This is a genomic window from Desulfovibrio sp. An276, assembly GCF_002159665.1.
GTDB lineage: Bacteria > Desulfobacterota > Desulfovibrionia > Desulfovibrionales > Desulfovibrionaceae > Desulfovibrio > Desulfovibrio faecigallinarum.
Window position 1 is genome coordinate 1 of record NZ_NFJC01000016.1, and the last position, 57671, is coordinate 57671.

Consider the following 57671-nt stretch of genomic DNA (forward strand, 5'->3'; position numbering starts at 1 on the left):
AATGGTTCCTTATACAAATTAGACTTTGCTTTGACAAAGACCCAAAAAGCAATCGCACAGGCTTTTGGTCTGAGCCAAGATGACATTCTATGCAAAGTAAATGAGATTTTGAGTCACCTAGCCGAACTGAAAGAGTAAGTTATCGCTAGTTAGGAGTTAAAAAATGGGCAGAACTAAAACATTACGCTCGATTGACGCTAAAATTGAAATATTAAAAGAAAAAATTCAAAAGACTAAGGCTCGATATGATAATCTATGTAGTGAACTGGGCACCTTGCAACAAGAACGAGAGAATGTGATGGCCCATGAGATCTTAGTCGCACTTAAATCTAGCGGCAAGGGCTATCAGGAGCTGATGACTTTTCTAGGCCGGTGAACACCACTGGCTGGCCGTTGAGTGGTAATTTTTGGGAAGTTCAGGTCTGCGAAAAAACAAACTCCGCAAAAGACAGCTTTTATCGTGCTCGATACTTTAGACAAAAAAATATGATATGAACATGCCATCTTCTTATGAAAACAGCATTACAAACGCAACGTGGCCTTACCTTTGATTGGCTACCTGACTGATGATGAAAAACAGGTAGTTCTGCTACAATGGCCCTAGTTTCGATTTAATCTGGCAATAGCTCCTAAAAGGAAAGGGAACTCCGTTTTGGTGGAAATGCTCCCATCAATTGGGCGATATGCCTACGGAGTTCCCAATGAAAAATTTTAATAGCGTCTATCTCATATGGGCTTTTCCAAAGATATCTTTTGCCGATATCTGGTCTCCTATGATACGGAGGGGAGACAATTTTGAGATCAGTCACAGGAAGTCAAATCTAAAAAATCGTGTGGAAGAAGTTATAGAATAGGCTGTTGTCGAGCTCACCACCACATTTCCCGCATATGGGTAAATCGGCAAAACAAAAGCATGCATGAGAGTGTCAAGTATACTGTGTAAATTCTGTTTGGAGATAGGGGGGGAAAATTGTCATCTGCTGGCCTAGCAGCCGGTCGAATCCATATATCGAATACAAAGCTCTTCGTATTCTTCGATAGCCATCAATTCCTCACGTATTTTCGTCCAGTTAGGAATTGCTCTCCGGCGCCAGTTGGATGCGAGCCCCTTCTCGCATCGCAACAGCATGCTGGTGAGAATGGCCTTTTCACTGGAGTACGCACCTTTCTGCACTACCGTGCGTAGACTACTATTCAATGATTCCACAGCGTTGGTAGTATATATGACCTTCCGAATGGAGGAGGTCACACTGTAGAGGGGAGCTACGAACTCATCGAAATTCCTCACCCAGAACTTCACTGCGGCGGGATTGGAAGCTTTCCACTTGTTCTCCAGAGCACGCAGTGCTGCCTCCGCCGATGTCAGGTCTGGGGAGCTGTAGAGAGGTTTGATATCGGCACACCACTCCTTCCGCTCTTTGTATCCTATATGCCTGCAACTATTGCGAATCATATGTACTATACAACGAAATGTACGGGCATTGGGATAGATAACCTTCAGACCATCAGCCACACCGGTCACGCCATCCATGGAGACAAACAGTAACTCCTCGAGGCCCCTGGAGCGGAGCCCATCGAAGATGTTCACCCAGTCCTGTTTGGACTCACAGGCTCCCCTCATTTCAAGGTGAACGAGCTCTTTACGTCCATCTGCGTCGATGCCGAGCACGACGTAGACCGGCCGTTTGTTATCCTTGGAGGAGAGTTTGTCGTCGCGGAACGGTACGTAAAGACAGTCGATGAAGAGGAAGGGGTAGAAGGGCTTGAGCTGACGTTTCTGCCATGCCTGCAGTCGCTCGCTAAAGTTTTCAACCGTCATGTGGACATACTCGTGGGAGACCTTCACGCCCATGAGTTCCTCCACGATCCGGGCGGCGGAGCGCAGGTCGTTGCCCTGAGCGACAAGGGACAAGAGCTTCTCCTGGAGACCAGTCACGTCCTTGGGGAAGACAGCGGAAGCGAACGTTCCTTTGCGGTCCCTGGGACAATCAACTTCAATGGTTCCACCGGAGGTGTGCATTTTTCGCGGACACGAGCCGTTTCGATAGTTGCGCGCACCTTTCCTCCTCCCATTCCCCTCGGACACGTCAGAGGGGGCGTCAGAGGCGATTTCATCAGGGGTGTCATTCGACTGATTTGGAAGACGCTCGTACTTGTTGTAGCCTAGATGGGCGGCCAACTCGCTTTCCATGAGCATCTCGGCTGCCTTCTTGAACCAGACAGCCCCCATGGCGGCAAGAATAGAGCCCCCGTTTTCGGCCTGGTACTGAGCAACGGCTTTGGCCAGTTTGCTCTTGTCAGCACAGTCGTTGAGGCTCTCTAGGGCCTTGAGACCGGTGCCTTGCATGTCAAAGAGAGCCTGTATGCATTGGAGCATCATGGTGTCTTCTTCACGAGATGTGACAGTCTTGGCCCGAGTGGTCTTCCTGCTTGTAGTCATATGAAAAGCTCCTTGTGTGTACTATTCCTTGAGGTTGGTTGGCTTGAGGCGTGAACTATCACAGGCTGCGTCCAACTCAAACTTCCATCTGTGGGTCTGCGCCGCCCCCCAGGAGAGGGGGTACCCCCTCTCCTGGGGGGCGGTTCCCCTACCTCTTCAACCTCAATTTACACAAAGGATCTTACACTACCCAATGCCAGAATGAATACTTTATCCCTATTTCGATTCAATAGATACGATATTCTCCCGACTGATACTTCTGGTTTTCCATTTTCAGATATAATGGAAAACATCGGACAGAGCTTTTTCATTCAGTTTAGGGTTCTTTCTGTCAGTCAAGAGCCAACATTTTTACAGGAAAAACCTTATCAGCTGTCTTAGCCCATAGCCTGTTCCGTAAACTCAAAGCTTTTAAGCTGCAATTGTCCGTCCTGATAATGTACTATGACGTGGAATGTAGCCTCTTTCCATATGATTTCCCCGCCGTCTACTTCTTTGAAACGCTGGAGTCTGCCAAACATTTCCCAGTGTTTTTCATCTATGGGCTCCATCATCTCCACGTTGGCATAGCCTGGCAGTAAATCATCCGGGGACAGGTTGCATATATTGCCCGTTTTGTCGCTCAGAACGGAAAAATCAATAAAATAACCGTTACCATCAAAGTAGACTCCTTCGAAGTCTCCGTGCCTGCTCACTTCCTGACCAAAGATGGTTCGGGCAATCTCTTCCACCCCATCCTTCGGCACATACCCCCGCAAATTTTCAGATATGCCTTGGAAAAAACTAGGATGTTCATCACGATCCAGACCACAGACTGAGCCTTCAGACAGGATGAGGAAAAAGAGCGCATCCCGGCACAGCTCGTTCTGGGATTTATGAGCACTCTTTGTCAGGCCCATGCTCCACAGGATAAGCAAATTATCCTCCATGACGAGCTGCTCCGCCCGAGACGGGAATGCTCCTTGCGCGAAAGTGGGTAGGGGACAGAGCAGCAGGCAGGCCAATATCACCAAAAGCAAAACCTTGTTCATAATTCGCCTCGCTGAAGAAACTTACTGTGCGTTGAAGTCGAGGGAAAGGATGCGCCAATACTTACCCGTCTTTTTGGCGATCAGGCGGAATGTATCCCGCTTGGTTACTCGCAAGATATCGCCTTCTGCTTGATACAGGCCACGCACTTCGCCTTCCATGATCCATGCGTCATTTTCAGGGTACAGATTAAACGGCTGGGCGAAAGCGTCATGCTCATGGTACAGAGGCCAGGACTCGAACAGCCGGATATCATCGACGAACAGCCCTTCCTCCTTCCGAAAGAAGTAGTCGGCCTGAGGCAGGGCCGATCTGTCGAAAGACCAGCCCAGCCACTCCTGCGCCACGCTCTCCAATTTTGCAAACGTAACATAAAGCCTGTACTGCTCTGGCACTCCGTTAAAAAGCCGCAGAAGTTCTTGCTTATCCTCTTCATTGTCACACGCTTCAGGAAAATTCATGATGCCTTCATTTGAGGCCATCACCATGAGCTGAAGCACTGAGCGCGCAACGAAAGAAGGAGAAAGCTGTCCGTTTTCCACCAGACCGAAGGTCCTCGTTCTCGGTGGTGACATGTCTTTAGGCTGCCCCTCGCCGATACCGACACGCAGTTTCCAGAACGAGACTACATTGTCCAGCAAAAGCAGCCTCTCTGGACGACTCATCAATTTGGCCACATTGTTCAGCTCGTGTACTTTCTCAGAATTTACATTCAGGGGAGGTCGGGGTTGGATGGCACGAACCGGAGCTGCAATACTCAGACACAGGGAAAAACACGCTGCGAACAACAGACGTGTGTGTAGGCCTTTCATGGTTCCCTCCTCAGGCGTTAACTACACTACCAGTTGATAGCAGTTCTACCCTGAAAGGGGACAGCTATGCATCCTCCTTGTGATGAAAAAGGAATAAAAAGCCAGGGAAAGGGGAGTCATCATGAAGATGAAGCAGGCGTCTGATGCCCTTCTTCAGCTTCAAGGATTACCGCAGTGCTTCAAAACGTTCTATTTTGCCTCCTGTCCGCCATCATCTGGATATGGACCATCATCTCGTGACTGGCAGCAGGTCAGTGAAGGACTCAAGGAAGAAGAACGGGACGGCAGCGGACACTTCGTCAAACTCTCCAGATGAGGGACCTCACAGGAACTTGCCCCCTGCTGCTCCCCCCTGACGGAACATCAGGACGCCTCATGCCCTCATGATGGCACAGACATCCAAAATACAAATGAAGCTTAGCCCGAACGAAAGGCGCTCCTCATGAGAGCGCCTTCTTTATTAGTAGACAGGGCACATGACCGATACAGTCGTTTTCAGAAGATCCACAGGGACAGCCTGAGCCTCCCCCCCATCCCAGAATCATCAAAACCAAAACGATGCTTTTTCCAGAATGAATGCATACTTCCTTCCTAGTTTGAGCCAAGCGATAACAATGCTGCCCGGCTGATATTTCGAACTTCCCTCTTTCAGATATGGTGGAGGACCTGCGAACTGACTCTTCCATGCCACGTCAGGCCCTCTCAGATGGTCATAGTACTATTTATAGGAGAAATGCCCGTTCACTCTTTTCAATTCGTAGCTAATTCCGTGATATTAAATCTTTTCATATACAATTTTCCGTCATGATAATAAGCTTCTCCCTCGAACAATGCACTTTTTAATATAACCAGTCCTCCATCTACATCCTTCAGTATACGAAGAAGCTTGGCATACACTGTCCAGCTGGTATCGCTTATAGGCTCCGCTATCGGCTGATAGACATGACCAGGCCGCCGGTCGTCCGGCATCAGGTGACACAAATACCCGGTTTTATCGCTCAGAACGGAAAAATCGAGAAAATAGCCGTTACCGTTAAAAAACGTGCCCTCGGGAGCAACGTGCTGACTCACTTCCTGACCGAAAATGGTTCGGGCAGCCTCTTCCACCTTTCGTTTCGATATGAATCCCTGATAATTTTCAGGTATGCCCCGGAAGAGCTCAGGATATCTACTACGCTCTACGCCACAGACAAATGAGTCTTCAGACAAAATGACAAAGAAAAGAGCATCCCGGCACAGCGTGTCCTGATTCTTAGGCTCACTCTCCTTCAGGCCCATGCTCCACAGAACAAGCATGCTATCCTGCAGGAGAAGTTCCTCCACCCGGGACGGACCGCTGTCTTGTGCGGGTGCAGAGAGGGGACAGAACATCTGACACATCAGTATCATCAACAGCATGATCTTTTTCATGATCCACCTCACTGAGGAAAGACTCTACACGCTAAAGTCGAGGGAAAGGATACGCCAGTGCTTACCCGTCTTTTGGACTACCAGGCGGAACGTCTCGCACGTGATCACGTCCAGGATATCGTTTTGCGCCTGCTGGAAGCCCCATACTTCGCCTTTCATGATCCAGGTATCCTGTTCGAGGTAGATCTTGAAAGGTACGGCGAAGATGTCATACTCGCGGGGATGGAACATGGGACTTGGCCAGGATTTCAGCAACATCTGTACATCGGCGTACAGACAGTTTTCCTTCTGCAGAAGGTAGTCAACCTGAGGCAGGGCCGACTTATCAAAGGGCCAGCCCAGCCACTCCTGTGCTGTGCGCTCCAGTTGCTCAAAAGAAATATATATATCGTACCGTTGCGGCACATCGGCAGGGCGAGGCGGAGCCTGCCACTCCGGCCCGCTAAGCCTGGGAGCATCAGCATCCCTCAACATGATCTGAAGCGCAGCACGTGCGACAAAAGAGGGAGAGAGCTGTCCGTTTTTCACAAGACCGAAGGTCTCAGCTCGTATCATGTCGTCAGGCTGAACCTGGCCGATACTGACACGCAGTTTCCATAACGAGACAACATTGCTCAGCAAAAGCAACCTGTCCGCACGATTCATCGACATGGACGCATCTTCCGGCTCATATGGCAGCTCAGTATCTGCCTGTACTTGAGGGAACACCTGCGCGGCATCCTCGCCTGCACGGACCGGAGATGCAAAAGTCAGACACAGCGAAAAACACGTTACGGACAACAACAGACGTGTGCATAGGCCTTTCATGGTTCTCTCCTCAGACGTTAAATATACTACCAGTTGGTAGCATGTTTACCCTGAAAGGGGACAACTATGCATCATCCTTGTGATGAAAACAGGACAAAAATCTAAGGAAAGGGCAGTCATCATGAATATGAAGCAGGCTTCTGACTCCCTTCTTCTGTTTCAAGGATTCTGTCATAGCATTTTGTGACGTTCAGTGCTGAAAGACCGCACCTTGGCCCCTCCCCTGCAAAGAATCTGGCGAAGACGCACGGAGCAGGCCAAGGTGATGCGCTAAGAACATCGTGCCCTGATGATTCCCTCTTCTTGCCTCGCTCTCCTGAAGACCTGCCTCTGGACAAGTCCATGGCACGCGAAGTCTGCATCGGTCCCCTGCCGGTATCAGCGCCTTTTAAGGAACAATCCCTCTGCTGTTGCCCCGTCTCCCACACGGTGTCGGCAGACCTTGCCATCCACATAGCTGGAAACAAGGAAGTCGCTGTACAGTGCTATTTCTATGGCACAGTTTGCGTCTTCTTCGATAAGTATGCGGTTGCCATGCAACCGTGCCACGCCAGTCTCACCAGACAAGGCATCCTCAGGAAAACAGGCTGTCCTGTAAAAGGGCGCTCCGGTCAGCCCTATGATGCGATACCTGACGGTCCCGTCATTATTGATCCGCAGGTTGACCGTGCCGTCATCGCACTTGTCCCCGACGCTGTAGGCGTATGTCCCGGAAGCATTCGCCGCATCGAATATCCAATCATAGGGGGCATGTGTCCTCTTGACGGCGCTGATCTTGATGGGGAATTGCTTGCTGCTCTTGAAGCTGTACTTGCCTTCACTCTTCTCGATCATTCGCGGGCGGCCGGTCCATGTGCCCGACAGGACGCCGTCGGTGAGCGTGCCGGTGATGGTGCCGGAGATGTCCCCGTTGGGCAGCATCTCATAAAGACGGAAGGCGCCGTCGGCCTCTTCCCGGCCCAGGATGCGGATGGGCTTTCTGGCCTTGGTGGCCGTATAGACGATCTCCCCGGAGACGATGCCCTCCCGGCTGTCGAACCAGAGGGCCACGGGGATCTTGTTGTTGATGACGCCCTGGCCTTCATAAAAGCTGACCTGCGCGGCAGGGGCCGTGGCCGCATCCGCGCCCTTCTTCGGCGCCAGTTCGGCATCGATCAGGGCGGCGAAGCGCTGCTTCAGGCCCTGGGGAGCCTTCTGGCCATTGGCATCCACAGCGGCGATGAAGTCCCCGATCAGACGCCCGGTCAGAGTACCCTGATAGGTCTGGGCAAGGGGACCCAGTATCTCGTTCTTCTGCCAGTTCCACCGGTCAATGACCCCGTTGGGGCCACGCGACGGAACGCTCTTGAAGAACATCAGGTCCACGATGCTGTGATAGCGCTTGAGGGCATCGGGCGCATAGGGATTGCCCGCATGGGCGCGCAGGAACTTTTCCAGCTGCGCGGCCCATTCGGCCATGTGCAGATGCGGCCAGTACTTGTAGTATTCCTCACCGCCCAGATCCTCGTCGCTCATGGGCTGGGAGACCAGCACATCCACAAAGGCCCTGGCCGCCGGGCTGAAGTGGACATGCTTGTAGAAAGCGGCATAGTCCAGACGCAGGTAGGCCAGCCCTTCCTCCATGGTGGGAACGAGAGCCAGCGAGCCGAGGTAAGCCAAGAGCTTCTGATCCGCGGGCGTCAGCGAGCCCTTCTTCATCAGGGCCTGCTGCACCCAGCGTTGGAGCACGGGCTCCACGAGCTCCGAGATCTTTTCCTTGACCGAGTGTCTCCGGAGGTGGCTCAGGTAATCCACCTTCATGTCCAGCAGATAGCCCATGATCCGCCGTTCATCGTTCTTGTCGATGGCGGACAGCTCGTTGTTGCACAGCAGGACCCAGTGCTGCACGGCCTTCAGGGTGGCGGCCTCATCCACGGCCCCACCGCAGGCCACGTCGGCCGGGACGGGCGTCTTCAGCAGATCCACAGGGACGGCCTGAGCCACGGCCGCCCATCCCAGGAGTATCAAAACCAACGCAATGCATTTTGCCAATGAATGCATAGTTCCTCCTGATTTCAATTCAGTCGATTACGGTGTTGTCCAGGCTGTGCTTTCAGCCCCTTTTGCAGATATGATGAAAGATCCTCGAACAGGCCTATCATTCCGTTTTGGGGCCTTTCAGCCATCCACACTCCCATGCGTTTGGGAGAAGCTCCTCATCCAGCCATTATCCCATGGCCTGTTCCGTGAACTCAAAGCTCCTGAGCAACAGCTTGCCGTCCTGATGATGCACGATGACGTGGAATGTGGCCTCTTTCCATACGATTTCCCCGCCGTCCACTTCCTTGAAGCGCTGGAGCCTGCCGAACATTTCCCAGTGTTTTTCATCTATGGGCTCCATCATCTCCACGTTGGCATAGCCTGGCAGTAAATTATCCGGGGACAGGTTGCATATATTGCCAGTTTTGTCGCTCAGCGCGCCAAAATCGAGAAAATAGCCGTTGCCGTCGAAATAGGACCCCTTGAAGGCCACGTGCTGGCTCACTTCCTGACCGAAAATGGTCCGGGCGGACTCCTCCACCTTCTGCATCGGCACGAAGCCCATGTACCTTTCGGGGATACCCTGGAAGAGATCAGGGTCCATACGGCGATCCACACCACAGGCCGAGCCTTCGGACAGAATAAGGAAGAAGAGCGCATCCCGGCACAAGGCCTCCTGGGATTTGGGGGCACTTTTCGTCAGGCCCATGCTCCAGAGAATGAGCAGATTGTCCTTCATGACGAGCACTTCCGCCCGGGACGGGGCGTTCCCTTGCGCGGAAGCGGAGAGGGGACAGAGCAGCAGGCAGGCCGATACCACCAAAAGCAAGATCTTGTTCATGATCCACCTCGCTGGGGAAACTTACTGCATGTCAAAGCCGAGGACATGGAGGCGCCCGCGGTCGTCCGGCATGCCGTCATTGCCGAAGAGAAGGGGGTGCCGGCCGTCGCAAAAGCCGAGGAAAAGGATGCGCCAGCAACCGTCCGTCCTCTTGAGGTGCATGCCGAAGTTTTCCCGTCTGCTGATGCGGCAGATATCGCCTTCCGCCTGCTCGGGGACACGTACCGTGCCTTCCATGATCCAGTTATCTCCGCCATGCTGGTACAGATTGATGGACAGGGCGAAGGCCCGCTGCTGATGGCGCAGGGGCCAGGACTGGAACATGGCGTCATAGTCGAGGAACAGGCCCTTTTCGCCCAGCAGGATGTAGTCGGCCTTGGGCAGGGCCGCCTTGTCGAAGGGCCAGCCCAGGTACTCCCGCGCCGTGGCCTCCAGGACCGTGAAGGGAAGGTAGACAGTGTAGCGCTGCGGCACCTTGTCAAAGACGCGTATGCTCTTCCGGTCTTCGGGGGTGGCGACCATCTCCGGGAGGAGACGTTGCGTGCCGGCATCCGGGTCCACCAGCTGGAGGACGAGGCGTGCCACAAAAGCGGGAGAGAGCTGTTCGTCTTTCACAAGGCCGAAGGTCTCATGCGGTGCCTTGTCTCCGGGCTGCTTTTCGCCGATGCCGACATGCAGTGTCCAGAGCCGGGCCACAGTGTCCTGCAGGAGCAGGAGATCGGCGCGGCTCATCTCCGAGGTATCCTCATGGGCACGGGCCGGGGCCGCGATGGTCAGACACAGGGCAAGAAACGCCACGAGCAACAGGCGTGTGCGTATGCCTTTCATGGTTCCCTCCTCAGGCGTTGGATAGGCTGCCTGTTGGGAGCGTCATAGCCTGACACGGGATGACCATGCATCATCCTTGCGATGAAAAACGCGCAAAAAGTCGAAAAAACGTGTCATCATGAAGATGAAAAGAGCAGAGCCCCCTGTCCGGGGGCTCTGCTCTTTGGGGATCGGGGTACTCAGCCTTGCTGCCTGCCCGTCATCATCTGGATGTAGACCATCATTTCCTTGTAGGAAGTGACGTTGAGCTTGGCGTAGATATTCCGGTTATGCGTGCGGATGGTATTGATGGACAGATTGAGCTTGTTGGCGATCTCATGTGAGTTGAGGCCGGTGATATAAAGATCGAAGACGATGCGTTCTGTTTTCGTCAGGGTCTCTATCTGATTGACGAACATGCGATATGCGCTCAACTCCACCTGGTCAGCGTCGCGCATTTCATGGGCGTTTTCTCCCATCTGGCAAATGAGTTCCTGCTCTCTGGCCTTCATGAAGGCAATGAGTTCATCCAGCTCCCGGATCTGGGTCGTGCCGCCTGAGCCTCCTTCCTCCCTGGCATTGCGTATGCCCTTCAGGACAGGTGCCGCGTAACAGCGGGAAAAGAATATGGCCAGCAACAGGGCGATGGCCAAAAAGATCATCAGGAAAGACGCCACAAGGATATAACGATGCATCAGCATGCTTCGTTCCCGCTGCTGGGGCAGCAATACCGCGGCAACCCAGGTGGCATCTTCGCCAAAAAGCGGAAGCGGCGCCAGCCGCAACGGCTTTTCCCTGCCCACAAAGACGATCTCGCCATCGCTGTAGCGGTTGTAATCTTTCTCTGCAGTGACCTTGTAGACGGAAGAGTCCTCCGGGATGGCCAGGGCAGGCCCGTCCTGAAAACCAGCTCCGGTGTCCAGGCTCACTCCCCCCCCCCTCGGTATCTTGCTGCCGCAAGGCTAGGACCCCTGTCAGACCGGCCAGGGGAGGCGAAAGATGTGCATGGGCCAGCTTGAAAAGCAGACTGCTGATCTCAAGGCCACAAACCCCGTATATCTCGCCGTTCTCCCCGTACATGGGGATGCAGATCAAAAGCACTTTTTCCCATGTCCCGCGCAGATAATGCGCCTTGGCAAAAAAATAGCTGTTTCTCGGGGCCTGTTTTGCCTCCTGGAGCAGTTCATCCCATTTGGAGATATGGGAGATGTCAAACTCCATGTCCCAGTTATTGTGGATGGCAAAGCGATAGCGGCTGGCAATCTGCGGCATCCCGCGCAACCAGGCCACAGGCGCCTTTACCGTATTGAAATTAACAGGCGTGTTGATCTTCAGATAGACACCGCAGCGCGACGTGGCTGCCTTGGGAAGCGAGCTGTTGAGCGTCGCTTCCAGGATGATGAACGCCCCGGTGGAACGGGATTCCCTCAGGCTCTGGATCAGCAGGGGGATGCTTTCATACTCCAGCTTGCCTATGAGCTGCGCATTATCCGTCACGTCGCTGAACGCAGCGTTGTTCTGGGCCAGGGTCTTTTCGACAACACGCGTCAGCTCAGGAGCAAGCCGCTGGCTGGCAGCGACGATATTGCCCATATGCAGGGAAATATTTCTTTCATATACAGTAAGATAATCATCCATATCCTCGCCTATCTTCTTTTGGGAAGCCGGCAGGAAATCAAAGATGAAAAGCAGTGTCAGCAAAATAATAAGCAAAATAAGGACAAAAGACAAAAAATACACACCAAGACGCACCCGCAAGGGAAGCTTTCCTGTTCTAAAAGAAAAGAGAGTAGGTTGTAAAAATCGCATGACAGCTATTTATCAATAAAAAGGTACGTCTAAGTGTTTCTTCATCTGCATCAGCGTTGACCGGACAACTCTGTCAGAGTTGTTGTCAACACTGAACCATGTTCCACGATATGTGGAAAGGACATCACGCAGGGCCATCCCAAACCGCTTTTCCAGTTCGCCATAATGTTCAAAATCAGGAGCGGGAACAAACGTGGACGTTTCATAAAGTGACCGCAGTACCTTGTAAGCTTGCCAATAGCGATCATTAAGAAAATCGGCCCGGTTTGCCTGCATCAGCTTCTGGAAGGCTTCCTTGTGAACAGGCATGTACCCTCCCTGTATGGTGAGGGAAAGATTGACTTCCGGACTGGTGATCCACTTGCAGAATACTGCGGCAGCGTATTCCTTTTTCGGGGTGGAGGCACATGCGTACAGAGCGGAGCCCCGCTGGATGTCCAGCCGTTTTGCCCCTCCGAAACGCGGGTCGGGAAGTACCGTCAACCTGAGCGGGAGGGTCGTATTGTCCCTCAATGTAAGGGTATCATTGAAGTAAAGGATGGCGGCGGAAGAACCTACACCGCACACGACCTCCCCCATCATCATGACGGTGCTGTTATAGCCGGGATTGAGCCACAGCTGTCCGTTGGCTGCGGCCTTGGCCAAAGGACGCCAAATCTTCAGCAGGACAGGATTGTCCCAGCGGATGCATCCTTTCTCGAAAAAGGGTTCTCCCAGCGCCTCCGAGTTGAGCATGGCATAGTGTATCCAGTCGTCATACATGAAGAAAGACTTGCCGCCGGACCATTCATGGTAACGGTCGGCCGCACGGAATATGCCGTCCATTGTCGCGAGATCGGCATGCGTTATGCCTGTTTCCCGGCTGAAGGGCTCAAAAAGGGTGTCATTGACATAGAGAAGATTGGTGGATTTGGCAAAAGGGAACCCGTAAAGCGCATCGCCTATCATGCCTTCTTCAAGAAAGGCCGGAACATAGTTCTTCAGCTCCTCTTCACTGAAATACTTTTTCCAGTCCAGAAGCCTTGCGCTGTCGATCATGGCCACTGTTTTTGGGTAGCATGTGAAAAGGTCAGGCAGTTCTTCACTTCCCGGATCCTTACGGGCTGACGCCACGAGCTCGTCATGGATGGTCCAGGAACTGCTGACGGAAGTGACATTGATGATGATGCCCTGCTCCTTCCCCACCGTCTGGTTGAAACGGTCGATCAGCATATTCATGGGGGAACGGGCCTGTGCGCCATACACATGCCACATGGTCAGGGTGACGGGCTTGTCAGGATCAAGCGGAGAATCGGTACAAGCACAAAGCAGAAGGACATGCACAGCGAGCATGACTCGCAGGAATGTCCGGCAAAGCACTCTTGCACATGCCGCCGGCTTTGCATCCGGCATCGTGCCGTGCTCCATATTGTCCTGCCATACGCGCATAACCAGTTCCCCGAAAAAGGCCAGAAAAGTTTATCTTGTTTATTTCATATCCTTTTTTGCAAATAAGCTCAATCTGTCCATGCATCCGGCTTGCGTACTTTTCTCAAAATAACATCTGTTTTCTCAAAGAGATACGTCTTTTTTTTCATCACCAGGATGAAATCTTTTTTACCAGGCGAATGAAGCATTTTTCATTGTTGTGATGAGATATTTTTTCTTACCGAACGGCTTGGTAAATAAAAAAAATGCTCCCTGCTCATTACAGGGATGATGCCCTGAACGAATCCTTTGCCTATCTTCCGCATAAGAAGCGGGGAAGTTTGTGATCCCCCGGAACTGCGCAACCGCTTAGCAAGGAAAAAGCCATGAGCAACGAAAACGATTCTTACACGGAAGTCACAAGCACCAGTTGGTTTTCCCGCCTCGGAGATTCCTTCAAGGGGATCGGAACAGGTTTCCTCCTGATCATCGCAGCCACGGCCCTGCTGTGGTGGAACGAAGGCCGCACCGTGCGCACGGGCGATGCCATCGTCGAGGCCCAGCTGGCGACGGAGCCCATGCCCGCCATCACCAAGGTCGACAGCGCCTTCGAGGGCAAGATGGTGTATGCCACGGGTCGTGCCGTCACGAAGGACGAGCTGACCGACCCGGTGTTCGGCGTCAGGGTGAACGCCATCAAGCTGCGCCGCAAGGTGGAATACTACCAGTGGGTGGAGCACCGCAGATCGGAAAAGCGCCAGAAGCTGGGCGGCGGGGAAGAGACCGTCACCACCTACACCTACTCGAGGGAATGGGTGAACCACCCTGTGGATTCCCAGTCCTTCAAGCAGATGGTGGGCCACGAGAACAAGACCCGCATCCAGACTGAAGCCGCGGACTGGCTCGCCCCCAACGTGACCTTCGGCGCCTACCGCTTCCCTGCCTTCCTGGCCCGCTCCATCGGCGGTGAGAAGCCTCTGGACATTTCCCTCACCGATACCCAGCGCGCCGAACTGCAGAAGGCTTTCTTTGCTCCCAATGCCAGCCTGGATGCATCCCAGGTGGTGGGCCAGCAGGGTGCCAGCATGATCCACACCCAGACCAACACCATCTATGTGGGCCGTGAGCCCGGTGCCCCGTCCATCGGTGACGTGCGCGTGACCTTCTTCGAGACCCCGGCTGCCGAGGTCTCCATCCTCGCCAAGGTGAACGGCGATACCTTCGTTCCCTTCCGTGCATCCAACGGCAACACCTTCTCCCGCCTCAGCATGGGCATACAGGACATGAACAGCATGTTCGACGCCGCCAAGAGCGGCAATGCCACCATGGCCTGGATCCTGCGCGGCCTGGGCCTTGTACTGTGCGTCACCGGTTTCGGCATGGTCTTCGCCCCCCTCAAGGTCCTCGCCGACGTCATCCCCCTGCTGGGCAGCATCGTGGGCGCCGGTACGGGCCTGGTGGCGGGTCTGCTGGGCACCGCCTGGTCGATGGTCATCATCGCCATCGCCTGGATCCGTTTCCGTCCCGTGCTGGGTGCCTGCCTGCTGGGCGCGGCGCTCGTCCTGGTGATCCTGCTGTTCGTCAAGGGACGCATGAAGAAGTCCGCCCCCACCGCCCCGGCCCAAGATCCCTCGGAACCGGCTCCGCGCTCCTGACGGAGTCGCCCCCTCAACCCCAAGGAGCAAGACATGAAGAAGCTCATCCTGGCACTCTTTGTCCTGCACGCCTTCTGTGCGACGGCATGGGCAATGGAGCTCAAGTGGGACAGGTACTACGTGTATTGCACCGCCAGCGGCAGGCCTGAGGTCGGCAACGGCAACCAGGTCTCGAACTACCTGAGGAGCTTCGGGAACAATCCTTCCGTCGACCTGATCACCTATCCCGGTTTCAAGGACAAGGCCAAGGCCGACGCTTATGCCCGCTCCCTGCGCGGCAGATGCCCGAAGAAGTGATGCCGTCCCCGGTGGCGGCCCGCCCTCACCCCCCAAAGACATTTGGACAACGCATTCCATAAAAAAGCAGGAGGAAGCCCTATGTCCGTAAAGAACATCCTTTGCACCATGTTGGCCCTGGGCCTGAGCGTCTCGGCGGCCTACGCGGCGCCTTCCGTCAACCGTTCCGGCTCTTCCGTCATCGTGAAAGAATCCCTTACCGATGAAGGCCTCAGCCAGGCCAGGGAGATAGCCGGCAGCATCAAGACGCCGGAGTTCAAGCTCGAGGGCGTCAAGGATGCGGACCTGGCCAAGTTCTGCCAGGCATTCCCCAATGCCAGCCGCCTCAGCGTCAAGGGTGGCCTCACGAGCATCGCTCCTGTGGCAGGGCTCAAGAACCTGACCTATTTTGAGCTGGAAGCCAACAATGTGACGGATATGTCGCCCCTGGCCAAGCTCACGCAACTGACCAGGATCAGCCTGAAGAGCGAGAAGATGGGCCCCGACCTCAAGTGGATGACGGGTCTGACCGCCCTCAGGGAGATCGAGATCAACGCCGGCAGCGCCCTGACCTCCTTTGAAGGCTTCCCCGCTCTGAAGGGTGATCCCCGCGTGGCCCTCAACGGTGCCTCTCCGGCCGACCTTTCGCCGCTCAAGTCCCTGGGCAGCTCCAAGCTCGAACTGAGATACTGCACCATCCAGGACCTGTCGCCCCTGGCCAGTATGCCCAACCTGCGCGAACTGAGCCTCTATGGCGCCACGGTGAAGGACTTCAGCCCCCTGGCCAAGTGCGCGAAGCTGAAGCAGCTCTCCTACTATGCCGTCAAGGATGCCGACTTCTCCACCCTGGCCGCGCTGAAGCAGGTCACCGAGCTCGATGGCGGTCTCACCAAGCTGGACAACATTGCCTTTGTGGCCGAACTTCCTGCCCTGCGTGAGTTCGACATGTTCGCCGAATACGTGACCGACTACTCCCCCCTGGGTGCCTCCAAGGTGGAGAAGCTCCAGATCTGGAACATGCGTGCTCCCGACTGCGACCTGAGCGGTGTGGCCAAGGCCAAGACCCTGAAGGACCTCCGGCTCTGGGGGGTGAACGGCGCCACCAATTCCGCCGCCCTGGCCAACCTGACGGAACTGCAGAAGTTCACCATCGCTTCGTCCTACAATGAAAAGAAGGGCGATCCCTTCGACATGGCTGCCGCCAAGGGCTGGGGCAAGCTGAAGGAAATGAGCATCAGCGGTACCAAGGTCGTGAACTCGGGCGAGATGGCCGGCTGCACCTCCCTGACCAAGCTGACCCTGATCCGGGTCAACAAGGAAGGCGAACCCTTCAGCCTGGCCGGCGTGGCCAAGATGCCCGGCCTGAAGAGCATTACGATCAATGACAGCCAGATCGCCAACTTCGAGGCCCTGGCCGGCTGCACCGAGCTCACCACCTTTGAGATGAAGAAGGCTGCGGGCGTCACCAGCCTGGCTCCCCTCAAGTCCCTGCCCAACCTGAAGCGGGTGGTCGTCTCCAAGGGCGCCTTCCCTGAGGCCGAACTGGGCGGCTTTGCCCAGACCGTGAAGGTCGAACAGCGCTAAACCACAGCAAGGGGCCGCAAGCGACAGGCCTGCGGCCCCTTGCCGGTCCAGTAACCAACAAGGTCTCCAGCCTTCCCCGGGGAGGACACCATGCCGTATCTGTCCCATCACGTGGCAACAGTCTGCACAGCGCTCCTGTTCCTTGCCCTGTCTCTGGTGCAGGGGGGCTGTTCACCCGCGCGGCATGCCTCCCCGGCGGAAGGCGCTCTTTCCCTGACCATCCTGCATACCAACGATACCCATTCCCACATCGCGGGCATCAACAAGTACGGCAATGCCTGCTTCGATGACACGGATTGCCGCGGCGGGCTGGCCCGCATCGCCACCGCCATCCGCACGGCCAAGTCGCAGAACGACAATGTCATCGCCCTGGATGCCGGCGACCAGTTCCAGGGGACCCTTTTCTACAGCGTGAACAAGTGGCCCATGCTGGCCGAGCTGGACCAGCACATGCCTTACGACGCCATGACACTGGGCAACCACGAATTCGACGAAGGCTGTCTGGAGCTGACGCGCTTTCTGGCAGCCCTCCCCTTTCCCGTGCTGGCAGCCAATCTGAAGCCTGCAAAGGGCTGCCCCATGCTCAAGGGCAACTATACTCCCTACACCCTGCTCACGGTACGCGGGCAAAAGGTGGCCGTGGTGGGCATAGCCAACAACGAGGTGGTGAGCCTGGCCGCCGCCTGCCCCCGCACATTTTTCGAGGATACGGCCGCCTGCCTGCAAAGGACGGTCAGGGATCTGGAAGCGCAGGGCGTGAAGCACATCATCGCCCTCACCCATATCGGCCTGCCCGAAGACAGAAAGCTGGCCCGCAGCGTGGACGGCGTGGACATCATCGTGGGCGGCCACAGCCACAGCTATCTGGGCCCTGATTCCGAAGAAGGCCCTTACCCCATTATCGAACGTTCCCCCTCGGGGCAGCCTGTACTGGTGGTCACTGCCAAGCGTGCCGCGCAGTATCTGGGCGAACTCAATGTCATTTTTGACGCACAGGGCGTTCCTCTCCGCTGGAACGGTGGCGCACGGGAGCTTGCTGCCCCGGAAACGCGCGATGCGGAAACAAGCGCTCTGGTGCAGAAGTATGCCGCCAGCCTGGACGAATTCCGCAACCACAAGGTGGGCAGCCACCATCTTTCCCTGCCTGACGGCATAGACGCCTGCCGGGAGGACGACTGTCTGGGGGGCAGCCTCATCGCTGACGCCATGCTGGAATACGCCCGCCCCTTTGGCGGCCAGGTGGCCCTGTGCAATGGTGGCAGCGTGCGTGCCGCCCTGCCCTCGGGCGATATTTCCCGGGGCGACCTGCTCAGCGTCATCCCCTTCGGCAATACGCTGGTGATGCGCGAGATCACGGGAGAACGACTGCTGGCAGCTCTTGAACACGGCGTTTCCGAAGAAGGCGGCCAGGGCCCGCGCCTGCTGCACACCGCGGGCCTGCGCTATGTGGTCGACGCCGCGCGTCCGGCGGGTTCCCGCATCGTCAGGGCAGAGATCCTGAACGAAAAGGACACGGGCACGCCCCTCGATCGCAAGGCCCGCTATGTGATCGTCACCATCGAGTATCTGGCGCGCGGCGGGGATGCGTATGAGATGCTCAAGGACAGCAAGGTGATCCCTTCGCCCGAACCCATCGATATCACGGTGGTGGAAGACTACCTGAAGAAGCATTCGCCCCTGCCCCAGCCTGAGGGCGAGCGCATCATTCGCCAGTAGACGGCCCCGGAAACAGCGGGCACCGGATCTGTCCGCACCGGTAATGCAAGTATCTCGACGGGTTCTCCCAAGGAGGATCTCCATGAACAGCGCACAAAGCATGCCCCCTGACCTGCCCATGCTGGGTTTCCCGGAGTCCGTTGTCCGCTGCCTCAGGAAGTACGCCACCTTCCGCGGACGTGCCACGCGGGCGGAATACTGGTGGTTCTCCCTGTTCAATACGCTCCTCGGCATGGTGGTCTACGCCGCGGTCCAGCACCTTATGGGCACGGAAGCAGCGGATGGGGCCGCAAGCATCGTCCAGCTCGCGCTCTTCCTGCCCATGCTTGCCGTGGGTGTGCGGCGTCTGCACGACATCGACTTCCGCGGCTGGTGGATGCTGCTGGGCCTGACCGGCGTGGGCATCATCCCCCTGATCATCTTTTTCTGCCTGCCCGGCAAGGCCGCGCCCAACCGCTTCGGCGCCCGTGAATACGGGGCACAGGCGGGAATGACGCCGGAGCAGCAGGCAGCACAGCAGCCTGGACCCGTCGCGCAGACAGCGCCGGTACCCCAGACGGGACCGGCAATGCAGACCGCACCGGTGACGGAGGCCGCACCTGAACAGCAAGTGACAGCGGCAGCGCGGACCGCGCCGGTGACACAGCCTGAAGAGGCTTTTCCGCCAGCGACGGAAAAGCCGGCGGAAAAGGGCCATACGCGCCTTGTGGGCATGCTCCTGTGCCTGTTCTGTCTGGCGGGCCTGAGCCTTGCCACACCGTCGGCCGGGATCGCAGCCGACGCGGGCCAGTCTGCTTCCGTGGCCTCGAACCCGGCCGCGCCCGGCGCCTCTTCCGCATCCTCCTCCCCCTCCTCCGGGCAGGGCATGGAACAGGGCATCCAGGAAGCCTTCGGCGGTCTCATCTCCGTCATGGGGGAGGCCATCGGCGGCATGACCAGGGGCATGCAGGAAGGCGCTCGCGACCTGCAGGCCCAGCTCGACGGTTCGGACGGCACACGTGTCATCAGCAGCGGTAAGGATCTGGCGGCCCTGACCGAAACGCGCGTGCTCAAGGCCGAACAACTGGAAGACCGCTCCTGGCGCATCACACTGGCCGTCCGGAACCCGCAGGAATTCCCGGTGCGTCTGGCCGGGCTTACGGAGAAACAGCAGGTTCTTCTGCTGGATCAGGAAAATTTTGTCTACGAGCAAACCCCCGTCGGAGAACGCCTTATGACAGTACCGGAACGGGCCGCACAAAAGCTGACATTCTTTTTCCCTGAACTGGATGGTTCCACGCCCAAAAACATACGGCTGTACGGCATGGATTTTGCCGTGCCTCACCCCATCGAGGTCCGTACTATATCCCAATAAACAACCGGCAGACCACATGGGAGGCTCCCTTATGTCAGTCCGTCTGTTCCCTTACTGTTTTGTTCTGCTTCTGGCAGCATTCGCTCTGGGCGTGCCCGGCACCGCAGCGGCAACCACTGAATTCCTAGTCCTCAATGACTATGCGCAGGCCTGGGCAGACAAACAGGAATGGGTATATGAAGGTATGCAGGAAAGCGATGAGCCTGTTCCTCACAGGGAAGGCGATGCATGGAATCAAGAGGACAGCTCAGGTCTCACGGTTCTTGATTATGCCCTGTTAGGTGCTTCCGCACAGGAACTTGGTGCTGTTCAGTCTATGGTCCAGCTTGGTGCGCGCCCAGGCACCGGAAAAGCGGAAGCGTATCTCGGCCCGCCTCTGAATCTGGCCAGACTGGCTGTTCGCAAGGCTCCTTTGGAGGAATGGCGCAGCACCATAAACTTTGGCGGAACGAACGAAATACTACCGAACGGTTTCACCCCCCTGCTGTGGGCGGCCGTGTTCCAGCCGGACGCATCGGTACTGCACGCGCTGATAAAAGGCGGAGCAGATCCGAAGAAGGGACTGCCCGAAGAGGCCGGAGGACAGAACATTCTGCACATTGTTGCTGAACAGGGATGGGATCCTCAGGCTGTCCATATCCTCATCGATGCAGGTCTGGATGTCGATGCCGTGACCAATCCCCAGATGATGGGGGAAACTCCCTTCATGGTGGCCGTCCGCAGAAACCAGAACCCGCAAGTTATCAAGGCCCTGCTGGAAAGAGGCGCAGATACGGAAGTCCGGGACAGCCAGGGACAGCGTGCATGGGAAGGGTTATGGCCCGAGCGTGAAGCCTGGCTGAAGGATGCCGGTCTGGGCTGGCTGTGGGACAATGCTGCGCGGCAAAAGCGGGCGAAGAGAGAACGTTCTGGTGGACAAGCTGCATCAGGTATTGCCCCCCCCAACCCCGCTTCCACCAGCGTTGAAGGGCAGACGCAGAATGCGCTCATGGACACGAATGCTCCGGGCATTCAAGCCCCGCTTGTCAGCAACGCCATGCCGTACGAGAGCATGTCTGTACAGGCTCTGATTACGGACAGCGACAGGATGGGAACCAACGTGCGCGATGCTCCCTCCGGCAAAATCATCGCTACCATCCCCTTCCCGGTCAATAACGAGCTGCCCGATGATGAGAAGCTGACGCGGCGTGTAGTCACACTTCTGGAAGAGCGGAAAGGTTGGTTCAAGGTTCTCTACTATGGCGACAAGCAAGGCTGGATGCACAAAAGCGTGCTGGGTGCCTATGCCTGCGCAACCGAGGATGGGGATGCCCGCCTGAAAGCCAACCCCGATTACAATGCCCCTAAGGTGGCCATCCTGCCCACGGATACGCCCCTGCGTCTTCTGAGTGTGCGCGGCGCTTGGCTCAAGGTCTCCTGCACCACCAAGACGGGGCGAAACGTCAGCGGCTGGCTGCCGCCGGAATGTGTATGGGCAAATCCCTATCGGCATGAATGGCGCTGAAAGCCCGATAACACTCTAAGCAAGAGGCAAGAATGCATCTCTCCCTGTTCTCACTGGTGCCGGCCTTTTTTCTTCTTTTCCTGCCTTCGCCCTGTTCAGCCAAAAATTTGGATAGTGTGCGTTCCTTCTCCTACGTTGTTTCCGGCATGATGGCACCTCAATCTTTCCATGTATGGACGACCAGAGACGGCAAAGTCATGATGCAGGTGAACTACAAAGAAAAAAAATATCGCCGGGAAGCCAATGGCTGGGTGCTGGAACACTTATCTATTCTTGCCGCACACCACAACATTATTGCCTGGACCAATCATCGGGACAAACCACTTCCCGATGGCATATATGCATTGGATGAAGGATCCTATTCACTAAATGTCCTGTGGGATTCGGGACAGAAGCTATCCATCTCAGGCCGGACTCTGTCGCAAGGCTCCCAGGCTTTTATCTCGGATCTTATGGATTTGTGGGAAAAAACTGTACAGCGCTATCCCTATGAACCTCCAAAGGAAATACATTCTGACAAGATCCGCTTTTTCTCATTTCATGAACACTTGGAACAAAACGAAAACACATGGCTGATGCTATGCGCCCAGGATTTATCTTCTCAGGTAAACGTCCGGATCTGCCGTGGGAACATAGCTGGCAACAAGGAATATTACAAGACTGCCCCCCTCTTTCTGCAAAAGCTGAATGGACTAATCAAGCGGCACAAGCCAAACCTCTGGAACGATAAGGCCAAGGCCGCACAAATAGATAATGATGCAACGGCCGTCCCTTACGTGACTTTTTATGTGGAGTATTATCCAGAGCAAGATGATGCACCGGATAATGAATACTATATTCACAATTATGGAGATGCAACACCTCTGGAGATTATTGATGTTGTGTTTAATCCTACTGAATATCAAGGATATATACATTTTAAGAAGGAACTCCTCGCGCTATTTGAAAACGTAATGCAGAGCAAGAAATACCGTTATGGAGAATAGGAGGGAAATATGATGAAAACGAGCCTGATTCCTGCCCTTGTGGCACTCATGATCACTTTGGGCATGATGAACACAGCCTATGCGACATCACAGACCGGCCTGCCCGCGCCCCTGTCTGTAAGGGAAGCCCCGGATCTCCTGAACAAGCTGACCGTTGGGGCGTATGAGCTGACCGTCACCTCCAATCAGGACTACACTGTCAAGCTGCTTGTCGCAGCCCAAAAAACTCTGAGGAACTTCAGCATCATAGCCATTGAGTATGTGCCCAACAAGGATCCCAATGATACGACCATCAGATTCAAAAAGACAAAGATGCTTTATACCCTGCCACTGTTCAGTCCGGACAAGCCCCTCTATGCTCTTGTCGAAATGATAGGCAGCATACCCAATATCGGGTTTTCCTATGCAGCGGAGGATGGTACAACCCCTGTTTTTTCCCTGAATTACAACGGAAATGACGGCTCTCTGCACCTGTATCCCGTGAACATCGTGAATGAAGAAATGGAGTAGACATTATGATTACTGTCATCATCATAGTAGGTATTGCCCTAACGATCGCCATAAGCCTCATTCTGCTCTATAACGGCATGGTGAATGGAAAAAATATGGTGGATGAGGCATGGAGCGGCATCAGTGTCCAGCTCAAGCGCCGTCATGACCTGGTCCCCGTGCTGGTCAATTCCGTCAAGGGATACATGACCCACGAACAGGAGACGCTCACCAGGATCGCCGAGCTGCGCGCCAGCGCTGTTTCCGCCTCTTCTTCCGGATCGGTGCAGGCCATCGCCCATGCGGAAAACCAGCTGATGGGAGCCTTGCGTTCCCTGTTCGCCGTATCGGAGAACTATCCCGACCTGCGCGCCAATGAAAATTTCATGCAGCTCCAGGAGCAGCTTTCCCTGCTAGAGGACGAGATCCAGCTGTCCCGCCGTTACTACAACGGCACGGCCCGCGACCAGAACAACCGTGTGCTGCAATTTCCCGGCAATCTGGTGGCCCGCTCCTTTGGCTTCGCCAGAGTGGAATACTTTGAACTGGCCGACCCTGCGGAAGCGGAAGCGCCAGAAGTGAAGTTTTGAGCCATGAGCCGCGTCATACTGCTCCTTCTGCTATGGGCGGGGCTGTTCTGCCCGGCAGCAGTGGCTCTCGGGGCGGAAGTCCCCCCCCCTTCCGCCCCGTCCCCGGCCGTACCTTCCTGCTTTGTCCTCATCCAGGTGGCCCCTGATGGAGAACTGACCATCACCGAACGGCTGCGGGGCTTCGGTCCTTCCGTGGATCGTCCTCTGAGCTCCAAGGCAAAGATCTACGGCAGCCTGGCCCCCTTCGTGCAGGAATCGGACATGGAAGTGGTGTCGGCCAAGGTCGACGGCAAGCCCGTCACACCCCGCGTGGATGTGGGAGAGGAAGGAGAGAAGCTCCGTGTACACCTCAGGGCCCAGGACATGAGCCTGCCCGTACACGAGTATATCCTGACCTACAAGGCCAGGGACAGGATCCTGTTCCTCTCCGACGTGGACAGGCTGGACTGGGAGATCTGGGGCAAGCGGCAGGACACAGGCCCCCTCAAGCTCTCCTGCGCCATAGCCCTGCCCAAGGGAGCCACCGTCAGCAAGCAATGGTCCCGCCTAGGGCATGAGACCGTGGGGCACAAGCCCGTCACCCAGTGGATCAACAAGAACGGAATGGCCTTCTTCCGTGCTGAAGAGCCTATAGTGGATACGGAGCACTTCGTCGTTTCCGTGGAATGGAACAAGGGCGTCGTGGCCTCCGACGGTTCGGAAGAGATCCTTTCCACCATCAAGATCTCCATGTGGGGCCTGTTCGCCCTGCTCCTGCTCCTGTGCGGCGCGCTCTGGTCCAAGTTCGGCAAGGACCCGCGCCCTAGGGTCGCCATCCCGCTCTTCTATCCGCCGCTCGGCCCGGACGGCATGACGCTCTCTCCGGCGGCCGTGGCCTATATCCGTGAGGCGGCCCGGCTGACCTCCCGGGGCTTCTCCGCGCTCCTGCTGAACCTGGCCACCCAGAAGCTGGTGGACATGACAGGTACGGGCAGCCGCAAGGCCCCCTATGTCCTGCAGACCAGCGACGAGATCCTGAAGCGGGTCCCCGCTGACGACGCCGGCAGCGAAAGCAAGGCTACAGGGGAAGAAAGCAGCCAGCAGAAGCGCCGCATCTGGGAAGACCTTTTGAAGGCGGGCCGTGGTTTCGACCTGGCGGAACGGCTCTGCCTGCGCCGGCTCTTTCCCGCCCGTCCGCCCCAGCCTCTGGAAGTGGGCAGGAAGAGTGCCTGGCAGGTGGCCGAGGCCCGCTCCGTGGCCTATGTGGCCCTGGCCTCCCGGTACCGCGGTCTGTGGCAGCTGAACGGGCCCCTGGTCAGCCTGATGTTCACCCTTTGTTACGGGGGGGCCATCCTGGTGCAGTTTTTCCTCTGGCTCAACTTCGGCGCCGCGGACATGGCCGCCGTCCTGGCCGTCACCTGCCTGACGCTCGGCTTCACCTATGTGGTCCATCGCTGGTCACAGTATGGCATCAGCATCTGGGTCCGCTGGCAGGAGATGGGCGTCATCAACATGATCCTTCTGGGGATCTACGTCCTGCTTTGGCCTGTCATGCTGGTGTATGACGCCATCCTCGACGCAAGCATGGCGGACTTCTTCCTGTACCAGTTCATGCACAGCTGGCAGGCGGCGCGCTCCCTGCTCTGGCTGGGACTGACGGCCTATCTCTTCTGGCTGACCAGAGACATCAAGGCAGTGTTTCTCATCCCCCTGAAGATCCTGGGGTTCCTCCTGATCTTCTTTGTCGTGGGCGGTATGGTCTTCGTCGCCAACAGGTTCATGGGCAGCGGCAATCTGGCCTTTATGGGCATGCTGCTTTTACCCATGTTCTTCATGCCCCTCATGAAGCGCCCCGCTCCCAGGGCCGCCAAGATACTGGAAGAGATCGAAGGCCTGGCCATGTATCTGGGCGCCGCGGAAGCGGAGCGCCTCAATACCTTCAACCCGCCGGACCGGACGCCGGAAGAGTTCCACCGTTTCATGCCCTACGCCGTGGCGCTGGGACTGGAAAAGGCCTGGGGCGCCCAGTTCGCCACCTCGCTGGCGGACCTGCAGTTCCGTGGCGGTTCCCTGCATGTGTTGGCCGAATACGAACACCGCATGCAGGGCCGGTAGCCCTGTACGGCAGATGAGCGCGCCGGGCGGGCAGCGGATGATGCCGGTCCGGAGCAGGACAAGGGAGCATGGGGCCGTATCGCCAGTGACGCCCCCATGCTCCTCCGGAAAGACATGACACCCGCCATCCCCGGAACGGATCGCCTGACCTCGCCGGACGGATGGGCCAACAACAGATCCCGCGTGTATGCCGGGGAGTGGATGACCATGAAAAGATGCATGACGTTGCCGGCCGTGGCCCTGCTGTTCTGTTTCCTTCTGGGCGGTACAGGCGTCAGCCTGGCGGCCGACTCCGGTGAGGAACGTACCATCCCTGTCATAGAGTGGATGTGCTGGTCGTGCGGCAAACGGTATTTCACGTTCGCTCCCGACACGCTCGACGGGAAGATCGTCCAGCACAAGGACCCCAATTTCCAGCAGTCCCGATGGCTCATGCTGAAGACCAGAAGTCCCATCAAAAAGTGTGAAAAGATGTTTGATGGCTCGCACATGTTCGACAAGAAAAAAGAATTCATGACCTCCGCCTATGTCATCATGGAACAGATCGACAATTATGTGGTCATCAAGGGAGGTTCGGCCATCAAGGCAAAGATCAACCATGTCTGGTGTGTGGGATGCCAGAAAAATGCCTATGCTTTTGCCGGGGATGATCTGGATCTCTGGGACAAGGTGTCCACACGGGAGGTAACGGCGATCTTTGCCCTGAGATCCGGCACCAAGATCGGAGCCTGTGAAAAGCTGCGGCTCCCCGCCGGAGAGGCCCTCAAGCCCCATATCTTTGCCCAGAAGGGGGCCGTTTCCATGTCGTCGGATGCCATCGCCCAGTATCTCGGCTCCTTCCTGTGCTCGAACTAACAGCCATCCTTAAGGAAGAATCATGAGGACAGCTTCTCTTTTCCGCACCATCGCCCTGCTCCTGCTCAGTGCGGGCATCTGCCTGGCGTCCTGCGCCCTTTCCGTCGCGCCCGGCCACGCGGCCCCGTCGCAGGGCCTTCCCTCGAACTATGCGGACTTCAAGGAACGCTGCCGTAGGGCCGCCGTTACCCCTGAAGGTGCCGTCAAAATGTATTTCGACGCGGTCTTCTGCTACCTGGACCCGGCCCGCCGGGCGGAAGCCTCCAAGATGCTGCGCTACATCATGCACACGGATGCCAACTGGGAAGGGAACCAGCGGCATGTCACCTTCCTGCGCCGCCTGAAGGATCCCTCCCTGCACTATATCTTCAGGAGCTTCGCGGCGGGGACCAGCCCCGAGAACGGTTACCGCATGTCTCCCGATGCTTACCGGCTGGTCTTTACCAGAAAGGACCGGCAGCAGGATTATACCCGCGTGTTCCTGCGTTCGTCCGGGGCCGACTCGGACCGCCGGGTCTGGGTCAAGCAGTATCCTGACGGATTCTGGTACGTCATCAACAATGCGGACACGTACGCCAAGGTCCGTGACCCTGCGGTCTCTGGCATGGGCAACAGCCATGATGCCGATTTCGACGTCACCGCGCCGGCGCCCCAAGCCCCGCCTGCGGAAGTCTCCGCTCCTGTGGCAACACGACCGGAACCTGCGGAAAGCGTTGCTCCACCGGAGGCACAGCCGCAGTCTTCGGAACGTTCCGCTGCGCCGGCACGACCGGCACCTGCAGAGACTGCCGGCCCTTCGGCAGCACAGCCGCAGCCTGCGGAAAATGCCTCTTCTGCGACGGTACAGCCACAGTCCGTGGAAGCTACCTTGCCTCCGGTGGCCCCGCCTGCGGAAGGCGGCGAGGCGGAGATGTCCACCTGGTAGCATGGGCAAAAGGAGATAACGATGAAGAAGACCTGGCTCGTCCCGTGCTGCGCGCTGGGCATGCTCCTGTACGCGGGCACGGCCCACGCCGCTTTCTGGCAGATCCTGCGGGATACCCCCGTACGCGCCGATGCGACCGTTGGTGCCAAAGTTCTGGGTACGGCCAAAAAGGGCTGGATCGTGAGTGACATGACCGGGGATGGTTCCAGCCCGCAGTGGATCAGGATGGTGGAGTTCCAGACGAAGTCTGGCGAAGGCATGGCCTATGCCCACTTTCTGTACAAGGTCCCGGATGCCTACATCAGCGCCGCGGACGTGGTGCAGGTGGCTGACGGGGACGGGACTCCCCTGCAGCAGGCCGGGGCCGCATCCACCGCAACTGCTGTGGCGGCACAGGGCGTGCGCGTGGAGCGCATGGTCGCGCCCCAGGTCACGGCTATGGCCTGCAACGGCGCCGTGGACGAAGCCGCCCTGAAAACGGCCCTGGATGCCTGGATAGAGGCATGCAATGTCGTCCTCGGCAGACTGGAAAGCATGGCGCCCGACGAGGCGGCCAGGGGGATGCTGGCCTGGACAGATGAGGCCCCCTTTGATCCCGCGAGCATCGGGGACATGGACAAAAGCATGGAGGCTCTCCTTGGCCGTTGGATGAGTGCCCGGTACGGCCATCCCCAGACCCCGCTGGGCGCCGATGACCAGAAGGTGCTGGCCCTGTTAGCCGCGTATGGACTGGTCCCGCAGATGGCCGAAGGCATCACCTTCTTCGCGGCCGACGTGAGCGCCCTGCGCAAGAGGGTCAGCTTCGAGCCTCCGGTGGCCGCCTATAGCGACTATATGTCCCTGCGGGACAGCCAGCCGTCCGTCCTGTTCACTGATGGCGGTTGCCGCTATCCCGTGAAGGAGATGGGCACCTGGGCCGTGCAGTGGGAACGCTACCTGAACACGGTGCCTGCCGACAGCGTGTATTTCAAAGAAGGCAAAAAGCGGTACCTGGAATTCATGACCCACATCCTGTTCAGCGACCTGCCCAACACGCCGGCCTTCCCTCGCTACAACAGGAACAGGATGGAAAAGACGTGGATGGCGGCGTTGCAGAGCGTGGCTCTGGAGAACCCCGGTACACAAACGTCCACCCTGATCACGGAATTCCTTGGCAAGATCAAGGCCAACGACAACAGGCTTTCCGCCGCATATGGAGAAGCCCTTTGGAACAAGATGCGCTCACCGTCCTTTCCCCGGACGAAATAGGCAAGGAGGACAAAGATGAGGATCCTTACCCATATGATGTTGGGCATGGCCATGCTGTGCATGCTCTGCGTAACCAGTGTCCAGGCGGCCCAGCAGAAAGAAAAGGTCCTGCTGGATACGGATATGGTCGAAATGTTCGATGACGGGGTCGCCCTCATCATGCTGGCCAATGCGCCGGGCATCGACCTGCTGGGCGTGACCTGCGTCACCGGCAACAGCTGGGTACAGGAGGGCGTGGCCTACAGCCTGCGCCATCTGGAGATCGAAGGACGCAACATCCCTGTGGTGGAGGGCATGCGCTACCCCCTGCGCCCGCAGCGGCACGAGCTTTTCGAGATGGAGCGTACCCAGTTCGGCATGGGGCATGACGCCTGGCTGGGCTCGCTGGGCCGTCCGGAACCCGCCAGCTGGCAGGACTTCTATAAGCAGCAGTACGGCAGGGAAGCGCAGTTCGAGCCGCTGAACACGCATGCCGTCAATTTCATCATCGACACCATCCGGGCCAATCCCCATGAAGTGACCATCGCCGCCATCGGTCCCTGCACGAACCTGGCCGCCGCCATCCGCATGGCTCCGGACATCGTGCCCCTGGTCAAGCGCGTGGTCTACATGGGCGGCAGCTTCTTCCAGCCCGGCAACGTGACCCCGGCGGCGGAATTCAACTGGTGGATAGACCCCGAAGCCGCCCAGATCACCGTGCGCTCCCCCTTCAAGGAGCAGATCGTGTTCGGTCTGGACGTGTGCGAAAAGGTGGTCTTCCGCAAGGCCCATTATGACCGTTTTCTTGCCAGCCTTGGCAAGAGCCCCCAGGCCGATATCCTGAAGAAGACCTTTGTGGGGCAGACCTTCGCCAAGGACGCCAACTTCACCCACTTCGTCTGGGACGTGCTGGTGGCTGCCGCCATCATCGATCCCGGCATCATCACTGCGGAAAAGACATGCGCCATCGACGTCAACACCCAGTACGGCCTGTCCTACGGGCAGTCCCTGGCTTTCCCAAAGTTCGCCGCCTCCGGCTGCGCCAAGGCCCGTATCGTGACTGATATCGATCAGGAACGTTTCTGGAACATGGTCAACGACAAGACGTACTGGAAGTCCGCCCGCTGATGCTCCTCCCCATGGTCAGGCAGGCGAAGCCCTCTGTGACAGTTCCATAACATCCCTCACGCCCACCAACGCGATAGTCCTGGAGGAATGAAGACATGAAAAAGCCCCTCTTCGCCTGTCTGGCCTTACTTTGCGGTATGCTCCTGTGCGCATGCGTCCCCACGCTTCCCCATTCGTCCAGGTATGCCGCGCTTCTCGATCCCCTCATGAACAGCGGCAGGACGACATCCATTGACGCCCCGGCGGGACTGCCCGCGAACTTCAGCGAGTTCAAGTCGCGTTGCCAGTCCGTTGCCCGGAGCCCTGAGGGCGCTGTCAAAATGTATTTTGACGCCGTCTTCTGCTACCTCGAGCCCGGTCGCCGGACGGAAGCCTCCAAGATGCTGCGCTACATCATGCACGCTGATGCCGGCTGGGAAAGCAGCCAGAGGTACGTGACCTTCGCACGCCGTCTGAAGGACCCCGCCAGCCACTACATCTTCAGGAGTTTCGCCGCGGGAACGAGTCCCGAAAACGGCTACCGCATGTCGCCCGAAAATTACTCGCTGGTCTTTTCCGGCACATCCCAGGAAGCCGACTATGTCCGGGTCTTCCTGATCTCGTCCGGCTCCGACAGCCGCCGCATCGTCTGGGTCAAGCAGTACCAGGACGGGCTCTGGTACGTCATCAACAACGCGGACACCTATCTGAAGGTACGCGACCCTGCCAGCTCCCGTCCTGACAACAGTCATGATGCGGATTATGACAACAGGCGATGAAACAGGAGGCGATATCACGGCATGTCCTTCCTGACGGATCATGTCCCATGATATCGCCTCTGCGTTTCCTCTGTGCTGATGGATGGTTACCCTGCCCTCCGGCATCGATGGCAGCGGGAGAACAAGGCCCAAGATGTTTTCCCCGGAAAGCCGCATGGCTTCCAGCTCAGTCCTGCAGGATCTCCGCCAGACCGTTCCGCTTCAGCCAGGATATGCGCCCTGCGGGCAGACCGTCCCCGGCCCGGTTGCCGTCCATGTCGCACAGGCCCGGGTCCGCGCCCTGCTGCAGCAGCAGGCGAATGACCTTCGCATCAGGGCTGACGTTGCGCACGGCGAACATCAGGGGACTGTACGCACCGAAGTCCTTCCCGGTCTGCCCATTGACGGGCAATCCCACGGACAGCAGGAAGCGGATGGACTCGGGACTGCCCTGCCCCGAACAGGCCACATGCAGGGCATTGGACAGGCTGTCATCGACCGCCCGTACGTCAGCCCCCCGCTCCGCCAGCAGGCGCAGCAGGCCCAGGCCATCCGCCCGGCGCGCCGCGAACAGGAAGGCCGAGCAGCCGACCCCGTTGCGCATGTCCACATCGGCACCATGACGGACAAGGGTTTCCGCCACAGAAGGATTGGCGTTGGCCCGGCAGGCCAGCATCAGGGCGCTGTCACCCAGCATGGACGAACGGCTGTTCACATCAAGCCCCTGGCGCAGCAGAAAGCTGATCATCTCCGGGTTCCTGTTATGCTCGGCCGCCAGCAAAAGCGCATTGTCCCCCAGTCGGGCGTCGCCCCCCGGCAGAACTTGTCGGGGGTTGGCCCCGGCCTTCACCAGGGCTTCCAGAACGGCCGGATTAGGGCAGAGTGCCGCAGCCCACAAAAAGGCGGTAAAGCCATTGGGCATGGTGGAATCCGCCTTGCCTCCGGCCTGTAATGCGGCCTCCAGTTGACTGAGGGGTGCCTGGGTGGCAAGCAGGCGCGCCAGTGTCAGGGCCGGATCGGCCAGGCCGGGACCGGGGCGGGCTCCGTGCCGCAGCAAGAGCTCCACCATGCCCGGTGCGCTGAACGCATTTCCATGCGCCAGCGCCATATCCAGGGGGGTATGGCCATGGCTGTCCGTCACATCGAGCCTGACGCCCGACTGCAATGCCTCTTGCAACGCGGAGGGATCGTTCTCAAGGATGGCGGCCATGATGGCGGATCCTTCGCCACTCCAGGCCGGGCAACTCCAGAAAGACAGGCTGAAAAGCAGCACCATTCCAAACGTCATAAATCTTTTTTGCATGGGAACCTCCATTGGTCGGGAGCGACATGGCAAGAGTATGGCCCACCACCCCGAAGAACGCATCCTTGCCAAAATGACGTCGCAAAAAAGTTTTCATGCGGCTTGCAACGCCTTTCTCATTGTCGTGATGAGATCATCTTTTTTCAATGATGAGACATTAAAAAAACGGGACAACTCATCATCAGGATGATGCAAAAAAAAGACGCCTTGCTAAAGTTGAGGCAGGTAAAAAAATTTTGCTCCAGTCTACCGAACAAGAGCATGTCGAAGGCTATCTCGTTTGACGTACTGTCATTACCGCTTCGCTGGAAACAGAGAACAAGCATAATGGAGGACAATATGAAACTCGGGAAATGGGCACTGTGTCTTTGTTTGTTGGGAAGTCTGTTCTTGCAGTCGCACGCCCTAGCACAAGCAAGCCCGGCAAGCAAAGGCAAGGCATCTGTTTTTTCTTTTGAGAATACTCGCCTCGGAGGCTTTTATCAGGATGATAAGAATGGTCCCCTATGGCTTGCCGCTGATATGCTGGACGGTTCCCCAGCTTTTGCTCAGCTTTTGCAGCAAAATCAAAAAGACACTTCCCGTGGATTGCAGCTCGCCTCTTCTTGGAGAGCCATGCCTCGTCCCGTCCAGTCCTATCTCGGTGATCCCACACCTGTGCATCAGCATCTGACCCAAAAGGGGGTAGAGAATCCCCAGCCCCAGCTGGAGCAGGCCTATAGAGTGGATCTGGACGGGGATGGACAGGAAGAGCTGCTTATTGTGTCCCAGAATATGGTACCGGCACGGAGTCAGGGGGTGAGCTGGCAACTCGATGTTCCGCTTTTTGCGAAAAATCCTGCCCTCCCGCAAAATCCCCAAAAAGGTCAGCATTCCGTGGTCATGCTGCATGATGCCAACGGCTGGCATCTGCTGACCCAATATGTGGCTCTGAAGGACGTTGAGGCAACATGGGCCGCTCCCCGTGTCCACAAGATTCTGAACTTCGCGGATCTGGACGGGGATGGCAGCATGGAAATCCTTATGGCGGAGTATACGGCTGAATCCGTCGGCTATGCTGTATACCACTATACCTTTATTCAGGATACCAATCGGGACTTCATCACGAGGAGTACACTGAGACAGTTTTTTGCCGTGACACCCAATGAAGTGGCCCAGTTCCACATCAGTGGACGGCTGATCAGGCCTGTCAGCTATGAAGACGCCTACGGTTATCAGCTGCAGCTGGAGAACGGCATTATTCTTGATGTGGCCATGGGGCAGAACGTCCTGCCTGAATTTGCGGAAGCCACCCCCAATTGTCTCGTGGAGATGGACTGTACGCTAGCGCACTGGTCGGACGGCAAAACTTCCTCGTATGACTATTTCTATGTGCCGAATTCTGGTAAAATTGTGGCTCCGGCTGACATTTTGGTGGGGCAGGAGGGACCTGTGGCACAAACGTCCTCCACGCTCATCAACACAGTGGAAGAATTGGCCCCCGGCTTCAAGACCTGCGTCTCGCACAGCTCTTCTACTCTGGAAATGCGTGAGTGCAACGCCAATGCCATCAAGTATTGGCAAAACAGACTGGACAAAGAACTGAGTCACGCCAGAATGATGTGCGGGCAAGCCGATCGGCCTGATTCCTGCCTGGAACGCCTGAACAAATCGCAGGAAGCCTGGCAGAACTATGTGGATATGATGGCGGCTTACTACGAAGAAGTAAACGGCGGCAGCGTGGGGGTGCTTGAGCAGGGGTATTTTCGGGCTGAAGCCATCAAGGCTCAGGTCCGTATTCTTGAATAATCAGGAATTCTATTTATAAAAATGGTTTACATCCTTACTAGTCTTTTGTGTCTGTTTAATCTCTATGCAAGATCAAAGAACAGCCCACAATCAATATAGAAAACTTTACGATAAGATCAATGAACATCCTTGCAAGTGATGAATCATATATATAACGACTAGAGAACTTGGCATTGAATAATGCATCTACATTCATGACTGTCTATGTAGCAGGAGGTTTCTATGCGGTTCTTCATCCTCTTTATACTATGCCTTTTTACGTATAGTCAGGCTGCAGCCGTTGAAGTGGCAAGCTCAAAAAGCGAGCTACAGGAAATGGGGATCGAAATTCAGCTTCTGAGCAGCATTGAAGGTCTGCCGTCCTGCAAAATCGGGGGAGCCTTTAATGCGGATATCGGCAAGTGGCTGCGCCTTGTGCGTGATGGAGAAGCTTTTGCACAAACCTGTGTGTATGAAGATTGGAATATTTCTCTCACGCAGACCAGCGGCCTTTCCTTCTATCAGGTGGAGTCTTCTCAAGATGGCAAAAAGCTGCTCTCCCTGCTCTCTGACCAGGGCACAACGCTGCATATTTTCCATACCAGCGGCCCCGGCCTGAAGGAGCACCGCCCGCTGGACGGAAAACTACTTTTTCTCTGGGAAGACGAAAACGGCTATTCCTACGAAACTCTTGTGGGAAAAAACGAAATTCATACCAGTAGCGAGGCGATCGGGGAACATCACTGGACGGATCTCAGGCTGGAAGAGGTGGAATACCTAGGTCTAAATGGAAAGGGAATGGCGCTTATCGGATACGGACATCTGTTTCGGACAAGGGATGGGCAGGTGCTGGACTTAATGGGCAATTGCTTTGGGGGGTCAAACGAACAGTGCTGGCATTGGCTGAAAAGCTTCCAAAACAAGCCGCTCCGTATCCTGTGGGGAGAGTTTGCCTTTGGTGCGGGAGGAGGCTCCACCCTTTACGAGGCCATGCCCGGCTTGGCCGAGGTCGCCGGAGCCGCCCCACACTACAGCAACAACCGCTTCGGTTTTTCTCTCTCCTGGCTGCCGGGGAATTACAACGTACTGGAAGCCGATAACGGAGACGGCGTAACGGTGCGTGACAATAAAGGCTTCACCATGCTTGCCTATGGAACTTATGGCTATATGGTCATGGGACAGAAAATGGAGGATGTGCTGATCGAACTCTCTCACGGGCTGGATGTTACCTACAGACGAATCAACGACGAAAAGGGCTGGTTTGTAGTCTCAGGCTTTGCGGGTGAGGATATTGTCTATATCAAGTGCTTTTTAAGAAATGATGCAGCCTGTATTGTCCGCATGAGCTACCCGAAGCATAAGGCAGAATTCTACGCCCCCCAAGTGGAAAAAGTGATGCAGAGCTTCAGATTCAACTAGAGTACAGTCTAAAAATGTCTGAGGCTGTTTTTGCCATGAGGACATTACTGATGTCATATTGCTTTCGATTTTTATCTATGCTGCACCCCCTCACTGCAAGCGAAAAAAGTGAAGAAAAGTTGCACTCGTTCTCATTCCAGTCCGGCGGGTATGGAACGCCCCAGAACCATCCATATCTGGCGGGATGATAATAGACAGATACTGCTGGACGTGGAGGGAGATAAAAACTACCGCACCAGAGTAGATAGAAAAGTTTTGGAAGCCTTTACCAACCTTGTACGTCAGCATCCTTTAGCCGCTTGGAACAATTTCAAGGATCAACCCTGCCACGCCTGGCTTGAAAAGAGAGAGCGGGAAAGTTTTAGCCTTGTCATCATTTGGGAATCTGGAAAAAATTGACATCCACGGAACCAAGCTCAGACCTGAGGGGTTTAGGGTCTTCAAAAACGATGTTCTGTCACCATGGGATAAGGCCGTGTATCGCTTTCCTTGACAGCCCCCACTGCAAATCAATTCAGAACATCTTGAGCTTTTTGAGTTCATAGAAAGGACATCCCCCGATGAACACAGCTGGCTCATGTTTTCCACCCAGCAACTAGGGCAATATGTCTCCGGCATGATCTGCCGGGGGAACACATCCGCTAGCAATCGCAGCTATTATAAGGCAGAGCCCTCTTTCTTGAAGAACTCAATTCTCTTGTAAAAGAAAATAAACTCCTTTTATAGTATGACATTAATATTAAAAAATGCTCACATAGATCAACTTATACCATATGTAAATATTCATATACGACACGAATATTTTCATAAACAAAATATAAATTATACTATATACGATGACATAGATATATTTTCCTCTCCTAAATATCAACGATATTATATCTATATTCGTAGAAAATTATTAATATGCTTTAAGGCATAAACATAGCGTGAAATATCGCTATAAAACTATAGGAGGTTGACAATGTCAAAATTTTTCTACACCGTTATAATCATCTCATTTATGTCATTAATAATTTTTCCACAGTATTTATTTGCAAATAATAACACATCAGATAATATATATTGTGAAATTATATCTTGTGGACAGAAATACTCTATCAATAACACTTAAATAGTTATAGAAAAAAATGATAACATTACAATTTACACCTTGAAAAGAGGAAATAAGACCTCCCTTTTTGATGAAGTAATGCTACTTACCGTTGCCGAGGTATTGCCCGGTGTAGCCCAAGTCTATGGAATTACAAAAAATGGATGTAATTCTCGTTGGGGTGAAGCTAAGTTCAACGGCAAATGTTGGGTCGGCTCTGATTTTCAAATTTGTTTCACCAAGGAGTAATCAGGCTGTTTGCTTCTTCCTTGTTAGAAAATGGATAGTAGAATAGGGAGCACCAGCACAACACAGGTTTGAGGCCTTATCTGACTGGGGCAAAGGAGGTACAATATCACTTTCCCCATTATTTTCTTTTCAATATCCAATCCAACACGGCAACTTTCACCCAAGCCCCGCCTCCTTGTTTCCGGACACCGAGCTGGTAGCTGGCGGTACTTCGATACCGTTAAGCGTAAGGCTCCTTTGAGAGGCGGGGCTATCCCAAGTAGGGCTATAAGAGCTTCATGACTCGATCAATTTTTCGGTGTGTACTGCAATTTCAACGAAAAAAACAGGGGGCTTTCCTAGCTAAGCCTAGTGGTTAGCTTGTTTTACCCAATAAGTTAGCTGAGTTAGAAGCTCTTTGTGATTGCCTCCATTGAAGCGCCATTCGCATTCCTTGAGGAAACAGTAAAGGTGTTCAGGCTTGATACCGTTAAAGCGACGTAAGTGTCTTTTGGCCTGATTCCAGAAGTTTTCTATTCCATTGATATGATTATGTTGTTCCGCAAACTTCTGGGAATGATTGATGCGGTGATGATGAAATCCGTTGATATCCAGAGCGTTGTAAGCTGAAAATGTATCCGTATAGACTATACTGTCAGGTTCCATCTGTCCCTTGATGATGGGGAGAAGTGTTTCAGTGCGGGCATCAGGAATGATTACCGTGTAGACTCTGCCATTTCTCTTCAGCAGACCAAAAACGGCTATTTTTCCGGCAGCTCCCCGACCTCTTTTACCTTTTCTTACACCTCCAAAATAACTCTCATCGGCTTCTATTTCACCGGACAGCCGATAACTGGGGAGATGTGAAGCAATAAGACGGCGCAAACGCATGAAATAGGATGTGGCTGTGTTACGGTTTACTCCTGCCATCTCTCCGGCAGCCCTTGCCGTGGTACCAGCCACAAAAAATTTTATGAGTTCGGACTGTTGCCGATTATTTAGTCTGCTGCGTCTTTCATACATGGCGTTATCCGAGCTCTTTTTTCTTAGCTAGGACAGCCCCATTTTTTAAGTAAATTTTGCCCCTTCCTCCATAATAGGTGTGCGGAACGCATGTCATTCATGCTTCCGTATTTTTTTAGGCTCTCCTACCCATTTATATAATTTGGCCACTGCCCACTCAATTTTTTTGATGGTATCCAGAAGTTATACCCATCTTTTGTTTTCTATAAAGGGCAGGAGGAACCATGCTTCATCAACTAACACCTATGCAACAAAAAATCATTCAGCTTATGTTCAAAGGTATGAAACCAAAAAAAAATAGCAGATGAGTTGTCTCTAGCTCGCGAAATAGTGTATTTACACTTAGCAAATGCAAGAAAACGCCTGAATGCACATAGTAGCATAGAATTATTATATATTGTTAGTGGTGGAATAAGCATTGATTGTACCATAATCAAGCTTTCTCCAAGAGGAGAAGAAATTTTTAAATTTATTATGCAAGGATGGAGCGGAAAACAGATAAGTAACCATTTGGGTATAAGTAAAAGTGCTGTAAGAAGACATAAAGAAAAAATGCTTTTAGATAATGATTGCAAAACAATAATCGAACTCATTTCAAAATGTTATGCAAACAATAGTCTAAATACAAACCAGGATGACTAACCTTAGTCAGAGAGTGACTTGTTATCTGAAGATTATAATAAAAATACTGAATTAGTTCAATGGAGCCTGATAATGGTGCACGATGAGAACAAAATTCTAACCTTGAAAGAAGTGGCCCAGGAGTTACGCCTTGACCCCAGAACGGTAAAAGAAGTAGCCTTTGCCTTAGGCGGCAGGCGCATTGGATACCGCTGGAGGTTTCGATGGGGCACGGTGTTGGAGTATTTCAGCAATGCCGACGTTGAGACCGGACAAAGGAAATTGTTGGATGGCGAGAGTCATCGTGAACGGCAGGCAGATAGCCTGCAAAATGTTCCCGGCAGGGAAAAAGCATGGCCCGGAATGGCGGGCCGCAAAAGAATGGGAGGAAGAGCAAAAAAGGCTCGCACGGGAAGGGATGACGATCCCCACGGCATTAGAACTGCTTATGGCGTGGGGAGATAGTTACCTTACCCATGTTCAGCGAACCATGAGCCGACAGACCTATGTAGAAAAGAAGCTGGTAACGAAGGACTTTTTCGCCTACTGCGGCAAAAAGGGCATCCATGACCTCGCGGAAATCACTTCGGCAAGAGCCTATGAGTTTCTTTCCAGAATCAAGGATGAGCGCGGGGCGAACGTTGCCAACAAGTACCGCAAGAATCTGCTGGCTGCATGGAACTGGGGTTCCGACTTCTTTGAGGGATTTCCACAGGTGGCACCACCTTTTCTGAAGGTGAAGCCATTTCCCGTAAAGCACGGCGAGCGCTACGTTCCACCGGAAAGTGATGTCATCAAGGTGTTCCAGCAGGCGGAAGGGCAGGACCTGGTCATGCTGCTGACCCTGTACTTCACGGGAGGACGCAGAAGCGAAATCTTCCGGCTGACGTGGAACGACGTGGACCTTCAAAAGGAAAAAATCAGGCTGACCGACAACAAGTCGGGCAATGGCATGGAACGGGTGCGCTGGCTCCGAATGCACCCGGAACTGGTCAAGGCGCTCAAATGGTGGCGGGATGCCCGCCCCTGCAAGGTGGACAATGTGTTTATGCAGCTTCAGAACGACACGTTTCTGGGGCAGCCGTTCACCCAGCGCATTCACTTCATGGAGCGACTCTGCCGGAAGGCCCATGTGAAGCCCTTCGGTTTTCACGCCATCCGGCACAAGAGTGCGGCCATCACGTTCGTAAGTTCAGGTCTGAACGCCGCCCAAGTCCTTATGGGACATTATCGAGCGACTACGACGGATCGCTATACGAAGAGCGCGGGGCTGTACACGGACCAGAGCGAAATTCTTTCGGCTCTGGGAGGCAGCGGCATCGGGCAGGTAGTGGAAGACCTGCTTAAAACAAAAATTCCTCAAGAGAAAGTCTCCTGAGGAAAAATTGTAACCCAATTTTTGTAACCCAAAAACTGAGCTGCTGTAGCCTATTGAAATTTTTGGCGTCCCCAGGCGGATTTGAACCGCCGTTGACGGCGTGAAAGGACGTCAACCTGCCTAATTGAGGTATGCCTGGCGGTAATCCGGCTTCGCGTGAAGATGATCTAACCATTTGACATCATGTATATTACGGATTTTGATTTTAGTCTTCATGCTGATGTCGCATGTCTGATTTCTTTTGTGATTAATATGATGTTAGCTCGAAATTAGACAACCCTAAATACTTCAGAACATGTGCTCGTAGCGCTTGGGACAGGTCAGGCACGTTGGCGGTGTGGCCCCGTGGGCCAAATCTGCCCTGAAATCCCGATAGTCAAGCATGTCCCAGATCCGAACAGGATCCGTGTCCAGGATATTGCCGTACACAAGCCTCTTTTGTTCGAGGAGTGTTTTTTGCTTGAACATCTCCTTCCTGAAGGGGACGTTCAGGTAGATGCAGGGCGAAAGATACCCTTCAGCGTCCACGTAGCAGCTCTTGTCCACATCTTCACGGCAGATGCCGGTTTTCTTGCCAGGCAGGCAAAAGCGCAGGCTGCGCCCCTTTTCGGCAACGTCTGCACTCACCCTTTCGAGCACGTCCCTGGCCCTTGCAATCTTGTCGTTTTCGTCGGGCTTGTAGGCCCATTCCCAGTGTTCGGGAAGGACAGGCATGTCCAGGGTGCTGACAACGCATTCCGCTATGTCCCAACTCTCCATGAGTCCTGGCAGGGCCAGTGTTGCCTCAAGGCGATCCGCAAGAAGAAGGTAGGAAAAATGGATGTGGGGCAACGCACTTCCCATGTCTTTTTTTGCCTTTTGCAAGAGGCGCACAGCCCTTTCAACGCCTGCAAGGGGGACATTTTTGCGTGCGCCATTGCTTTTTTCGTCCGTGCCAACCAGGGAGAAGGCCACAATGTCCATGCCGGATTCCACCACCCTGCGGGCAAGGGCCTTGTTCATGACAAGGCCACAGGTGGTCGTGGAAACGGCGCAGCCTGCCTTGCGGGCAAGGTGTACGTAGTCCGTAAAGCGCGGGTGGGCAAAGGGCTCGCCCCAGCCCTGCAGATGGACGCGCCTTGAGCGCAGCATGAGCGGTGTGAGTGCCGCGAAAACCTTGTCCTGCATGTGTCTCGCCTGCCATGCGCTGTGCAGGATACCCCTTGGGCAGTAGGCGCAGGCTCCGGGGCAAAAGGACGTGACCTCGACCTGTATGTGCTGCAGGGGACGCGGTTTGGAGTCAAGGCGCGCAAAAAAGCGTTTCAGGGGCCCTGGCAAAAGGTTCTGTGCTTCAAGAAGGGGATCGTGAAGGGGGTCGTGAGTGTTCTTGCTTGGCATGACTATCTGCCCTATGACCTTCCGAAAAGTCTGGCAAAAAAGCCTTTTTGAGGCTTTTTGAAGGAGCATTCAAAAAGCGGGAACCAGGGAAGAGCCCCCCATTTCCCCTTGAAGAAGCGTATACCCTCGTTGATGGAAAGTCCGAGATTGCAGCGAACCTGTCCGAGAGCAAGACTGTTTTGCAAAAAGGCATTGAGTAGCGCATCCGCTGTCCCTGGCGGAGCGTCCGGGGTTTTCAGTGCGAAAAGATAGAAGGATGTGGTGTAGGAGGCGTGATCGCCCACAACAAGGCCTGCCAGGGCCTGATTGTCCCTTCTTCGTGCGGAGTAGAGCACGATATTGCCCGGATTTTGGCGCACGAGGTTCGGCATGCGCGAAAAAAGAAGGGCAGAGTCGGAGCTGAGCTGCCTTTCTCCGGGACGCTTGCGCATGAGGGTTACGGCATTGGCAAGCAGGACATCGTGTTCCCTGGACCAGGCGGAACCGGTCTCGATCACAATGTCACGCTCGGCCCTGCGCAGCATGTTTGCAAGCTTGCCCGAGAGGTGGAGATTTTCGAGGGCAAGCCCCTGATACATGTCCTCGTGAACCTGTGCGTTTTGCGGAAGGTTTGTGGGCCTTGCAGGCGCAAGGACGGTCACGGTGTCCACGTTTGCAAGCTCAAGGGCCTTGGCAATCGCCCTGTCGAGCCCGGAGGAGGCTCTGGCTACCCTTGCCCTGATATCACTAGTCTCGCTGAAAAAATCTCTCTCTTCCCTCGGGTAGCCTATGAGAATCAGGGAAGAGCCGGCTTTCCAGGCAAGGAAATCGTCAATACGCAAAGGTGTGCAAAAGCTCAAGGAGAGCACGTAGTGCGCAAGATGCTCCGGAACCAGGGCGCGTGCGGTATAGTCGCTGAAGCTGTCCATATGTCCCTCGTAGCCTATGCCTTGATTTTGCTGAAGAAACCACGGTTGCAGGCTGTGACCGCAAAGCCGTCCTCTTCCAGCATGGAGCGCAGGTTGAGCAGATGTGCGGAACCGACCAGGGCCAGGGCATTGCCAGCCTCGAGGTAGGGCAGCATGCGCTCGCGAAAGCGCTGATCGCGCTTGCCTATGATGTGCCCGGTTCTGGTGGGGAATTCCGTGGTTGTCCCGGAAAGCCCCAGCAGATCGCCGGCAAGGTAGGCCTTTTCGTTGGCCTTGCGGTATTTGGGCCAGTTGTTGCAATCCTTGAGGAAATTGACTGCCCTTTGGACCGGCACTGCGCGCAGGGCATCGATCTGTTCCTCGATGTCCTCCATGGCGAGGATGCGCTTGCCCTCTGCCTGGGCTATGCGCCAGGCCTCGAGGTCTACGGAGTACTTCCAGCCCGAGCGCTCAAGATAGGCGCACCACAGGGCAAAGAAGGCGTACCAGTGGCGTGTTCTGCGCAAATACCAGCCAACGTCCGCCTTGTTGGGAGCCTCGATGTTCAAAAGTCTGGCCCAAAAGCCCTCTGGCCCGCGGACAATGCGCTCGAGATTGTGCCTCTCCTCTTCGGTAAGCAGATTGTACAGACATTCGGAGGGCTCTGGCGGTGTCTTGCCCGCAAGGCTGACCTTCTCAAGGCTTGCGTCATCGAGATGCCCCTCGAAAAGGACAGTGTCTATGTGTCGGTAGAGTTTCTTGAAGGACTGTTCAAAGGATTTGCTGAAAAAGTGGGAAGTGCCCCCAATCCAGGACGTGCGGCCGTTCTTTTCCAGCTTCCAGAGCATGCGGAAGGGGCGCTGGGCGTAGTCGTGCTCCCTGCGTTCGCGCTCGTCCATGTCCAGATCCATGCTCGCTTCGAGGCTGTGCAGGATCACGTTGACGGAAACACTCTTTTTCGCTTCCTGCCACTGCCCCTCGACATAGGGAAAGGCCGCAAAGCCGCCCCACTTGCACTTGAATCTGGCAATGCCCTGGTTTACGCCAAGCCCAAGATGCAGATAGCTCTTTCCGGCATTTCTTGCCTCTTCAATCATGCGGGCAAAAAGGACGTCCGATGCGTGGGGCGCGTAGAATTCCTTCGAGTGGGCACCAAGAAGATAGGTGTCGAAGCCGGGCATGAAGGTGTCTACCACAAGGCAGGCCGCAAGCCTGTTCTCTTCAGTCCAGGCGTTGAGGGCAAAGACCTCGCAATCGGGTGCGTTGAAAAGCTCTTCTACCTTGGTGTACAGGGCCTGAACGTTGGCTGGCAGGGTATTTCTGGTCAAAAACTCGCCCCACAGGCGCCTGTGGGCAGGAGTGAAGACCCTAGCTTTTTCCACCCGCAAGCTGGGACCATAGGTTGTGGCAATGCTTGCAAGACGTTTTGGAACGGGTTTTGCCAGATCAAGAAGGTAGTACTCATCCCTCTTGGTCGTGTGCCCGGCAAGGCCCTTGGGCAGAGATGGCGCAGCAACCCGTATGTCCCTTGCCCCGCTGCGGGAAATGGCGCTTTTGAGGGCAGCGTCAAATTCTTCTTCACTGCCCGGAGCACCCTCAAGAGGAAAGCCTATGCCCAAAAGCCAGTCCCTGTCGGCAAGGAAGAGATAGTTGCCCTCGCGAAAGGCCCGTCCGTTGCTTGCCCTTGCCATGAGGGAAACGGAATGTTCTGGCACACCCCCTACCCTTGCATACAGTTCTGCGTCAAAGGCCTGGTCTTTGAGGTGGCCTTTGGGTTGGAATGTGGTCAAATGTGCAGTTTTTGCGGCAGTATCCATAAACTCTCCAGGATGCGCCAGTTGTGTGGCATTTTTTTCTGACGGATGATCGCAAAGAAGGGAGAGGCTGGCAAGCCCGGAAAAGGACACTTTCAGAGGGCACTTTGTCTGTACAGATGAGGACGGAAGATTGGATTGCGAAAAAAAATTGCGACAAACTCTTGACAGCCAGGGGGTTCTTGGCTACTTTTACAAATGCGCCGCGGGGTGGAGCAGTTCGGTAGCTCGTCGGGCTCATAACCCGAAGGTCGTAGGTTCAAATCCTGCCCCCGCAACCAGCTTCGAATACAACAAGGATCCATGAAGACATCATGGGTCCTTTTTTTGTGCCCATTGCAGTTCCAATACCGCAAGGGGCCTTCTGTATCCTATGCCTCAGGTTCCGTGTAGAACCAGGTGAGTTCGTGCTTGTTGCAGGAGAGATGCCGTATCTTCGCCCCTTCTATCGAGGCAAAGGCGGCAATGAGATTGTGGTCTTCGTCGGACTGAAACTTGATTGTGCAAAGTGCGTGGCGCATGGCCCGGGCATCAATGTACTGTCGCACAAGGGACAGGAGTCTCTCGGGATAGCAGATCATGTCCGAAAAGAGCCAGTCCACACGACCTGTGAGATCGGGTGTCAGGGCAAAGCCGCTGCCAAGGCAGTGATTGACATTGGGCATGCTCTCGATGTGGGGTGCAAGGGGAGCCTTGTCTATGGAAAAGACGCGGGTGCCCAGATTGCCCAAAACCCATGTCCAGCTTCCGGGTGCTGCCCCAAGCTCAAGGCAGAGAGCGCCTGGCGCAGGGCGTACGCCAAAGATGGTAAAAGACTCCCAGAGTTTGAGATAGGCTCTTCCTGGCGGATCCTCCCTGTTTTCCACAAAGTGCACTTCTCCGTCCGCAAAGGGGGACGTTGTCTCGGCAGAAGCGAGGACAAGCTCCTTGTTCCAGAGAAGGTATGCGCCCATGGGATGCGGGGTAAACTCCTCGCCAAAAACCAGGGGTGTGCGTTTTACACGCGGCAGGGCTTCCTCGATGAGGGTGGCCCTGCGGTTGAGGCCGCTTTCCCTGTCCAGATGGGCGCTCCAGCGGCGCTGAATGGCAGAGAGCTTTCGCGCCGCATCCGAAATGGAGGCTACGGGAATCCAGGCGGGATGAAGCCAGCTTGTCTGGGCCCAGCAGGGACGGGATTCGCCCCTGGCAAGCACGGCCCTGCCGCGAATGGCAAGGACACTGTCGCCCAGCTCCTCCACAAGCTGCCCCATGAGTCCCCTGGGGGCTATGTGCACGCAAAAGCTGCCCTCTTCGGGAAGAGTCTCAAGCCTTTCCGGGGCATAGCGCGCCACAATGCGTGCAAGTTCCGGATCCTCGCCAAGGCCGTGCAGTCTTCTGCCATGCCCCTTGCCACTCCTGCTCCCCTTTTCGGAGGACATGCCGCCCTTTCTCTGGGACGTTTTGGGACGTGTGCCTTCCCGAAAAGTTCTGTCGGGCGCCTTGTCGGCGGCCCTTGCGCCGTTCGGGCGTCTAGCCTTGCCGTACACGGAAAGAGCCATGGTACCTCTCTTTGATTTCGGATTTGTAGAAAGAACTGCGACCCTTGGGGACAAGCTCAAGAAAGTTGTTTTCAACAAGATTGCGTAGACTCTTCCCCAGTTGAAAAAACGGCTTGAGCCTAGCGCATGTCTACGACACGCTTGGATTTGCTGAAGGTACGCGGCAGCGTCGAGGGATCGGCTATTTCGACAGCCACGCGCACAAAGAGCGAGGTATGCATGTCCTGGGAAATTTTTTCTGCAATGGCCGCATCTGCGTCGCTTGTCCTACCTTCCGCCCTTTCCACGGTAATCTTCATGGAATCCCTTGCCTGATCGTCACGGGTAAGCAGAATCTGGTATTCGCTGCCAACCTCTTCGTATCTGGAAAGGACGTCCGCAATCTGTCCGGGGTAGATGTTGACACCACGGAAGATGATCATGTCGTCCGAGCGTCCGAGTATGGTGCTGTGTCTCGGCATATTGAGGCCGCAGGCGCATGTTCCGGGCACAATGCTTGCCAAATCGTGGGTACGGTAGCGTATGAGCGGCACGGCTTCCTTGCACAGCGAGGTCACGACCATCTCGCCCACCTGTCCGTCCGGCACGGGCTTCTGGGTCACGGGATCGAGAATTTCTATGATGAAGAGATCTGCCCAGTAGTGGAGGCCTGTGTGGCAGCTGCATTCAATGGAGGATCCGGGACCGTACATTTCCGTCATGCCGCCGATGTCGTAGCTGCCCTCAAGGCCGAGCTTGGATTCCATGGCAAGGCGCATCTTTTCGCTGCGCATTTCCGAACCGCAGATAATGGTGCGCAGTTTGAGCTTGTCGCGTATGCCTGCCCTTTCCACTTCTTCGGCCAGAAGCAGGGCCATGGACGCGGTCGCGCCAAAACAGGTGGTGCCCATGTCTTCCATAAGCTGCAGATGGATCTGCAGATTCCCGGGACCTACGGGAATGGTCAAGAGGCCGAACATCTCGCTGCCCATCTGAAAACCCGCACCAGCAGTCCACAAACCGTACCCCACGGCAATCTGCATGCGATCCTTCGGCGTCAAGCCAGCCATCTCGTAGCAGCGGGCCATTTGTGTATTGAAGGTGTGGATATCCTTCTCGGTGTAGGCCAGAATCTTGCGCTTGCCCGTTGTGCCGCTCGACGCGTGCACGCGCACAACCTTTTCCGGGGGCACGCACAAAAGCGGCAGGGGGTAGCCGGCCCTCAGATCGTCCGCATCGGTTGTGGGCAGGGCTGTTATGTCCTCAAGGCTTCTGATGTCGTTGGCATTGACGCCAGCCTTGCGGAAAAGCTCCCTGTACTGAGGCGAGTTCTGGGCATGGTGCACGGTCCAGACAAGCCCTTTTGTGCGGATATCAAGCAGTTCTTCGTCTGTATGATTGGGAATAAAGCGAAATTTCTTGTCCATGATGCTGGCCCCGGAACAGAGTGCAAGGCAAAAAGGAAAATGGAAGGAGCGTGCGTTTTTTTCGGCAATCAGACTCTTCCACACAAGTTCCCCTAAGGCAAAACGGCCTTGTGCGCAAGATTGCAAAGGTGATCTGCCCCCGTCATTTGGTGCAATACGCAAGGGGCAGGCGCTGTGCAAGATGGACACCTTTGGGGGTGACCCTTGCCACATAGGGATGGATTTCAACGCCCATGGCTTCTGCCTGCCAGAAAAGCCGTGCGTAGTCCTCGTCGATGCACTCCGCAGGCCCGAAGCAGCAAGCGTCCGTGCGCTGGACAAGATAGAACATGGCTGCCCGCTCGCCACAGGCGACAACATCCATAAGTTCCTCAAGGTGTTTTTTGCCGCGCTCGCTTTTTGCGTCCGGAAACATGGCCACATCGTCTTCAACCATGGTGACGTTCTTGCATTCGACCCACAGACGCGGGAGCCCCTCTCCTTCGAGCAGGGCATCAAAGCGGCTTTTCTTGCGCGTGGTTTCGGTGCGCAGCGTCTCGTAGCCTTCGGCAAAGTCTAGCGCACCTGCCAAAAAGGCCTGTACCAGCATGCGGTTCGGGAGAGAGGTGTTGACGCCCACAAAGCAGCCAGCAGCCTCGCAGAAGATAGCCTCCTGTGTCCAGCAAAGCTTGCGCTTGGGGTTGTCCGAATAGGAGGCCAGGATCGTGCTTGATGGGCGGGTAAGGCCCAGCATGGAGCCTGTGTTGTTGGAATGTATCCACGTCTCTTTCCCGTCCATGAGTGTCAGGACAAGAAAGCGCTTTTCCCTGCGGACAAAAAGGGCCTGCCTGCAGGGGCCGGAAAAGGGGACCATGGCCTTGGCCTCTTCCTTTCGAGTGTCTTTGCAAAAAAGCATGGCGTATCCTAAGCGTAAGGCATCATCCAGGGGATCCCTTGTGGGTGTTCCCGGACAAGGCCAGGGGAAAATGGGGCCAGAAAGTATTTTTTTAGAGCTGCGTTCTGTCAAGAAGTCTTGCTCCCTGCAGCTGCCAAAGGCTTTTGCTCTGTTGTCTATGCCTTGCAAAAAGGATATCTGACAAGGACGTTTTGCACGAAATTGTCTGCCTGCGAGCGGGCCTTGTGGCACGGCAGGGGAGACAGGCAAGGAGAGAGGACATGCAGATTTCAGACAGACTGTCGCAGATCAAACCGTCGCTGACCCTGGCCATGAATGCCAAGGCCCTGGAGCTCAAGGACAAGGGAATCATGGTCACAAGCCTGGCCATTGGCCAACCGGATTTCCCCACCCCGAAACACATTTGCGAAGCTGCCAAGGCAGCCATTGACGCAAATTTTTGCGGCTACACGGCAGTGCCCGGCATTCTCGAACTGCGCAAGGCCGTATGCGGCTATTTCCGCAACCAGTACGATCTGGAAACAGAGGTCGAGAACATTCTTGTCTCTGCCGGAGGCAAGCACGCCCTCTACAACTACTTTGCCACAGTCCTGAACCCCGGTGATGAGGTCATCATTCCCGTACCCTACTGGGTCAGCTACCCGGATATGGTGAAACTCGTGGACGCTGTGCCGGTCTTTATCTCGGCCACAGCCGAGGATCATTTCAAGATCAAGCCCGAGCAGCTGGCAAAGGCCATCACACCCAAGACAAAGCTCTTCATCCTCAATTCTCCCAACAACCCCACCGGTGCCGTGTACACGGAAGAGGAGCTGAAGGCCCTCATGGATGTGGCCATCAACGCAGGCATCATGGTCATAGCCGACGAGATGTACGATCAGCTCGTGTTCGAGCCTGCCCAGATGAGCAGCGTCAGCCCCTATGTGGCAAAATATCCGGAACAGGTGAGCATTTTGGGCGGTCTTTCCAAGAGCTTTGCCATGACAGGCTGGCGCGTGGGCTACCTTGTGTCCCATCCCGATATCATCAAGAAGGCCACGGTGATGCAGGGGCAGACCACATCCAACATCTGCTCCATCACCCAGAAGGCTGCTCTCGCAGCCCTCACAGGTCCCATGGACTGCATAGCTAGGATGCGCGACGCCTTCATGAGAAGAAGGGATCTTGCCCTGAAGATCATTTCCGGCTGGCCCTTTGCAGTCTGTCCCAAGCCCGATGGCGCCTTCTATCTCTTTGTGGATGTGCACAAGTGCTACACCCCGAAGATCTCCGGCTCGCTTGCCTTGAGCCAGTATCTTCTGGAAAAGGTCCATGTGGCCATCACCCCAGGCATTGCCTTTGGCGACGACAACTGCATCCGCCTCTCCTACGCAGTTTCTGACGAGGTTTTGCAGGAAGCTGTCTTCAAGCTGGGCGAAGTCCTGGCAGAGCTGGCAGACGAAGCATCCATGTAGCGCAAGCGCTTTGCGCATGTCCGTCACACCCTAGTCCCTGTCCCAGAACGACGGGAACAGGGGGAAAGTTCAGGGCCCGAAGGCACAGCCTTCGGGCCCTTTCTGCCGAAAAAAGAGGCTTCGTGAAAATTTTTCGAAAAATTTGAAATTTTTTGTTGACAGACACCCCGGGTTCGGCTATCTAGTTCTGGTGCTTGGGGTTGTAGCTCAGTTGGGAGAGCGCTTGAATGGCATTCAAGAGGTCGTCAGTTCAATTCTGTCCAGCTCCACCAGAAATTTCCAAGGGTTCGTGATTAGGTCACGGACCCTTTTTTCATATCCAAAGTGAAATACGGCCTTGCGGAAAGCACAAGGGACAGCCAGAAATAACGCGGGCATATGGCCGCACAGGGCGTGAAAAAAGGGGAGCGGATTCTACTCCACTCCCCAGTGATTTCTTGTTGGTGCGGCTAGTTGTAGCGAGCGCTCAGCTCTGCACCGGCCTTTTCAATGTCGGCCTTCATCTTTTCCCTGGCAGCGCGGATTCTGTCTGCCAGATCCTTGTCCGTGAGGGCCAGGATCTGTGCGGCAAGCCAGGCAGCGTTGCGAGCGCCGGCCTTGTCGGTTGCCACAGTGGCAACGGGGAATCCTGGGGGCATCTGCACTGTGGAGAGCAGGCTGTCCATGCCGCCGAAGGCAGAACCGGAAATGGGAATGCCTATGACAGGGCGGATGGTGCGGGCAGCCACGGCTCCCGCAAGGTGCGCTGCCATGCCGGCTGCGCAGATAAAGACCTGGGCCCCCTTTGCCTCTTCCTCGGCAATGATCTGTTCGGTCCTTTCCGGGGTACGGTGGGCAGAGGAAATGGTGATGAGGCTTGTGATGCCGAGCTCCTTCAGAACGGACACACAGGGAGCCACCTTTTCCTCGTCGGAAGCGGATCCCATGAGAATGACAACTTGTGCCATGGAACCTCCGTATTGTTTGTACTCTATTTGCCTGTCTTGAGCTGTTCGAGGCGCACTATGCCCTTCATGCCGATGTCCTTGCGGAAACGGCTGCCGGGAAGGTTGATGCGCGAAACACCCTCGTAGGCCTTGTCCCTTGCGCTTGCAAGGTCGTCCCCAAGGGCTGTCACGCAGAGAATGCGGCCACCGCTTGCGACAAGCCTGCCGTCGGCAATCTTTGTACCGCTGTGGAAAACAACGACTTCGGGCAGCTTTTCTGCGTCCTCGATGCCGTCAATGGGCATGCCCTTTTCGTAGGAGCCGGGGTAGCCTTCTGCAGTAATGACAACGCCCACCGCGGACTTGGGCGTAAAGCGCACAAGCTCGGGGGAAAGCTCGCCCTTGACCGCAGCAAGCATGATGGACAGAAGATCGCTGTCGAGGCGGGAGAGCAGGGGCTGGCACTCCGGATCGCCAAAGCGCACGTTGTACTCAAGAACCCTCGGGCCGTCTGCGGTCATCATGAGGCCAGCGTAGAGCACGCCCACAAAGGGATGGCCCTTGGCAGCCAGATGTTTGAGCACGGGACGGATGACCAGATCGGTCATTTTTTCCAGCTCCTCGTCGGGAAGAATAGGGGCCGGGCTGTAGGCGCCCATGCCACCAGTGTTGGGGCCCTCGTCGTTGTCGTAGGCTGCCTTGTGATCCTGGGCCGAGGGCAGCGGCACGGCGTGTTCGCCGTCGCACAGGCACAGGAGGGAGACTTCCTCGCCCTGCAAAAGCTCTTCCACAACGACAGTGCTGCCGGAATTGCCAAAGGTCTTCTGGGTCATGATGACGTCAATGGCGTCAATGGCTTCCTCGGGGGTGTGGCAGACAATGACGCCCTTGCCTGCGGCAAGGCCGTCAGCCTTGACCACAAGCCCACCCTTGTGCTTTCTGATGAAGTTTTTGGCCTCGTCGGCGTTGTCGAAGACAGCGCAGGCTGCGGTGGGCACACCGCTCTTGTTCATCACTTCCTTGGCAAAGGCCTTGCTGCCTTCGAGCTGTGCGCAGTAGCGGTCGGGGCCAAAGCAGGCAATGCCTGCTGTCTCAAGGGCATCGGCAATGCCCAGGGTGAGGGCTGCCTCCGGACCCGGGACAACAAGATCCACCTTCTTTTCCCTGGCCAGTTTCACAAGGCCAATGATGTCGTCTGCCTGAACAGGGACGCAGGAAACCTTGTCCATGTTCATGCCACCGTTTCCAGGGGCCACAAATATCTCGGTGACCAGAGGGCTTTGGGACAGCTTCCAGACCAGGGCATGCTCCCTGCCACCGGAACCGATTACAAGAACGCGCATGTGAGCTCCTTTTTTGTTTTCAGAGTCTTCCTTATTGGGTTTGCGAGACAGTCTTTTGAGCCTGAGGTTTGCCATTGGCACAAAATCCGGCAAATGAAATCCGGCATATGATTGGCGGCATATGATTTGCAAGAAGGCAGAAAGGAGAGTTCATCCCCTTTCTGCCTTCACAAATAAGAGCCTCAAGCCCTGAAAATTGGGCCTAGAAGTTGGGATTGACTTCGAAGTCGCTCATGTCGGCAGGCGTGTTGGGATTCATGGCGCTCACATCCAGAGGATAGGCCGTGATCATGCACTGTCTGCTGCCAACGCCGAGATCGGGCGAGGTGTTGAGGCCAACCACAAGGTCGAGCACGCCGTTGTTGTCAACGTCAGCCAAAGACACGGCAGCGACGGAACCGCGGATGCGGCGGGTCTTCCACTTGAGGGCAAGACCCACACCGTCCCAGTACAGGGCGTGGATTTCGCCCTGGGGGAAGTAGCGGTAGCGGTCAAAGAACTGGGAAGCCGTGGATATGGGCTTGTTCACAAGCAGCACGGGCTCGCCAGTGTTGCCGATGTCGGCAGTAATGAGTTCCATGGGCGCGTAGTATTTGGTGGGCATCTGGTAGTTTCTGTCCACGCCGAGGCCGGGCATGCCCTTGTAGTGGTCAATGCCCACTGCGGAGCCGGAGAAGCGCTCCATGGTGGTGTGAATAAGGCTGTGGTTGTTGCCCTGATAGAGCTTGATGCGCTCGTCATCGGTAAGAACAATGAGCTGTTCGGGATTGTTCTTGCTCGGGGGCATGTAGGAGAAGTTGTAGCAGGTGGTTCCCTTGGGAAGGTTCAGCTTGGAGCCCAGGGCATAGCTGTCGCCATTCTTCACAACCTGACGCACGCCGGGGGAGAAGAGGCGCACGCTGTCCCAGCCCTGACCCACGAGAGTGGGAGTGTAGTAGGGCGGAATCTTGGCAACGGAAATAAAGTAGGGAACCCTGCGGGTCAGTTCGCGGAACTTGCCACCCTTGAAGGTGTAGAAATAGGTGTAGGGCCTGCCGTCTTCCTCGGAGAAGGTGGTGATGACAAGATCCGGCACCCTGTCACGGTTCAGATCCATGTATCTGAAGCTGAAACAGTCGTTGGTGGCGGAAACCTTCTGGCGGCCAAGCTCCTGCATGCGGGAGTTCTTGCCCCTCCAGGTCCAGATGGACACATCGTGATTGCCGAGGATGGCGATCTCGTTCTTGCCGTCACCGTTGAAGTCGGCGATGAGCATGCCGGCCATGTTCTGTTTCAGGCGCTGGGTGCGCAGACGTGAACCATCGGATTCGCCGGCTCCCTGGTAGCGGAACTGGGGATTGAGATAGGTGCCGGAAGAAGCATTGCCGCTGCTATTCCCGGTTTCGTTCATGATGATGCCGTTGTCTCTGGCTGCAAAGGCGGGCACATTGAAGCACAGGCCGAGCGCAAGCATGCAGCACAGGGAGAGGGCAAGACGGAATACAGGCATAGGATATACTCCTCAAGAAATTCGCTGTTTTGCCTGCCCTTGCGGCAACAAGGTGTGCGGCAGGCACGAACAGGAAAAAGGGTCCTTTGTCGGAATTTGAATGCGGCATGATAGCCGGACTTTTCCGGCTGCGCAATGCTCTGGCAAGACTCTTCGGCGCCAGAAAATGTGCGGAGGAAAATCTCCTTTCGGGACAAATGGCCCCAAAGGGCTTTCCCCGGGCTTGTGCTAAGCCTGGGGGGCAGGTACAAGGAGGCCATGACAAACAAGACCCTGCGATCCTTTCGCGTCACAACAGAAGACCAGACCCCGGTTCTGGAGCTTTTGACCATGGAGGGCTTTCGCTTCGAGCCCGAGCCCTTTTCCGCAAGCTGCTTTCGCCTTGTCGAGGAGCCCTTTCCCCTGGGAAGCTCGCTTGCGGCCCATTTCGGCTATGTCTACATCCAGGACAGATCCTCCATGCTGCCCCCTCTGGCACTCTCCCCTCAAAGGGGGGCTGCCGTGCTCGACATGTGCGCAAGCCCTGGCAGCAAGACGGGATTTCTGGCCCAGATGGTGGGAAAGGACGGCTTTGTTCTCGGCAATGAGCTCTCGCACTCGCGCCTTTATACCCTGCGCATGAACCTGCAGACTACCAATGCGGTCTGTGCCGGGACATGCTCCTTTTCGGGCGATGCCATCCCCTTGGTGGAAAGCTCCTGGAAGAACATTTTGCTGGATCCGCCCTGCTCCGGCTGGGGAACGGTGGAAAAGAATCCGAAGGTGCTCGAGGTGTGGCGCGAGGACAAGGTCCGCCCCCTCATTGTTTTGCAGCGCAGGCTTCTTGCCAGGGCAGCCGCCCTGCTTGCGCCTGGCGGAACAGTGGTCTACTCCACCTGCACCACCAACAGCGAGGAAAACGAGCAGCAGGTGGCCTGGGCAGAGGCAGAGCTTGGCCTTGTGCGCGATCCCATTGAGCCCTTTGCGGGCTTTGCCTGGGACGATCGGGCAGGAAGCGAAGGGACACTGCGCGTGGACGGCAAAAAATCCCAGGCCCAGGGCTTCTATATCGCAAGGCTCAAAAAACCCGGAACCAGTCCCGACACAGACAGGATGTCCGGAAAGTCTCTTCCCATGCCAGGGGAAATGAGCAAAAGTGCCCTTCACTGTGCGACCATTGACCCGGAACTTTTGCCCAACGGGCGCATTGCCGTCTTCTCGGGCACAGTGCGCCTTTTGCCTGCCCAAAGCCTTGAGCTTTTGCCAGAGGGCTTTGTCTGGCAGGGCTTCCCTCTGGGGCGTCTTGGAAGCGGCGGCTTTCAGGCAGAGCCAAGGCTGAGGGCCTTCATGAGGGACAAGGAACAGGCTCTGGTCCTTGAAAGTGTGGCCGAGGTGCGCAGCCTTTTGAGCGGCGCAAGCATGAAGACCGGTCTTTCCGGTAAGGAAGCAGGGTTGTGGCTGAAAGACTTGCCCCTTGGCAGGGTGAGCTTGCGCAACGGCAGGGTTATTGCCGGCTTTGGCAAATGATGGTCTCCCCCTGAGACACCATATTGTTTTCGAGCAGGGCAAGGCCAAAGGCTGCCTGACCCAGGCTTATGCCCCCGTCCCCGGGAGGAGCCATGTGGGGGACAAGGACCTGAAAGCCTTCCTCTTCAAGAAGGGCTGCAAGCGCTGTGCGCAAAAGGGTGTTGTTGAGAACACCTCCGGCAAGGGCCAGAGTGTTGCCCAAAATAACGGTTTTCCTGCTCGCGGCAAGACGGCTCAAGGCTAGGGCTAGGCTGTAATGAAAATCCAGGGCGACAAGGCCTGCGTCTATCCCGTTCTCGCGCAGCGCAAGGGCCCTTGCAAAGAGGGCCTGTGAGCTGACTGTGCCCATCCCCTTGGCAGTTCTTGCAAGGAAAGCGTCCGGCTTTGGAAGAGTCCCCAGTTTTTGGCGAAGGGTTTGCCGTATGGCCTTGCAGGAAACGTCCATTTCCGGAAGCGTGCGCAGGGCATGGGTTTCCAGGCGGATAGCGGCCTGCCCCTCGTAGCTTGTGCTGGTTGTGATATCGAGCAGGGCAGAGACTGCGTCAAAAAGGCGCCCGCAGCTTGAGGTTTGGGGCGTGTTCAGCCTGCGCTCAAGCATTTGCAGGACAATTTCCCCTTCTGTGCCGTACTTTTCAAGCATGGCCTGCACAGTTGCCTGCGCGCCAACGTCCCTTGCAAGAGTCAGGGCAATACGCCAGGGGGCCCTGGTAGCCCTGTCCCCGCCAGGAAGGGCAAAGGTGGAAAGATGCCCTTCCCTGCGCCAAAGAGCTTTTGGAAGATCCATGGACAAGAGCTCGCCGCCCCACACGGTCCCGTCCTCTCCAAGGCCAAAGCCGTCAAGGACAATGGCCAGGGCAGGCGCTGTTACCTTGTGTTCGGCAAGAACGGCAGCTGCGTGGGCCGCGTGATGCTGCAGGCGCGCCAGGCAAAGCCCATTTTTTTGCGCCATTTCTGTTCCGCAGATTGTGGAGGTGAAGTCCGGGTGCAGGTCCGTGACAACAAGGGCTGGTTCCACCTCCAAAAGCTTTGCGAGATGGTTAAGGACCTCTTTGTAGAAGCCGGCTGTTGCGACATTTTCCAGATCCCCGGTATGCTGTCCCACAAAGGCGTGGTTTTTGCGCGTAAGGCAGATGGTCGCCTTGAGGTCAGCACCCATGCCGAGAACGGAAGGTCCTGAGCGGCCGAGATCAATGGGTGAAGGAACAAAGCCCCTGGCCCTGCGGAAAAAGAGCGGGGCATGATTCTTCTGGCATTTGTCGAGCACAAGGACACTGTCGTCCACGCGGCAGAGGATGTCGCGATCGTGCAGCAAAAAGCAGTCGGCTGTGTCCCCCAGGCGCCGTATGGCCTCCCTGTTGCCAAGGCATATGGGGTCACCGCTGGCATTGCCCGAGGTCATGACAAGGGCAGGCACCGGACGCTTGAGCTCATCGCAAAGCTTCTGCAGATGGTGGAAGAGGACAACATGCAGGGGTGTGGTGGGCAGCATGACTGCCAGGGTTTCGAGATCCGGGGCAACACCTTCGGCCAGCCTGTGCTCAGAAGCCACACAAGGGCGCTTTTTCAGGATGACAGCGGGCCTTGCCGGCGAGGAGAGCAGCTTTTTTTCCTCAGCGTCTGCAAGGCAGATGTTCTCCACAGCGTCCATGTCCCGCACCATGAGGGCAAAGCTTTTGTGAGGACGGTTTTTTCGTGCGCGTAAAGTTGCGACAGCGTTTTGATTGTGCGCATCGCAGGCAAGCTGAAAGCCTCCAAGGCCGCGCACAGCGACAATTTTTCCCTGCAGGAGGGCCAAGCTTGCGGCAAGGAGGGCTTCCTGTCCATGGATTTTGCTCTCCCCTGGCGCTGTGGCATCCGTTTTTTGCTCCACAAACCAGAGAGCGGGGCCGCATTTCGGACAGGCTATGGGCTGGGCGTGAAAGCGGCGATCCAGCGGGTCCTGGTACTCCTTGGCGCACTCTTCACACATGGGAAAGCAGGCCATGGAGGTGACGGCCCTGTCGTAGGGAATGGAGCGCGTTATGGTGTAGCGCGGGCCGCAATTGGTGCAATTGGTGAAGGGATAGAGGTAGCGGTGATTGTCCTTCGCGAACATGTCTGCCAGACAATCGTCGCATATGCCTACATCCGGGCTTATGAGTACATTGTGTCCGTGCTGGCCGTGGCTTTGCACAATGCGAAAGGCTTCTTCCCCCTGGACTACTTCCGTCTCCTCTGTCTCAAGGCCTGTCAGGGAGGCCAGGGGAGGGAGCCTGTCGGCAAGAAGTTTGGGGAAGGAGCGGACGTTTTCGGCCCTTCCCTGCACCTCGATATTCACGCCAAGGCTTGTGTTGCCCACATGTCCCGTGAGCTCAAGCTCTTTTGCCAGCCTGAAAACAAAGGGGCGAAAGCCTACGCCCTGCACCTGTCCCTTTGCTGTGACGCGCAGGCGCATAAGAGTCTTTTGGGAAGATGTGCACTGTGTGGTCATATGCGTCCTTGCCTGTTTGCGGTTTTCCCTGTCGGCCGTCTTGTCAGTCGGCCCTCAGGGTCTTGGCAAGGGGCCCGGCAGGCACTACCTTGTCGCAAAGGAGGGACATCCCTCCCGGTATCCCGAATCACGGACAAATACGGAAGGATTGGATATGCAGGAAGAAAACCGCACGCCCGACAGCGGGCCTGAAACAGGCAGTGTCACTATGCCAGCAAAGGAAGAGAGTGACAAGGAAGGCAGGGCAGTTTTGCAAAACGTAACACTTGCCACAGTGCCGGACTATGTGTGGAAGCGCATCGCAAAACCCTCCTTTTTCGCAAGGCATCCCATTCTTGCGGTCCTGTTGCTGCTTTTTGTCCTTGGTCTTGCCTTTGGTCTTGGCAAGGGTGCTGGTTCCGGCGCAGGCCCGGACATGGTTGCGGACGAGCCCTCGCTTGCCCTTGTCGCCATCAAGGGCCCCATTCTGGATGTGACCAAAGAGCTCGAATGGGTGGACAAGATAGCCCTGGAAGACAACATACGCGGCGTTGTCCTACGTGTGGATTCCCCCGGAGGAGGTGCCGCAGCCTCGCAGGAACTCTACTCGGCACTGAAAAGGCTCGCAAAATCGAAGCCCATCGTGGTTTCCATGGGCAGCACTGCCGCCTCCGGCGGACTCATGGTGAGCATGGCAGGCGAGCGCATCTTTGCCAATGCCTCCACAGTAACTGGCTCCATTGGCGTTCGCATGGACATCCCCCAGGTGCAAAAGCTCATGGAAACCATTGGCATAGGCAAGGAGACCCTGACCACAGCACCCTACAAGGACGCGGGCTCTCCCCTGCGCCCCCTGACCGAAAAGGAACGGGCATATCTCGACGCTGTGCTCAAGGACATGCACAACCAGTTTGTGGGCATTGTGGCCGAAGGGCGCAAGATGACCCAGGAGCAGGCAGCTGCCCTTGCGGACGGGCGCATCTTCACCGGACGTGAAGCCATGGAAAGGGGCCTTGTGGACGAAATCGGCGGCATGCGCGAGGCCATAGACTGGCTTTCCGAAAAGACCGGCGTGGACAGGACACGGGAGCTTGTGGAAAAGCCGGAGGAAGGGACATGGCTCTCGCGCCAGCTCTCGACCATGGCGCACTCCTTTGCCAGGGGCATGCAGTCCCTGAAGGAAGAGGCGCAAAGCCCGCAGTTTCTGTTCATGTGGTGATGCGAAACAAAGCCTGAGCAACCAGGGCTGCAAAA

At 55.9% G+C, this 57671-nt stretch carries 49 protein-coding genes and 2 tRNA genes; 29 read left to right on the forward strand and 22 right to left on the reverse strand.

The window, feature by feature from the left end:
• The first annotated feature begins 163 nt into the window (after positions 1 to 163).
• Positions 164 to 376 (forward strand): hypothetical protein, encoded by a 213-nt coding sequence (locus B5F76_RS07885; RefSeq protein ID WP_087353050.1) that lies wholly within the window; start codon positions 164 to 166, stop codon positions 374 to 376.
• 609 nt (positions 377 to 985) lie between these two features.
• Here B5F76_RS07885 and B5F76_RS07890 read toward each other — a convergent pair.
• From B5F76_RS07890 to B5F76_RS07900, 3 genes are all read right to left on the reverse strand, one after another.
• A complete protein-coding gene (locus B5F76_RS07890) occupies positions 986 to 2440 on the reverse strand; it encodes an IS256 family transposase (protein ID WP_087353051.1) in 1455 nt (484 codons plus the stop codon).
• 377 nt (positions 2441 to 2817) lie between these two features.
• Positions 2818 to 3471: a hypothetical protein gene (locus B5F76_RS07895; RefSeq protein ID WP_087353053.1), complete on the reverse strand. Its 654-nt coding sequence runs from the start codon at positions 3469 to 3471 to the stop codon at positions 2818 to 2820.
• A 21-nt stretch (positions 3472 to 3492) separates the two neighbouring features.
• Positions 3493 to 4281, reverse strand: coding sequence for a hypothetical protein (locus B5F76_RS07900; protein WP_087353055.1), 789 nt, complete (start codon positions 4279 to 4281; stop codon positions 3493 to 3495).
• A gap of 121 nt (positions 4282 to 4402) precedes the next feature.
• Between B5F76_RS07900 and B5F76_RS14495 the strand changes: the two genes are divergently transcribed.
• Entirely contained in the window at positions 4403 to 4597 is a 195-nt protein-coding gene (locus B5F76_RS14495) for a hypothetical protein (protein ID WP_144268422.1), read from the forward strand.
• Positions 4598 to 5031: 434 nt separating this feature from the next.
• Here B5F76_RS14495 and B5F76_RS07905 read toward each other — a convergent pair whose 3' ends face one another.
• The 6 genes from B5F76_RS07905 to B5F76_RS07930 form a co-directional block, all read right to left on the reverse strand.
• Positions 5032 to 5691 (reverse strand): hypothetical protein, encoded by a 660-nt coding sequence (locus tag B5F76_RS07905; RefSeq protein WP_087353058.1) that lies wholly within the window; start codon positions 5689 to 5691, stop codon positions 5032 to 5034.
• A gap of 24 nt (positions 5692 to 5715) precedes the next feature.
• Positions 5716 to 6498, reverse strand: coding sequence for a hypothetical protein (locus tag B5F76_RS07910; protein WP_087353060.1), 783 nt, complete (start codon positions 6496 to 6498; stop codon positions 5716 to 5718).
• Positions 6499 to 6876: 378 nt separating this feature from the next.
• Entirely contained in the window at positions 6877 to 8538 is a 1662-nt protein-coding gene (locus B5F76_RS07915) for a hypothetical protein (RefSeq protein WP_087353062.1), read from the reverse strand.
• 166 nt (positions 8539 to 8704) lie between these two features.
• The gene (locus B5F76_RS07920) at positions 8705 to 9358 is read right to left on the reverse strand and encodes a hypothetical protein (RefSeq protein WP_087353064.1); all 654 of its coding nucleotides are present in this window, start codon (positions 9356 to 9358) and stop codon (positions 8705 to 8707) included.
• A gap of 21 nt (positions 9359 to 9379) precedes the next feature.
• Positions 9380 to 10186: a hypothetical protein gene (locus B5F76_RS07925; protein WP_087353066.1), complete on the reverse strand. Its 807-nt coding sequence runs from the start codon at positions 10184 to 10186 to the stop codon at positions 9380 to 9382.
• A 179-nt stretch (positions 10187 to 10365) separates the two neighbouring features.
• The gene (locus B5F76_RS07930) at positions 10366 to 11094 is read right to left on the reverse strand and encodes a helix-turn-helix transcriptional regulator (RefSeq protein ID WP_087353068.1); all 729 of its coding nucleotides are present in this window, start codon (positions 11092 to 11094) and stop codon (positions 10366 to 10368) included.
• A 76-nt stretch (positions 11095 to 11170) separates the two neighbouring features.
• Here B5F76_RS07930 and B5F76_RS07935 point away from each other — a divergent pair, with 76 nt between their 5' ends.
• The gene (locus B5F76_RS07935) at positions 11171 to 11965 is read left to right on the forward strand and encodes a hypothetical protein (RefSeq protein ID WP_144268423.1); all 795 of its coding nucleotides are present in this window, start codon (positions 11171 to 11173) and stop codon (positions 11963 to 11965) included.
• A 21-nt stretch (positions 11966 to 11986) separates the two neighbouring features.
• Here the strand turns inward: B5F76_RS07935 and B5F76_RS07940 are convergent, their stop codons facing one another.
• Positions 11987 to 13402 (reverse strand): ABC transporter substrate-binding protein, encoded by a 1416-nt coding sequence (locus B5F76_RS07940; RefSeq protein ID WP_087353072.1) that lies wholly within the window; start codon positions 13400 to 13402, stop codon positions 11987 to 11989.
• 365 nt (positions 13403 to 13767) lie between these two features.
• On the opposite strand from B5F76_RS07940, the gene B5F76_RS07945 reads away from it, so the two are divergent.
• The 15 genes from B5F76_RS07945 (at position 13768) to B5F76_RS08015 (ending at position 30522) form a co-directional block, all read left to right on the forward strand.
• The gene (locus B5F76_RS07945; RefSeq protein ID WP_087353075.1) at positions 13768 to 15036 is read left to right on the forward strand and encodes a TMEM43 family protein; all 1269 of its coding nucleotides are present in this window, start codon (positions 13768 to 13770) and stop codon (positions 15034 to 15036) included.
• A 33-nt stretch (positions 15037 to 15069) separates the two neighbouring features.
• Positions 15070 to 15333 (forward strand): hypothetical protein, encoded by a 264-nt coding sequence (locus B5F76_RS07950; RefSeq protein ID WP_087353077.1) that lies wholly within the window; start codon positions 15070 to 15072, stop codon positions 15331 to 15333.
• Positions 15334 to 15414: 81 nt separating this feature from the next.
• A complete protein-coding gene (locus B5F76_RS07955) occupies positions 15415 to 16896 on the forward strand; it encodes a leucine-rich repeat domain-containing protein (RefSeq protein WP_087353079.1) in 1482 nt (493 codons plus the stop codon).
• Between the two features lie 90 nt (positions 16897 to 16986).
• Positions 16987 to 18612, forward strand: a complete 1626-nt coding sequence (locus tag B5F76_RS07960; protein ID WP_239406997.1) for a bifunctional metallophosphatase/5'-nucleotidase — start codon at positions 16987 to 16989, stop codon at positions 18610 to 18612.
• A gap of 82 nt (positions 18613 to 18694) precedes the next feature.
• Positions 18695 to 19966: a DUF805 domain-containing protein gene (locus B5F76_RS07965; RefSeq protein WP_204218350.1), complete on the forward strand. Its 1272-nt coding sequence runs from the start codon at positions 18695 to 18697 to the stop codon at positions 19964 to 19966.
• Between the two features lie 31 nt (positions 19967 to 19997).
• A complete protein-coding gene (locus B5F76_RS07970; protein WP_162608757.1) occupies positions 19998 to 21470 on the forward strand; it encodes an ankyrin repeat domain-containing protein in 1473 nt (490 codons plus the stop codon).
• A 32-nt stretch (positions 21471 to 21502) separates the two neighbouring features.
• Complete coding sequence (locus B5F76_RS07975) at positions 21503 to 22456, forward strand: hypothetical protein (RefSeq protein WP_087353083.1); 954 nt, start codon at positions 21503 to 21505, stop codon at positions 22454 to 22456.
• A gap of 9 nt (positions 22457 to 22465) precedes the next feature.
• Complete coding sequence (locus tag B5F76_RS07980) at positions 22466 to 22966, forward strand: hypothetical protein (protein WP_087353085.1); 501 nt, start codon at positions 22466 to 22468, stop codon at positions 22964 to 22966.
• Positions 22967 to 22971: 5 nt separating this feature from the next.
• Entirely contained in the window at positions 22972 to 23535 is a 564-nt protein-coding gene (locus tag B5F76_RS07985; protein WP_087353088.1) for a LemA family protein, read from the forward strand.
• A 60-nt stretch (positions 23536 to 23595) separates the two neighbouring features.
• Entirely contained in the window at positions 23596 to 25629 is a 2034-nt protein-coding gene (locus B5F76_RS07990) for a DUF2207 family protein (protein WP_162608758.1), read from the forward strand.
• A gap of 114 nt (positions 25630 to 25743) precedes the next feature.
• Positions 25744 to 26484 (forward strand): hypothetical protein, encoded by a 741-nt coding sequence (locus B5F76_RS07995; RefSeq protein WP_087353092.1) that lies wholly within the window; start codon positions 25744 to 25746, stop codon positions 26482 to 26484.
• Positions 26485 to 26506: 22 nt separating this feature from the next.
• Positions 26507 to 27409: a DUF6935 domain-containing protein gene (locus B5F76_RS08000; protein ID WP_087353094.1), complete on the forward strand. Its 903-nt coding sequence runs from the start codon at positions 26507 to 26509 to the stop codon at positions 27407 to 27409.
• Positions 27410 to 27589: 180 nt separating this feature from the next.
• Positions 27590 to 28657, forward strand: a complete 1068-nt coding sequence (locus tag B5F76_RS08005) for a hypothetical protein (RefSeq protein ID WP_144268424.1) — start codon at positions 27590 to 27592, stop codon at positions 28655 to 28657.
• A gap of 60 nt (positions 28658 to 28717) precedes the next feature.
• Positions 28718 to 29764 (forward strand): nucleoside hydrolase, encoded by a 1047-nt coding sequence (locus B5F76_RS08010; protein WP_239407000.1) that lies wholly within the window; start codon positions 28718 to 28720, stop codon positions 29762 to 29764.
• A gap of 95 nt (positions 29765 to 29859) precedes the next feature.
• Positions 29860 to 30522 carry a DUF6935 domain-containing protein gene (locus B5F76_RS08015; RefSeq protein ID WP_087353100.1) on the forward strand — a complete coding sequence of 221 codons (663 nt, stop codon included), beginning with the start codon at positions 29860 to 29862 and terminating at the stop codon, positions 30520 to 30522.
• A 166-nt stretch (positions 30523 to 30688) separates the two neighbouring features.
• Here B5F76_RS08015 and B5F76_RS08020 read toward each other — a convergent pair whose 3' ends face one another.
• Entirely contained in the window at positions 30689 to 31804 is a 1116-nt protein-coding gene (locus tag B5F76_RS08020) for an ankyrin repeat domain-containing protein (protein ID WP_162608759.1), read from the reverse strand.
• Here B5F76_RS08020 and B5F76_RS14865 point away from each other — a divergent pair.
• From B5F76_RS14865 to B5F76_RS08035, 4 genes are all read left to right on the forward strand, one after another.
• A complete protein-coding gene (locus B5F76_RS14865) occupies positions 31803 to 31994 on the forward strand; it encodes a hypothetical protein (protein ID WP_162608760.1) in 192 nt (63 codons plus the stop codon). The genes B5F76_RS08020 and B5F76_RS14865 overlap by 2 nt on opposite strands.
• Before the next feature lie 149 nt (positions 31995 to 32143).
• A complete protein-coding gene (locus B5F76_RS08025) occupies positions 32144 to 33592 on the forward strand; it encodes a lysozyme inhibitor LprI family protein (protein ID WP_162608761.1) in 1449 nt (482 codons plus the stop codon).
• Between the two features lie 222 nt (positions 33593 to 33814).
• Positions 33815 to 34990, forward strand: coding sequence for a hypothetical protein (locus B5F76_RS08030; RefSeq protein WP_087353108.1), 1176 nt, complete (start codon positions 33815 to 33817; stop codon positions 34988 to 34990).
• 150 nt (positions 34991 to 35140) lie between these two features.
• Positions 35141 to 35389 carry a hypothetical protein gene (locus B5F76_RS08035; protein ID WP_087353110.1) on the forward strand — a complete coding sequence of 83 codons (249 nt, stop codon included), beginning with the start codon at positions 35141 to 35143 and terminating at the stop codon, positions 35387 to 35389.
• Between the two features lie 1291 nt (positions 35390 to 36680).
• On the opposite strand, the gene B5F76_RS08040 is transcribed toward B5F76_RS08035, so the two are convergent.
• The gene (locus tag B5F76_RS08040) at positions 36681 to 37334 is read right to left on the reverse strand and encodes an IS1595 family transposase (RefSeq protein WP_087353112.1); all 654 of its coding nucleotides are present in this window, start codon (positions 37332 to 37334) and stop codon (positions 36681 to 36683) included.
• A gap of 309 nt (positions 37335 to 37643) precedes the next feature.
• On the opposite strand from B5F76_RS08040, the gene B5F76_RS14500 reads away from it, so the two are divergent.
• Both B5F76_RS14500 and B5F76_RS08050 read left to right on the forward strand, forming a co-directional pair.
• Complete coding sequence (locus tag B5F76_RS14500; RefSeq protein ID WP_072337165.1) at positions 37644 to 37976, forward strand: LuxR C-terminal-related transcriptional regulator; 333 nt, start codon at positions 37644 to 37646, stop codon at positions 37974 to 37976.
• A 268-nt stretch (positions 37977 to 38244) separates the two neighbouring features.
• The gene (locus tag B5F76_RS08050) at positions 38245 to 39333 is read left to right on the forward strand and encodes a tyrosine-type recombinase/integrase (RefSeq protein ID WP_162608762.1); all 1089 of its coding nucleotides are present in this window, start codon (positions 38245 to 38247) and stop codon (positions 39331 to 39333) included.
• A gap of 288 nt (positions 39334 to 39621) precedes the next feature.
• Here the strand turns inward: B5F76_RS08050 and B5F76_RS08055 are convergent, their stop codons facing one another.
• Genes B5F76_RS08055 through B5F76_RS08065 form a run of 3 tightly spaced genes read right to left on the reverse strand, consistent with a single transcriptional unit; the run spans position 39622 to position 43312 of the window.
• Positions 39622 to 40710: a radical SAM/SPASM domain-containing protein gene (locus tag B5F76_RS08055; protein ID WP_162608763.1), complete on the reverse strand. Its 1089-nt coding sequence runs from the start codon at positions 40708 to 40710 to the stop codon at positions 39622 to 39624.
• A gap of 11 nt (positions 40711 to 40721) precedes the next feature.
• Positions 40722 to 41618 carry a hypothetical protein gene (locus B5F76_RS08060; RefSeq protein WP_087353117.1) on the reverse strand — a complete coding sequence of 299 codons (897 nt, stop codon included), beginning with the start codon at positions 41616 to 41618 and terminating at the stop codon, positions 40722 to 40724.
• A gap of 14 nt (positions 41619 to 41632) precedes the next feature.
• Positions 41633 to 43312 carry a TraB/GumN family protein gene (locus B5F76_RS08065; RefSeq protein WP_162608764.1) on the reverse strand — a complete coding sequence of 560 codons (1680 nt, stop codon included), beginning with the start codon at positions 43310 to 43312 and terminating at the stop codon, positions 41633 to 41635.
• Positions 43313 to 43615: 303 nt separating this feature from the next.
• Here B5F76_RS08065 and B5F76_RS08070 point away from each other — a divergent pair.
• Positions 43616 to 43692, forward strand: a tRNA-Met gene (locus B5F76_RS08070).
• A 90-nt stretch (positions 43693 to 43782) separates the two neighbouring features.
• On the opposite strand, the gene B5F76_RS08075 is transcribed toward B5F76_RS08070, so the two are convergent.
• The 3 genes from B5F76_RS08075 to sfsA form a co-directional block, all read right to left on the reverse strand.
• Positions 43783 to 44949 (reverse strand): SAM-dependent methyltransferase, encoded by a 1167-nt coding sequence (locus tag B5F76_RS08075; RefSeq protein ID WP_239406998.1) that lies wholly within the window; start codon positions 44947 to 44949, stop codon positions 43783 to 43785.
• Positions 44950 to 45068: 119 nt separating this feature from the next.
• Entirely contained in the window at positions 45069 to 46355 is a 1287-nt protein-coding gene (locus tag B5F76_RS08080) for a phenylacetate--CoA ligase family protein (protein WP_087353145.1), read from the reverse strand.
• A gap of 142 nt (positions 46356 to 46497) precedes the next feature.
• Entirely contained in the window at positions 46498 to 47250 is a 753-nt protein-coding gene (gene sfsA, locus B5F76_RS08085) for a DNA/RNA nuclease SfsA (RefSeq protein WP_446717629.1), read from the reverse strand.
• A gap of 260 nt (positions 47251 to 47510) precedes the next feature.
• On the opposite strand from sfsA, the gene B5F76_RS08090 reads away from it, so the two are divergent.
• A complete protein-coding gene (locus B5F76_RS08090) occupies positions 47511 to 48704 on the forward strand; it encodes a pyridoxal phosphate-dependent aminotransferase (protein WP_087353120.1) in 1194 nt (397 codons plus the stop codon).
• Between the two features lie 196 nt (positions 48705 to 48900).
• Positions 48901 to 48976: transfer RNA gene (locus tag B5F76_RS08095), tRNA-Ala, on the forward strand.
• Positions 48977 to 49153: 177 nt separating this feature from the next.
• On the opposite strand, the gene purE is transcribed toward B5F76_RS08095, so the two are convergent.
• The 3 genes from purE to B5F76_RS08110 all read right to left on the reverse strand — a co-directional run bounded on the left by purE (position 49154) and on the right by B5F76_RS08110 (position 52462).
• Positions 49154 to 49651 carry a 5-(carboxyamino)imidazole ribonucleotide mutase gene (purE, locus tag B5F76_RS08100; protein WP_087353121.1) on the reverse strand — a complete coding sequence of 166 codons (498 nt, stop codon included), beginning with the start codon at positions 49649 to 49651 and terminating at the stop codon, positions 49154 to 49156.
• A gap of 23 nt (positions 49652 to 49674) precedes the next feature.
• Positions 49675 to 50973: a phosphoribosylamine--glycine ligase gene (gene purD, locus B5F76_RS08105; protein WP_087353123.1), complete on the reverse strand. Its 1299-nt coding sequence runs from the start codon at positions 50971 to 50973 to the stop codon at positions 49675 to 49677.
• 202 nt (positions 50974 to 51175) lie between these two features.
• A complete protein-coding gene (locus B5F76_RS08110) occupies positions 51176 to 52462 on the reverse strand; it encodes an FG-GAP repeat domain-containing protein (RefSeq protein ID WP_087353125.1) in 1287 nt (428 codons plus the stop codon).
• 258 nt (positions 52463 to 52720) lie between these two features.
• On the opposite strand from B5F76_RS08110, the gene B5F76_RS08115 reads away from it, so the two are divergent.
• Entirely contained in the window at positions 52721 to 53968 is a 1248-nt protein-coding gene (locus B5F76_RS08115; protein ID WP_087353127.1) for a hypothetical protein, read from the forward strand.
• Here the strand turns inward: B5F76_RS08115 and hypF are convergent.
• Positions 53946 to 56402: a carbamoyltransferase HypF gene (gene hypF, locus B5F76_RS08120; protein WP_087353149.1), complete on the reverse strand. Its 2457-nt coding sequence runs from the start codon at positions 56400 to 56402 to the stop codon at positions 53946 to 53948. The genes B5F76_RS08115 and hypF overlap by 23 nt on opposite strands.
• Before the next feature lie 190 nt (positions 56403 to 56592).
• On the opposite strand from hypF, the gene sppA reads away from it, so the two are divergent.
• Positions 56593 to 57636 (forward strand): signal peptide peptidase SppA, encoded by a 1044-nt coding sequence (gene sppA / locus B5F76_RS08125; protein WP_087353151.1) that lies wholly within the window; start codon positions 56593 to 56595, stop codon positions 57634 to 57636.
• The last annotated feature ends 35 nt before the right edge of the window (positions 57637 to 57671 follow it).

What these genes read in the sequence shown, in the direction of transcription:
- B5F76_RS07885 (WP_087353050.1), top strand. Translation starts at nt 164, where the DNA reads ATGGGCAGAACTAAAACATTACGCTCGATTGACGCTAAAATTGAAATA.
- B5F76_RS07890 (WP_087353051.1), bottom strand. Translation starts at nt 2,440, where the DNA reads ATGACTACAAGCAGGAAGACCACTCGGGCCAAGACTGTCACATCTCGT.
- B5F76_RS07895 (WP_087353053.1), bottom strand. Translation starts at nt 3,471, where the DNA reads ATGAACAAGGTTTTGCTTTTGGTGATATTGGCCTGCCTGCTGCTCTGT.
- B5F76_RS07900 (WP_087353055.1), bottom strand. Translation starts at nt 4,281, where the DNA reads ATGAAAGGCCTACACACACGTCTGTTGTTCGCAGCGTGTTTTTCCCTG.
- B5F76_RS14495 (WP_144268422.1), top strand. Translation starts at nt 4,403, where the DNA reads ATGAAGATGAAGCAGGCGTCTGATGCCCTTCTTCAGCTTCAAGGATTA.
- B5F76_RS07905 (WP_087353058.1), bottom strand. Translation starts at nt 5,691, where the DNA reads ATGAAAAAGATCATGCTGTTGATGATACTGATGTGTCAGATGTTCTGT.
- B5F76_RS07910 (WP_087353060.1), bottom strand. Translation starts at nt 6,498, where the DNA reads ATGAAAGGCCTATGCACACGTCTGTTGTTGTCCGTAACGTGTTTTTCG.
- B5F76_RS07915 (WP_087353062.1), bottom strand. Translation starts at nt 8,538, where the DNA reads ATGCATTCATTGGCAAAATGCATTGCGTTGGTTTTGATACTCCTGGGA.
- B5F76_RS07920 (WP_087353064.1), bottom strand. Translation starts at nt 9,358, where the DNA reads ATGAACAAGATCTTGCTTTTGGTGGTATCGGCCTGCCTGCTGCTCTGT.
- B5F76_RS07925 (WP_087353066.1), bottom strand. Translation starts at nt 10,186, where the DNA reads ATGAAAGGCATACGCACACGCCTGTTGCTCGTGGCGTTTCTTGCCCTG.
- B5F76_RS07935 (WP_144268423.1), top strand. Translation starts at nt 11,171, where the DNA reads ATGGGCCAGCTTGAAAAGCAGACTGCTGATCTCAAGGCCACAAACCCC.
- B5F76_RS07940 (WP_087353072.1), bottom strand. Translation starts at nt 13,402, where the DNA reads ATGCGCGTATGGCAGGACAATATGGAGCACGGCACGATGCCGGATGCA.
- B5F76_RS07945 (WP_087353075.1), top strand. Translation starts at nt 13,768, where the DNA reads ATGAGCAACGAAAACGATTCTTACACGGAAGTCACAAGCACCAGTTGG.
- B5F76_RS07950 (WP_087353077.1), top strand. Translation starts at nt 15,070, where the DNA reads ATGAAGAAGCTCATCCTGGCACTCTTTGTCCTGCACGCCTTCTGTGCG.
- B5F76_RS07955 (WP_087353079.1), top strand. Translation starts at nt 15,415, where the DNA reads ATGTCCGTAAAGAACATCCTTTGCACCATGTTGGCCCTGGGCCTGAGC.
- B5F76_RS07960 (WP_239406997.1), top strand. Translation starts at nt 16,987, where the DNA reads ATGCCGTATCTGTCCCATCACGTGGCAACAGTCTGCACAGCGCTCCTG.
- B5F76_RS07965 (WP_204218350.1), top strand. Translation starts at nt 18,695, where the DNA reads ATGAACAGCGCACAAAGCATGCCCCCTGACCTGCCCATGCTGGGTTTC.
- B5F76_RS07970 (WP_162608757.1), top strand. Translation starts at nt 19,998, where the DNA reads ATGTCAGTCCGTCTGTTCCCTTACTGTTTTGTTCTGCTTCTGGCAGCA.
- B5F76_RS07975 (WP_087353083.1), top strand. Translation starts at nt 21,503, where the DNA reads ATGCATCTCTCCCTGTTCTCACTGGTGCCGGCCTTTTTTCTTCTTTTC.
- B5F76_RS07980 (WP_087353085.1), top strand. Translation starts at nt 22,466, where the DNA reads ATGATGAAAACGAGCCTGATTCCTGCCCTTGTGGCACTCATGATCACT.
- B5F76_RS07985 (WP_087353088.1), top strand. Translation starts at nt 22,972, where the DNA reads ATGATTACTGTCATCATCATAGTAGGTATTGCCCTAACGATCGCCATA.
- B5F76_RS07995 (WP_087353092.1), top strand. Translation starts at nt 25,744, where the DNA reads ATGACACCCGCCATCCCCGGAACGGATCGCCTGACCTCGCCGGACGGA.
- B5F76_RS08000 (WP_087353094.1), top strand. Translation starts at nt 26,507, where the DNA reads ATGAGGACAGCTTCTCTTTTCCGCACCATCGCCCTGCTCCTGCTCAGT.
- B5F76_RS08010 (WP_239407000.1), top strand. Translation starts at nt 28,718, where the DNA reads ATGCTCTGCGTAACCAGTGTCCAGGCGGCCCAGCAGAAAGAAAAGGTC.
- B5F76_RS08015 (WP_087353100.1), top strand. Translation starts at nt 29,860, where the DNA reads ATGAAAAAGCCCCTCTTCGCCTGTCTGGCCTTACTTTGCGGTATGCTC.
- B5F76_RS14865 (WP_162608760.1), top strand. Translation starts at nt 31,803, where the DNA reads ATGGGAACCTCCATTGGTCGGGAGCGACATGGCAAGAGTATGGCCCAC.
- B5F76_RS08020 (WP_162608759.1), bottom strand. Translation starts at nt 31,804, where the DNA reads ATGCAAAAAAGATTTATGACGTTTGGAATGGTGCTGCTTTTCAGCCTG.
- B5F76_RS08025 (WP_162608761.1), top strand. Translation starts at nt 32,144, where the DNA reads ATGAAACTCGGGAAATGGGCACTGTGTCTTTGTTTGTTGGGAAGTCTG.
- B5F76_RS08030 (WP_087353108.1), top strand. Translation starts at nt 33,815, where the DNA reads ATGCGGTTCTTCATCCTCTTTATACTATGCCTTTTTACGTATAGTCAG.
- B5F76_RS08035 (WP_087353110.1), top strand. Translation starts at nt 35,141, where the DNA reads ATGGAACGCCCCAGAACCATCCATATCTGGCGGGATGATAATAGACAG.
- B5F76_RS08040 (WP_087353112.1), bottom strand. Translation starts at nt 37,334, where the DNA reads ATGTATGAAAGACGCAGCAGACTAAATAATCGGCAACAGTCCGAACTC.
- B5F76_RS08050 (WP_162608762.1), top strand. Translation starts at nt 38,245, where the DNA reads ATGGCGAGAGTCATCGTGAACGGCAGGCAGATAGCCTGCAAAATGTTC.
- B5F76_RS08055 (WP_162608763.1), bottom strand. Translation starts at nt 40,710, where the DNA reads ATGCCAAGCAAGAACACTCACGACCCCCTTCACGATCCCCTTCTTGAA.
- B5F76_RS08060 (WP_087353117.1), bottom strand. Translation starts at nt 41,618, where the DNA reads ATGGACAGCTTCAGCGACTATACCGCACGCGCCCTGGTTCCGGAGCAT.
- B5F76_RS08075 (WP_239406998.1), bottom strand. Translation starts at nt 44,949, where the DNA reads ATGGCTCTTTCCGTGTACGGCAAGGCTAGACGCCCGAACGGCGCAAGG.
- B5F76_RS08080 (WP_087353145.1), bottom strand. Translation starts at nt 46,355, where the DNA reads ATGGACAAGAAATTTCGCTTTATTCCCAATCATACAGACGAAGAACTG.
- sfsA (WP_446717629.1), bottom strand. Translation starts at nt 47,250, where the DNA reads ATGCTTTTTTGCAAAGACACTCGAAAGGAAGAGGCCAAGGCCATGGTC.
- B5F76_RS08090 (WP_087353120.1), top strand. Translation starts at nt 47,511, where the DNA reads ATGCAGATTTCAGACAGACTGTCGCAGATCAAACCGTCGCTGACCCTG.
- purE (WP_087353121.1), bottom strand. Translation starts at nt 49,651, where the DNA reads ATGGCACAAGTTGTCATTCTCATGGGATCCGCTTCCGACGAGGAAAAG.
- purD (WP_087353123.1), bottom strand. Translation starts at nt 50,973, where the DNA reads ATGCGCGTTCTTGTAATCGGTTCCGGTGGCAGGGAGCATGCCCTGGTC.
- B5F76_RS08110 (WP_087353125.1), bottom strand. Translation starts at nt 52,462, where the DNA reads ATGCCTGTATTCCGTCTTGCCCTCTCCCTGTGCTGCATGCTTGCGCTC.
- B5F76_RS08115 (WP_087353127.1), top strand. Translation starts at nt 52,721, where the DNA reads ATGACAAACAAGACCCTGCGATCCTTTCGCGTCACAACAGAAGACCAG.
- hypF (WP_087353149.1), bottom strand. Translation starts at nt 56,402, where the DNA reads ATGCGCCTGCGCGTCACAGCAAAGGGACAGGTGCAGGGCGTAGGCTTT.
- sppA (WP_087353151.1), top strand. Translation starts at nt 56,593, where the DNA reads ATGCAGGAAGAAAACCGCACGCCCGACAGCGGGCCTGAAACAGGCAGT.